This window comes from Sorangium sp. So ce185 (genome assembly GCF_051526825.1).
GTDB lineage: Bacteria > Myxococcota_A > Polyangia > Polyangiales > Polyangiaceae > Sorangium > Sorangium cellulosum_D.
Genome location: NZ_CP150316.1, coordinates 12,024,044 through 12,081,714, shown reverse-complemented (window position 1 = coordinate 12,081,714; position 57,671 = coordinate 12,024,044). Strand labels below are relative to the sequence as shown.

Below are 57,671 nucleotides of genomic sequence, written 5' to 3'. Positions count from 1 at the left end.
GGTCATGGGCTGCCAGAGCAGCGGCAAGGCGGTGAACCCCGGCTGCATCTCCTACAGCGGCTGTTCGGCGCCGACGATCTGGTGCTCGCACGACGACCCCGCGTACAGCAATACGAGCCACGGCGTGCCGTGCTTCGCCATCCAGGCGATGTACGACTTCTTCACGGGCATGCCGTAAGGAAGCCCCGAGCCCGCTCGCTCGTCGCCCGCTATCACCTCCGTCACGGCGTCCGCCGCTCGCCCTCGAGCGACGCCGGAGCGCCGATCACGTCGATCGACCGAGACGTGAACCTCCAAGGACGCCAAGACCGCCAAGGAGAGAACAAGATCTTGGCGTCTTGGCAGAGAGCGGCTTTCGCCCGTCTCCGATACATGCGTCGCAGAGCGGCGGTCACCCGCACAGGAGACGGGTCCAGCTCGGCGTTTTCGGCGCGGAAGCGCACTCCGGCGCGCTGAGCACCGAAAACGTCGAGATGGGCCCGTATCCGAAGCGGGTGACAGCCGCTCTAGAAGCACGCGAGCCCGCGGCGACGTTGCGTCGCCACGGGCTCGATGGGGAGGCTCCAGCGGGGAGCCGCCTCGGGCGGACCGGAGCTACTTCTCGAGCGTGAGCAGCCCGAGCTTGTAGGGCAAGCGCCCGTACTCCCCCCCGACGTTCGGATCCCTCCCCTGGTAGAGGAACCGCAGGTCGCACGGGTTGATGGTCATGCGCTCGTCGTGCCCGGAGCGGACCAGCTCGCCGTGGCTGATGTCGTCGCTCCAGTCCGCGCCGTCGTACGTCACGTTCGCGGGGCCCGCGAAGGGCTTCGCCTTGGTGTCGGCCAGGGCGACCCAGGGCCCATCGAGGCTCTCGGAGGTCCACGACCTGAAGAAGCGAGGGCTGTTGTCGAACGCCTCCACCAGGAGCAGGTACTTGTTCGACCCGTCGACCTTGTAGACGTTGCTGGCCTCGAACAAGAGCCCCGAGGTGGGGGCCGTCATGACGACCTCATACCCCTCGAACTTCGGGAAGTTCTCGATGCTGACCTTGGAGCGGTAGAGCTTGCCGTCGTCCCGCGAGAAGAAGAGATGGCAGTTGGCGTCGTCGCAGATGGTCCAGAAGTCCAGCGCGCCGAGGACGTTCCCCATGGCGCCCGGCTCGCCCTTGAGCAGCGACTGGGGGCGGCTCCAGCCGTTCATGTTGTTGATGTCGTCGTTGGTCGAGTACCTGCCGTTCCACTGGTAGATGAGGTACCACTTGTTGTGCGGCCTGAAATAGAAGACCTGGGGCGCGACCGTGCTGCCGGTGGGCCAGCCCCCCATGAAGTGCTGCTCAGCGGCGTTCGCCTGAGGGAAGTCCGTGAAGCTCGTGTAGATCGACTGCCAGTTGTTGCTCGGAGCGGTCTCGAACACGGTGGCAAAGACGTGGTACTTGTTGTCGAAGAACACGATGGTCGGGTCCTTGACCGAGGCCCAGGTGCGGCCACCAGGCGCCTTGGGGCTGATCACCGGCTGGCTCGACTTCCACTTGAACGTGGTGGGCAGGTCGCAGGTCACCGGCGGGCTGCCGCCTTCGCCGCCGCCACCCCCTTCCCCGACGGAGCCGCCGGTCCCCGAAGCCGACGTGCTGCTGCTGCTCGTGCTCGTGACGCCTCCCCCGGTCCCCGTGGCAGCCGACCCGCCGGTGCCCCCTCCGCCCGATCCCGTCGTGACGCCGGCGCTCGTCGTCGTGCTCGCCGAGCCGCTCGTCCCATCGGCGGGCTCCTGCCCGTCGTCCGGATCGCTGCCGCAACCGGCGAGCGCCGCGAGCACGCAGCCGAGGGCGGAGAGACCAAGGGTGAAGCGGTGGAGAGTAGGGAGTTGGCGGGGCAGATCGAGGTGAGTGGTCATGCTAGTCTCCAGAGGGATGCCCGACAGGGCCAGCGAGCTCCTCAGAGCCCGATCGTCGAGGTTGAAGCGGATGAGGAAGAAGGGCCCGGTGCACACGACGGCCCATCCAGGGCAAAGCCGAAGGATCCCCGGAGTCCTGATTGTGAGCGTTAACATGGCCGGCGTCAATCAGAAACGGGCGCGCGGCGGCGGCCGGCAGCGATGCTCGCGTGAGCCGCCCCACGAGGGAGAACGGCGTCCGCCGCCCTGGCAGGCTGGTCTGAGCCCCGCGGTGCCGCTGCGGCAGGCTACACCGCAGCTCCGAGCGCGTTGCGGCGCGGGACGGTGCTGCTGGAAATATGCGAGCTGGGCTTCCCGGAGGCGAGCGCGCTCGACCCAGCGGTGACGTCGTCGAGCGGGGTCCCCGCGCTCACTCGCTCAGCAGCGGAGCGAGCCAGGGCGCGACCGGCGGAGCGTTGTCGCGTTGGACCTTCGTCTTCCATTCCTCATCGGTGAGGCGCACGAGGCCCTGTTCGAGGACTTCGTGGTAGGCGGAGACGACGCCCGCGTACGCGCGGGGACCCTGGCAGGAGTCGACGGTCACCACCATCAGGCGCGGCACGCCGGTGCCCACGTGAAGCACGCTGGGCTGGCGAGGGACCGGCAAGTCGCCGCCGATGTCCGTGTGCACGTCGGTGATGGCGGGATCCATCTCGACGGCCTGCAGCGGGTCGAAGTGGAGCTCGCTGTACCAGCCGGAGTGCCCGAGGACGGTCCCGTCGCAGTTCACGTTGGCCGTGACGGCCCGGTTGATGAACGCGAGGTGCTCCGCGCTGTGCGGCTGGCCGCTGCGCTGGGCGCGCGCCATCTCGGCGAGCGTGAGGCTGATGCGCGCGACGCGCGCGAAGTAGGCCTCGATCTGGCCGCCGAAGGTCGGATCGAGCTCGAGCGTGGCGGTGAGCTCCTGCGCGCGCTCGGCGAAGCGGATCACGGCCTCGAAGAACTCGGGGTAGGGGTCGACGTAGGCGTCGGGATACTCGCACGATGCGTTCGACGTATACGACTGCTTCACGTAAAGCACGTTGTTGTGGCGGAGCTGCGCCCACGAGCTGAGCTGGGTGTTGAGCAGCCGGCGGCCCCAGGCCTCGCTGCGGGCCACCGCGGGCAGGTCCGAAGGCGGGGCGCCCGCCGCGGGCGACAGAGTGCGGAGCGCGCCGAGCCAGCTCGTGTACAGGCTGCCTTCCCAGTACTGCTCGGGGTGCTCGTCGACCAAGAGGCGCAGCGCGGAGAGCTCGCCGGGATAGCCGGCCTCGACGTCGAGCTCGTCGCCGAGCAGGCCGAGCGCCTGGTCGTTGCCCAGCGCGGCGAACGCCACGTCGAGCGAGTTGGGCACGACGCGCGTGGGCAGGCGGTCGTAGACGAGGTTCGAGAAGACGTGGCTGTCGACCGTGTAGCGCTGACCGAACAGCGCGAAGCTCAGGTTCAAGGGGAAGGTGCTCGCGCCGCCGGCCTGTCGCCTCATCACGTGGCTGGCGATCCGCTGCTCGCCGAACTGACCGTCGACGAGCGCGCCCGCGAGGGTCGCGTCGTCGACGGCGGCGATCCCGCCGGGGGCGTCGAGCGCGGTGAGCAGCTCGTCCACCTCCGGCAGCGTCATGTAGTCGTGCTCGCCCACGAACGCGCTGATGGTCGCGTCGAGCGACTCGTATTGCGCGAACGTGCTCTCGTCGAGGAGCCGGCGCAGCGCGATGACGCTCTCGACCTGCCTGCGCCGCAAGATCTGCTTGCCGTCCTCCTGCGTTTCGAGCAGACGAAAGTCGATGCGGCCGAGCCACATCATGCTGCGGAAGTAGCTCTCGAGCTCCGGATCGCCGTCGTAGTGTCCGCGCGGCTTGAACTGGGAGAAGTCGATGTTTCGCTTCACGCCGAACAGCACGCGCTCCTGGATCCCCGCGGCGCGCGTGGCGGCGTCGACGAAGCTCTGCACCCCTGACGGCTCGCGGGAGTCGACCTTGCTGCCGTTCAAGAGCGACACGGCCACGCCCAGGTAGAAGTTCAGATCGGACGCGACCTCCGGCTCCAGCCTGTCGGCCGCGTCGATCAGCGAGCCGCGAACCTCGGTCAGCAAGCGCTTGAGCCGAGGCCGCAGCGCCTTCTTCTCCAGCTGCTGGAGGATCTTGTCGTGCGAGCGGTAGATGGCTTCCAGCACCATGTCGCTGCTGATGAACACCGGCAAATCTGCCATGTAAATACTGGAATAGCCGAGGGCGAAGGACGAGAATCGGTAGTCCGCGTCGATGGCGAAGCCCATCTGCGACAGGCGCTCTTTCGTAGCGTCGGGCGCCGCGAAGAAGGCTTTCAGGATCGGGTCGAGGTTCGCCGCGGCGAGCGGGTCGTAACCGAGGTTCGGCGCGAACTCGACGGCGTGGCGCGCTCGCAGCTCGTCCGCGGTCGCCAGCCGTGCCTCATCGAGCTCCTGGAGCAGCGGGTCGACGCCGGCCGGCGTGGAGACCGTGATCTCCGTGCCAGGGTCGATCTGGCTTGGCACATCGGCGATCGCGCTGGGATCGGAGCCGACGGGGCCACACGAGCTGGCGCAGAGCAGCGCCAGGAGCGGCAGGGTCATTCTGGTCCCGCGCCCGAGCCAGGTCATCGTCCTTCGCATCATGCCATTCATGTCATGCCTCCCGCTCTCCCGGTCAAAATGTGCCACCCGATGGGGGAGAGCCGTGACTCGCGAACGGCAACGGGCGTGCCATGCGTGGCGACACCCGTTCCGGAGAGAACGGCCTTACGAAGCGTCGACTTCGCGCCGAGGATGCCGAGCCGGGGAGTGCGGTGCTTTGGCCGAACGCGCGGGACTCTGGATCACGCCGCCGCGCCGGCCACGCGCGCGAGCAGCGACGGCCAGCTCCGGGGCGGCTTGAACCGGTGGGTCGGCGCGGGCCCATCGACGATGTGCTCGACCTCGTCGAGGCGGCCGCCCGGGAGCAACACCCCGCCCAGCGACGCGCGCACGAGCGGTATCCGCGCCGGATCGAAGCCCATCACCTGCGACGCGATCGCGTCGACGACGCTCGGGTCAAACCCGCCGATCAAGAGCCCCGCGCGCACCGGCGTCGCGCCGAGCGGCCCCTCGCCCTCGCCCGCGACGATGCCGTCCACGATCGTCAGATACCGCCGCTGCGGCTCGCCGCGCAGCGCGCCGCCGCGGTCGGCGAAGAACAGGATGCGGTTGAGATCCAGGATGGTCCGCCAGAGCGTGTTGTTCCCCTCCCAGCTCCCGTCGATGATCTTCGGCGGCGCCCCGAGCCGCGGCGCGCGCGCGACGAGCGAGTGATCGCCCGGGAGCGGGAACCGGCTCAGCTTGTTCTCCACCGCCTCGCCGAGGCCCTGGGGACGATCGAACTCGTCGCCGCCCACCGACGGATCCCCCTCGCTGAAGTGGGGGAGCCAGTATTTCTCGTTGGTCAACCCGATCACGCTCTTCAGCGAGAGCGTGACGCCGGTCTTCTTGTGCGTCTTCAGCTTGGGCAGGTTGATGACGACATCCGCGTCGAGGAGCGTCTGCGGAATGCTGTACTCGTGCCGCTCTCCGGTGTGGTGCGGCACCGGCGTCGCGTAATGGCTGCGGTGGAAGCGGAGCGCGCCGGGGCGCGGGGCGCCCGCGCCGGCGAAGAAGCTGTCCCGGCCGAGATCGACCACGCGGTAGCCCCGGGGATCGCCGGGCAGCGGGCGGCGGAGGAGCAGCCCGAGGTTCCACGAGCGGCCGAAGCGGCGCACGTCGTCGAGCGCGAACACGGGCGCGACCCGGAAATAACGCAGGTCGATGAAATCGACGTCGTGGCCCTGGGACCTCAGGTGATCGATGACGTCGAAGATGCCGAGAGGGCCGGCGACCTTCTCGACCTCGCAGCCCTCGACCGGCGAGTCGACGACGCGCACCCGCCCGCGCGGGCCGGCGGCGCGGAGCGCATAGTCGAGCACCGGCCGGAGGAGCGAGCCGTGCGTGCTCGAGGCGGCGAGCCGCTCGCCCGTGATCTTCTGGTGCAGGTTCTTCGACGAGACGAGGTTCGGCTTGATGATGACCCGGTCGCCCGGCGCGATCAGGTCGCCGAGCGGGTTCCACGCGGGCGTGCCGGCGCGCGCCGCGTCGAGGCCGAGCCCCCGGAAGAGCGCCTCGACGGCCTCGTAGACCGGGCCCGGCGGGCCATAAGGCGCGCGATCGGCGTAGCCGAGGCCCGGCCTCGATACCGTCACCACGCGGCCCGTCGCCTTTGCCATCCGGATCTCCCCTCTCAACCGCCGGCGCCGTTCGGGCCGGGCGACAGGATCTCCGCCGGCGCGGCGCGCTGGAAATCGACGTTCAGGCGCGAGACGCTCGCGAGGTGCTTGCCCGTGCGGACGAGCGCGATGTCGTCCGCGAACTCGACCTGGATGCGCATCCGCTCGCCGAGGAAGCGGCGGAACGTGGCGAGCACCTCGTCCAGCACCTGCTGCGAGAACCGCCCGCCCTTGACCACGCGGAACGTGATGGCGTCGCGCTCCTCCTGCACCACCTGAAAGCGCTTGATCGCGTAATCGAACTCCTTGAGGTAGTGCGCGAAGAACGTGCCGGGGAGGTAACGCCCGTCCGTCCCCCGGATGATCGACTGGACCCGCCCCTCGATGCGGCCCACGCGCGGCGCCCCGCGGCCGCAAGGGCACGGCACGGCCGGATCCATCGCCTCGGCGAGATCGCCGATGCGGTAGCGGACGAAGGGCATGCAGAAGTTGTTGAGGTCGGTGATCACCACCTCTCCGATCTCCCCGGGCTCGGCCGGGCGCCCGTCGCGGAGGATCTCGACGATGTACCCCTCGGCCACGACGTGGTGGCCCTCGTGCGCGTCGCACTCGTAGGCGATGCCCGAGAACTCGCGGCTGCCGTACTTGTCGAAGACCTTGCAGCCGAACGCCTCCTCGATGAGCCGGCGGCTCGGCAGCGGCAGCGTCTGCGCGCTCGACATGATCGCGCGCGGCCGGGCCGTGACCTTGCCGGTGCCCTTCGCGTAGTGCGCCAGGAAATCGAGCGCCTCGGCGTAGCCGTCCATGAGCACCGGCTGCACCTCGGCGATGCGCGCGATCATCTTGCCCAGGTTGTCGTCGGACAGCTCGAAGATGGGGATGAACGTCCGGTTCGACAGGATGGCGTCCGCGCGCTCGCGCGCCGCCTGCCACCGGGTCATCCCGATGGTCTGGTGCCACAGCCGCAACGTCGGGTCGCCGAAGCGGTAGCCCGTCCACTCCTGCGCCCGGAGCGTCGCCGCCCAGCGGAACTCGAGCTGCGCCCGGTCGGCGTAGCAGACGAACGGCTCGCCCGTGGAGCCGCTCGTCGTGATCTTGAGGACCTGCGACTTGTCGTGGTTCTCCGACATGATGTCGAAGTAGAGGTGGCGCCGGATATCCGCCTTGGTGAGGAACGGCAGCTTGTGGAGGTCCTCCTGGCCGCGGATGTCCTCGGGCCGCAGCTTGAGCTCCTGCATGCGGGCGCGGTAATAGGGCACGTTGCGGTAGCAGTGGCGGAGCAGCCGCCGCAGCTTCTCGTCCTGGAGCTCGCGGGTCTGCGCCGGCGTGAGCCACTGCGTCTTGCGCAGCGTCTCGTAGTAGTGCTCGACGTCGCGCGTGATCATCCAGTGGGTGTGGTTGAACGCGGCGAGGTACGCGCGCCACTTCGCCGTGGTGAGCGGGTCGCGCTCCGGCGAGCGGTCGATCACCGGGTGGCGGCGGAGGTACTGCGTGGCCACGTCCGCCGGGGGCCGGCCCACGCGGTACTCCCACATCGCCTTGCCGAGGTCGTAGAACGACTTCACCACGGCGCCGGCCGCCCCCTTGTCGAGGAAGGAGACGCCCTGCCGGCGCTGCTCGAAGAGCGTCTCGACCTCCTTGTACGAGTAACCCTTGGCGTGGGCGGCGACGAGGATGAACGACTGCCAGTAGAAATAGCTGCCCTTGTACGTCAAGAGGTCCTGGAACACCTCGCGCGCGCACATCACGAAGCCGCTCTTGTTGTCCTGGAGCGACATCCCGAAGGTGGTGTTCAGCAGGGTGTTGAACCCGCGGCTCAGGTGGTAACGGCGGTCCTTGCGCCGGCCGACGGCGCTCCTCCAGCCCTGGACGACATCGACGCTGTGCTCGTAGAGCTCGCGCCGGAGCCGCAGCAGGTCCTCGGGCTGGTACTGGAGATCGGCGTCGATGATGGCGACGAGCTTGCCGCGCGCGGCGGCCGCGCCGGTGCGCCAGGCCGCGCTGATGCCGCGGTTCTGCGGGTGGAAGCACCCCACGACGAGCCCGGGGTGCGCGGCCATGAGCGCGCGGATCGTCGTGGCGGTGCCGTCGGTCGAGCCGTCGTCGACGAGGATGAGCTCCCCCGCGAGGGCGCCCTCGCAAAAGACGCCGAGGACGCGCTCGGTGAGCTCGGGGATGTTCAGCTCTTCGTTCAGACACGGCACGATGACGGAGAGCTCGATCGGGATCTCCGGAGCAGGCTCGGACTGGGGTTCGGACATGGTGGTTCGCCTATCTTGCCTGGAAGGGGGGCCGCGGCGGGGCGACGGGCGCTCGGGGCGGTCCGGGTGCACGGCGGAGGTCACCGGGGGACGCAGCGGAAGCAGGCGCGGATCGGCAGGGCGCCGTGGGGCGCCGCGCGGCGCTCGGTCACGCGGAAGTGGCGCTCGAGGAGGCGGCCGAACTCGTCCGGCGTCCACTGGTGCAGGTGGTAGACGTCGCCGCCCCACTGGATGCGGTCGCGCAGGAGGTAGCCGACGGGCGTGCGGCGGACGACGCCCTTCAGCCGCGCGATGAGCGGGTCGTTCGGGACCGTGATCGCGGCGACGCCGGCGGGGCGCAGGAGGCGCGCGATGGCCGCGAGGACGGCGGCGGGGTCGACCGTGTGCTCCAGGACCTCGGTGCAGATGATGCGGTCGAAGCTCGCGGCGGGGAGGTCGAGCTTGTCGACCTCGCCCTTGAGGAAGCGGGCGTCGTAGCCCGCGAGGTTCTTGCGGGCGGTGTCGAGGAAGACGTCGGAGACGTCGATCGCCGTGATGCGCGCCCGCGGGAACATGCGCAGCACGTGGCCGCCGCCGGAGCCGACCTCGGCGAGGTCGAGGCCCGCGCAGTCGCCGAGCATGTCGCGGATGATGGCGAGCCGCTCGCGCTCGATGAGCCGGATCGGCAGCGGGGCGCGGTCGTAATAGTCGTCGATCGGGTGCTCCCGGGCGAGGCGGTCGTTGAGCGCCTCCACGTCGATGTCGCCGGCGGCGTTCGGCATGGCGGCCCCATAGCACGGGGGCGGCGGAGCCTCACCCGGGCCGCGCGCGGCCGGGCTGAGCCGGGAGCGCGGCCGCGACGGTCGATCGAGCCGGCGCGCAGCGCCGAGCAGGGCGTCGCCGGCGTCGTCGACGATCACGTCGAGTCGCCCGAGGTCCGCAGAAGCCTTGTCGGGTACTTCATCCGGTGGGCGACCTAGCCGCTCCTCGGCGCGCTGCGCCGCTCCAGGGCAAAGCAGGGGCGGGCGCTGCGCTCACGAGCCGCTGACGCCCTTCATCGTCCCAGCCCTCCATCCGTACCGCAGCGCGCACCTTGGACCCGTCGAGCTCCGTCGTGAGCGGTCCCCGCCGCTTGACGCCCCACGGCGCTGGGTCGATGCTCCGGCGATCGCATGAAGCATTGGAACCGAGTTACCCAATGGCTGCTGCTCGCAGCCCTGACCATCCCTGTTCCCGCCTGCGGGGACGACTCCACAGATCCCCCGGCTGACCCGACAGGGTCGGGCGGGACCGGCGGCGGCGCCACGACCGGGACCGGCGGCGACGGGGCGGGCGGCTCCGGCGGCGGCGCCACGACCGGGACCGGCGGCGGCGGGGCGGGCGGCTCCGGTGGCGACGCCACGACCGGAGGCGGCGGCGGGGCGGGCGGCTCCGGCGGCGGCGCCACGACCGGAGGCGGCGGCGGGGCGGGCGGCTCCGGCGGCGGCGCCACGACAGGAGGCGGCGGCGGGGCGGGCGGCTCCGGCGGCGGCGCCACGACAGGAGGCGGCGGCGGGGCAGGCGGCTCCGGCGGCGGCGCCACGACAGGAGGCGGCGGCGGGGCGGGCGGCTCCGGCGGCGGCGCCACGACAGGAGGCGGCGGCGGGGCGGGTGGCTCCGGCGCGGGCACGACCACCGGCACCGGCGGTGGCGGCGGCGCGGGCGGCGAGGCCGCGTCGGTCGAATGGCCGACGGCGACGAGCGAGATCCCGCTCGACCCCGAGATCGAGGACGCCGTCGCCGAGCTGCTCGCGCAGATGAGCGCGGCGCAGAAGGTCGGCCAGATGGTCCAGCCCGAGATCCTGGCGATCACGCCGGAGCAGGTCCGCGAGTACCACATCGGTTCGGTGCTGAACGGCGGCGGCTCCTGGCCGGGCCGCTCCAAGCACGCGACCGTGGCCGACTGGGTCGCCCTCGCGGACGCCTATTACGAGGCCTCCACCGACACGAGCGGCGCACCCGGCGAGCACCTCGGCATCCCCGTCATCTGGGGCGTGGACGCGGTGCACGGCCACAACAACGTGATCGGCGCGACGCTGTTCCCGCAGAACATCGGGCTCGGCGCCATGAACGATCCCGATCTCATCGAGGAGATCGGCGCCATCACCGCCGCCGAGGTCGCCGTCACCGGGCTCGATTGGGCCTTCGCCCCCACGCTCGCCGTGGTGCGGGACGACCGGTGGGGCCGCTCCTACGAGGGCTACTCCGAGGATCCGGAGATCGTGAAGAGCTACGCGGGCCGGATGATCCGGGGCCTGCAGGGCCGGCCGGCCGACGGCGCGGATCTGTTCAGCGACAGGCACGTGATCGCGACCGCCAAGCACTTCATGGGCGACGGCGGGACCGAGCAGGGCAAGGACCAGGGCAACACCGTCTGCTCCGAGGAGGCGCTGCGCGACATCCACGCCCAGGGCTACTTCTCCGCGCTGGAGGCGGGCGCGCAGACCGTGATGGCGTCGTTCAGCAGCTGGAACGGCGACAAGATGCACGGCAATCGGTACCTGCTCACCGACATCCTCAAGGGCCAGCTCGGCTTCACCGGCTTCGTCGTCGGCGACTGGAACGGGCACGGCCAGCTCCCGGGCTGTAGCAACGCGCAGTGCGCCGCGGCGATCAACGCCGGGGTGGACATGATCATGGTGCCCAACGACTGGAGGGCGTTCATCGAGAACACCATCGCCCAGGTGCAGAGCGGCGAGATCCCGATGGCCCGCGTCGACGACGCGGTGACCCGGATTTTGCGCGTGAAGATGCGGGCCGGCCTCCTCGGCCCCAGGGCGAGCAAGGGCGCCCCCTCGGCCCGGCCGGTCGCCGGCGACGCCACGCTCCTCGCCGCGCCGGAGCACCGGGCCGTGGCGCGCGAGGCCGTGCGCAAGTCGCTCGTCCTGCTCAAGAACAAGGGCAGCGTCCTGCCGCTCAGCAAGGCGATGAACGTCCTCGTGGCCGGCAAGACCGCGGACAACATCCAGAACCAGTCCGGCGGCTGGACGCTGACCTGGCAGGGCACCGGCAACACCAACGCCGATTTCCCGAACGCGCAGTCCATCTACGCCGGCATCAACGAGACGATCACGGGCGCCGGGATGAGCGGCACCGCGACCCTGAGCCCCGACGGCACCGCCGCGGCCGACACCTTCGACGCCGCGATCGTGGTCATCGGCGAGACGCCCTACGCCGAGGGCCAGGGCGACATCGGCAAGTTCGAGACGCTCGAGCACGCCAAGCTCTACCCCGAGGACCTCGCCGTCATCGACACCATCCGCGCCCAGGCGCCGAGCGTGCCCATCGTCACGGTGTTCGTGTCGGGCCGCCCGCTCCACACCAACAAGGAGATCAACCGGTCGGACGCGTTCGTGGCGGCCTGGCTGCCGGGCAGCGAGGGCGGCGGCGTCGCCGACGTGCTCTTCGGCGATCACGAGTTCCAGGGCAAGCTGTCGTTCTCGTGGCCCTCGGCCGACTGCCAGACGCCCATCAACAAGGGAGACGGCGAGACGCCGCTCTTCCCGTATGGCTATGGCCTCGCGACCACCGACGCCGACGCGCTCGGCGACGATCTGCCCGAGGTCTCCACGGGCCACGGCTGCGCGGCCCCGGACCCGGGGACGGCCGGCACCACCAACGAGCCGCTCGAGATCTTCGTGGATGGCGACGAGAAGGGCGATTACGTGCTGCGCATCGGCGGCCCCTCGAACTGGGGCGGCATCGACGTGGGCATGGGGGCCACCCTGCCCGGCGGCGAGGTCAGCGTCAGCACGGTCGACGGCGAGATCCAGGGGAGCGCCAAGCAGGTGACCTGGAGCGCGACGGGCCAGATCTACGCGCAGGTCTCGGCGGGCTCGCCCGGGGTCGATCTGTCGCCCTACTACAACTCGGAGACCTCGATCGTCTTCCGGGCGCGCGTCGACGCTCCGCCCGAGGGCGCGCTGGTCACGCTGTCGGCCCACTGCGTGTATCCCTGCTTGGGCGACATCAATATCGCCGACACGCTGACCTCCATCGCGGACGGGGAGTGGCACGAGGTCTCCGTCCCGCTGAAGTGCCTGACGGACCGCGGGCTCGACATCACCAACGTCAACACGCCCTTCCTCCTCTACTCGGAGTCGCCGATGGACGTGGCGATCGAGGACATCCGCTGGGAGCCCTTCACCGCCGGCCCCACGCCGACCTGCACGTTCTGAGCCTCTCCTGGGGATGCGGCGGATCGCGACGGTCCGCCGCCGTGGAACAGCCCCGCCGGCGATTGGCTAGAAGCCGCAGGTCGACAGGCGGTCATCGCCGACCGCGATGGTGACCACCCAGTTCTCGCCGTTCGAATAGCTCCAGTTGAGGTAGCTCTCGCCGTTGGTCACGGTGTGATGGGGCATCACGGCCCACTGGTTGCCCCCCAGGCCCCACTCGGCGCACCACGAGTACGGGCTCTCATCGCAGGTCGCGGCGTAGCTGTTCGAGTACTGCCCCGTGTCCGGGCCGGACCAGGGGCCGCCGGCCACGCGCCAGTACTTGTTCCAGGGGCCCGACTGGAAGCCGCCGCCGCCCTCGTACGTCTGCGCGACGTAGGTGTCGACGTAGAAGGCGGCGTTCTCGGAGCACCAGGCGGTCGCGCCCTCGTTCGTGACGATCTCGAACAGGATGTACTGGCTCGAGCTCACGCTGCCGAGGCTCGAGAAGAAGTCGTAGAGCGATTTGATGCCCACGTCGTCCGTCGGCGTGTCGACGAAGCTGTAGACCGAGACGCCGCCGCACGGCGCGCACGGGCCCCCGCAGTCGAAGCCGGTCTCGCCCTGGTTCTGGATGCCGTCGCTGCAGGTCGCCCCGCCGCAGTCCGCGGCCGACACGTGCACGGGGAACGAGAGCCGGCTGCTCCCGCCAAGCACATCGGTGACCGTCACCTGGACCGTGGCGACGCCCGGGCCCGCCGGGGTGAACGTCGCGGCGCCGCCGTCGCCCGCGAGCTCGCCCGCGCCGCCCGTGAGCTCCCAGTCGACCCAGAACGCGTCGCCGTCGGGATCCGACGCCGTCACCGCGATCGCGGCGGTCTCGCACTGCGTGATGAACTTGCTCGGGGCGATGTCGATGTCGTCGATCGTCGGCGGGTCGTTCAGGGCGGCGACGACGTCGAGCCCGCCGTTCGGCGCCCCGGCGCACTGGGAGACGAGGGTGATCTCGGACGTCCCCTCGGGGTAGACCGCGGCCGTCGCCTCGGCGGGGGCGCACTCCACCGAAGGGCCGGCGCTGCCGAGCGGGGTCGCGCAGACGCGGTAGACGCCGGGCGGCAACACGAAGAGGCCGTCGGCCCCCGCGTGGACCCTGGACCCGGGAGGCAGCGCGAGCTCGGGGAGCGCCTCCTCCTCCAGCGCGCTCGTGGTCTCCGCGATGGCCGCATCACCGCAGCTGCCGTCCGCGGCAACGACCTTGTAGTGGACCGCGACGACATCGTGACGCAGGCCTCCGACCGTGAGCGCCGCACGGATGGCCCCTGTCTCCGCGGCCTCCTTCGCCGCGGCGTCCTCCGCGCCCCCGTCGCACGCCGGCGTCGCGCCGACGAGCGCGATGAGCATCGTTTTACTCGCGCGAGAGTGGAATAAGCTTCGCATGGTGCACCTTCTCCCTGGTGACGTTCGGCAACATCATCGCGGGCGCGGCGAGCTCTGCTGACAGCAGATCTCCAGGGCGGCCCCATGGCCCCTTGCGCGCCGGGCTCCGCCTGCAGCATCGCGCATGCCGCGGCAGGGCCGACCGGAGGCGTCGGGAATTTGCGGTTCAGCGGCGCCGGAGGCGCTCTGTCAGGTCAGGAGGTTCGCGGGTCTTTGCGCCATCCCGCAACCGTTCGCGGGCTCCGGCAGCGGCTTGCGCAACTCAACGGTTGAGCTCGGTCACGGCGCCCGACGCCGTGCAGCAGAAGGGAGGGGCGCCGGCGGTCAGGGCTCGACGCGGCACGCCGCGCTGCACCCGTCGCCGGCCGCCGTGTTGCCGTCATCGCACGTCTCGAGCCCCCCGACGTCGCCGTCGCCGCACACGATCGCGGGATCGATCAGGGCGCGGCGCAGCGTCAGGGCGTCCCGGAGCGGGCCCGCGTTCGCGTTGAACTCGACAAGATCCTCCCGGGTCTCCTCGCCGGCGCTGGCCGTGTTGATCACCTGCGCCGCCCGATCGATGGCCGCGAGCGCGGCGCCCTCGTCCCACGCCGCGCTCGCGAGGCGGTCGAGCTCGGCGCGGAACCGCGCGTCGAGCGCCGGGATCTCGCGGATGCGGCGCGGGAGCACGGCGACGGGCGCGGTCTCGGTGTCGAAGCGCGGGTCGTCCAGGATGCGGTCCATCCCGTGGGGGAGGAACACGAAGCGCCCGTCGACCGGGTTCTCGTACAGGTAATAGTTGTTCGCGCGGTACGCGTAGCCGTCCCAGTGGCCGAGGAGCGCCTCGAGGGCGAAGCTCGTGATGAAGCGATCGAGGTCGAGGTGCTCGCTCACCTTCGCCGCCAGCGCCTCGTCCGGCGTGTCCCGGATGGCGTCGGCGAGCGCGCGGAGCGCGGCCGCGCCCGGGTCTTCCCCGCCGTCGAGCTCGGCGGCGCCGAGGTCGTCGACGAAATCGCCGCAGCACGGCCCCTCGTAGAGCGCCCCTTCGTCGTTCTTCTCGCCGAAATGGCGCCGCAGGAACCGCTTGTCGATGGCCTCGGTGACGACGTAGATGCCCTTGTCGACGCCGTTCAGGCTCAGCACCGCGTGCGCGGTGCGCGCGGCGGGCACCCCGGCGCGCTCGTGCATGTCCCCGCCGATCTGCTCGCGCAGGAAGCTCGAGTCCTGCTTGGCGCTGTTCAACAAGAGCTTCTTGACCCCGTCGAGCTCCGCCTGCTCGTCGAACTCGTCGATCTTGACGCTGAAGCTCGGCTTCTTCTCGAGATCCTTGATGTCGTTGCCCTTCTGCCGGATCCCGGCGCCCTCGATGACCTCGCCGTCGTAGGTCAGCGTGCACGGCACGCGGTCCTCGAGATCCGTGGCGAGCTGTTCCAGGTGGGCCTCGTCGACGGTGATCGCGATGGTGTGCAGCTTCGTCCGATCGAAGACCGCTTCGCCGGTCTCCTCGTGGACCGGACAGCCGCTCTGGCTCGCCGCGACGAGGAGGAGCGCGAGGGCGGCGGAAGCGTGGCTGGTTCTCATCGTTCCCGGTTCGCTGTGGGGCATCTCTCTGGATACCGCCTCTCCACCGCGTCCGCCCGCGTGGCCGTGGCGGCCGCCCGCGCCGCGGCGCGGCGCGGCGGGATCGGGGCGCCGGGCGGGGGGGCCCGCGCTCACGGGCGCCACGGGAGCTCCTGGAACGACGGCGCGGCGCTGCCGGCGTCGAACACGATCGTCAGCGCGCCCGGCGCGAGCGAGGGGGTGAGCCCCTCGGGCTTGAGCCCCGGGAACCGCTGGACCAGGCGCGGCGAGAGGACGCCGGCCTCGGGGCGATCGACCCGCCACAGCGCGCCGGCATCGCCGTCCGCGGTCGAGGGCGTGGACGCGATCGCCAGCGAGCCGTCCGGCATGAAGGCGAGCTCCGAGATGCCGCCCGGCGTGGGCCGCCCGTCGACCTCCACGTCGACGCGCACGCGCGCCCACGGCGAGACGCGGGCCGCCTCGAAGCGCCTCGCCTCGTCCGCGGCCCGGCCGCCCTTCGCCCGCGCGGCCTGGACCGGGGAGGCGCCCTCGCCGCCGAAGAGCGCGAGCGGGGCGGCGACCCGCCAGATCATCGCGTTGCCCTGCGGATCGAGCGGCGCCTTCAGCCCGAGGTACAGCGAGCCCTGCCAGAAGGCGAGGCCCTCGATGTCGAGCGCCCGCGTCCCGTCCGGGAGGCCGAGCGCCGCGGCGCGCGCGGGGGCCGCGTCGAGCAGCTCCGCCAGGTGGATCTCGCCGTCGACGCGGAAGCCGCCGCCCTCCGGGCGGAGGCGGAGGAGCGCGGTCCGCGCGGGCTTGCGCTTCCCCTTCTTGCTGTAGCTCTGCGACGAGAGGAGGTAGACCTCGCCCGCGTCGCCGGCGGCGATCCCCTCGACGTCGCTCAGCTCGTCGACGCCGCTCACGGGCACCGGATCCGGCGCGACGGCGCCGCCCGCGGACATCGCGAAGAGCCACGGCGCGCCCTCGTCGCGCTCGTGGCCGGTGTCGTCGCTGGCGATGAGGTACCGCGACTCGCCGGGGCGCGCGAGGACGCCGGACGGCTCGAGGCGCGAGCGGCCGGCGAGCGCCGGCGGCACCTTCATGGGGAGCTGCGACGCGGCAGCGGCGGCCTGCGGCGCGGCGGGGGCGGGCGCGGCGGGGGCGGGCTTGGGCGGCGCCGGGGCGGCCCTGGGCGGCGCTGCCGCGCGCGCGCCGCCGAAGGTGATGTCGAAGGCCTGGCCGGGGACGAGCGCGGCCGGCGCGTCGAGCGCGATGGTGACCACGCGGCCCCACGCGGGCACCTCCGGCGCCGGCCAGCAGCGCGGGGGGAGCTCCGACACGACCGGGCCCACCGTGGCGACCGTGCCCGGCAGCGGACCGCCGAGCTGGCCGCGGATCCAGAGCTCGGCGCCGTCGCCCTCGTGGACGCCGAGCGCGAGCCGCTCGGGGACGCAGGCGATCGCGCGCGCGCCCGACCGCGCGCTCACGAGCCGCACCACGGGCTCGCCGGCCGGGACCACGTCGCCGGGCTGCCGGTCGATCGAGGCGACGCGCCCCGCGCTCGCCGCGCGCAGCGCGTACCCGGCGCGCCGCTGCTCGAGCATCGCGATGTTCTCGGACGCGACGCGCGCGTCCGCGTCGAGCTTCGCCGCGAGCCCCGACGTCCGATCCCGGAGCTCGCTCCGGCGCCGATCGGCCGCCTCGAGCTGCGCCGCGAGCAGGCTCAGGGTCCGCGGCTTCTCGCTGGCGATCGCCGTCACCGTCGCGCGCTGCAGATCGAGCTTCGCCAGCTGGTCGACGACCGTCAGGTGGCCCTCGACGAGCGCCCTCATCCTCGCGATCTCGCCGTCCAGCACCTTCGCCTCGGCCACCGCCCGGCGCTGCTCCTCGCGCTGCTCCGCGAGGTGGCGCTCGACCGACGCGCGGTCCGCGTCGAGCTCCTGCTCGACGAGGGCGAGCTCCATCCGGAGATCGGCCTCGACCTGCGCCTTCTCCGCCTTCGCGACGCTGATCTCGGCGTCGATCGCCGAGGCGTCCAGCGTCGCGATGACCTGCCCGGCCGCGACCTCCTGGCCGACGACCACCTCGATGGAGGCGACGCGGGCGGTCTCGATCGGCGAGATCGCCTCGGGCAGCGCCTCCGCGAAGCCGAAGACCTGCCCGCGCGGGCCGCCGCCGTCGAGGTGGAGCCACAGCGCGGCTCCGAACGTGAGCACGAGGGTGATCGCGGGTCCGGCGTCCTTGAGCGCCGAGCGGAGTCGCTGGTAGCTGTGCATCGGTGATCCTTGCGCGGTGATGACCACGGCGGTCGCGTCAGCGGGCCGAGGGCGCCCGTGGGGCGAGCGAGGCGGTCCCCTCGACGAGGGGCCTCGGCCGCTAGAGATCCAGCGTCGGTTCCTGGAGCATGAGCGAGACGTCCTGCACGCCCGGGATGGCCTGCAGCCTCGAGACGAGCGACGCGCGGAGCTCGGGCGCGCGGACGCTGATCTGGTAGGCGTGCTCCATGAGGGTCCCCTGCGCGGCCTCCCGGAGGGTCACGAGGGAGAACGTCTGGCAGTGCGCGCGGAGGATCTTCGCGAGCGCCTCCTCCGCGTCGGGCACCGAGGGCGCGGTGAAGCGGAGCAGGCCGTCCGGCTGCCGCCGCGCGCCGTAGCCGGTGGCGTGGAGGAGCAAGGTCCCGCCCCCGAAGATCGCCGTCCCGGCGAGCGCCGCGCCGAACGCCTGGAGCCCGCAGGCGATGCCGACGCCGAGCGCCGCGAAGACGAACATGACGTCGCGCGGATCGCGGAGCGTCGTGCGGAAGCGGACCGCGCTCAGGCCCACGGCGACGCCGATGCCGGCGGCGAGGCTGCTGCCCACGGCGAGCATCAGCATGCAGGTGATGACGCTGCCCATGGCCATGCTGTGCACGGCGGAGCGGGAGTAGGAGAGGCCGCGGAAGGTGGCCATGTAGACGAGCGCGACCACCTGCCCCAGCCCGAACGCGAGCAGGAGCGCCACCAGGGCCCTGCGGAGGTCCACGGCGCTCCCCTGGGTGAGCCATCCGAGCCAGTCGATCATGATGGTCCGTCCTCGCCTGCGGCGACCGCGGGGCGTGGCCCGCCCGGGCGCGCGGGCGGTCGCCTCACGGCGCCCCGGCGGCAGCCCCCCGGCCGGGGTAGGGGCGCGCTTGCTTGATGTAGAGCGTCGGCGGCTCGTTCGGGTTCGCGTCGTCGTCGAACTTGAACTCCACGTCCATCGCGTACCAGCCGGTGTTGCCCGCCGCGGGGCCGTACGCGGGGGAGAACCGGGTGTGGATGGCGTCGAGCGCCGCGCCGAGCGCGTGGACCTGCGCCGCCGAGAGGACCGTCTCGCCCTCGGGCACGAGGGTCGAGTGCGTCAGGTAGGTGACCGGCTGGTTCGGCTGGCTGAAGAAGTAGAGGAACTCGTCGTTCGTCACGCCCGCCGGCGGGGCCACGACCTCCACGTCGCCGCCCGCCTGCACGTTGACGTAGAACGCGGGCTGGACGCCGGCCGTGTCGAACGGGTTGTTGGTGATGGCCACGCCGTTCGCCTCCTCGTCGGGGAAGTTGTGGTGCACGAGCAGGGCCATCCCGATCGACCGGTGATCGATGCCGTAATAGGTGCGCTCATCGAAGGTGCGGAGCTTCCAGGCGCTCGCGTACGTCTTGCGGATGGCGTCGAGGACGTCCTCCCAGTCGGTCGGATCGCCGGTGTTCGAGTCGTAGCAGCCGGCGCACGGGAACCCGTCGAGATCCTCGCTGTTCGTGCTGGTGCGGAACCGCATCTTGTGCCCGGGGTACTCCGCCTCGATCTTCGCCTTGAGGAGCGCCTGGAAGTCGGCGTCGACCGGCGCCGCCTTCATGGCGTCGCGGAGCGCCTTCAGCTGCTCGTCGCGGGCCGCCGGGTCGGTGTTGAACTTCGGGTCGTCGAGCATCGCCTCGATCTGCTCGTAGAAGCCGTTCTGCTTCATGAACTGGTCGTAGTAGTAGACCGGGATCGCGAACGCCTTCTGGATCGGGAGGTCGGGGATCCTCGACAGGATGGAGTAGTGGGCCGCCTTGCCGCCGAAGGCGAGGACGGCCTGCTTGATCGCGTCCCGGAGCGGCTCGCCCTCCGGCGGATCGGGGGTCACCTCCGCGATGTCGCGCAGGTCGGTGACCGTCAGGTCGAGCTCGGGGAGCGTGACGGGCTCGGGCTTGTGCGCCTCCCAGAACGCCTCGGCCTCGGCCTCGGTGACCTCGCGGACGCTCCAGGACGACGGCCCCGCGGTGAGCTCGACCAGCTTGTCCTTGAGCGCGAGCAGCTCCGGGTGGCTCATCGCGTTGCGCAGCCCCATGTTGGGCGTGCGCCGGTTCTGGGAGAGCACGTTGACGTGCGACAGCGGCGTCTGGAACTCCTCGGTGATGATCCCCTGGACGACCGAGATGTCGTTGGGCGCCTCGTCGAGCACCACGATGTCCTGATGGGACAGGTACTCGTCGTCGAGATCCGCCGCCTTCGCGAAGTGGAGGCGCCCCATGGCCTTGCCGAGCGATAGCGGCTGGTAGTCGATCCCCGCGTAGAGATCGCCGGTGCTGACCACGGGGATGTCGGCGGGCAGCTTCGCCGCCTCGACCGCGACGGCCTCCGACGTGGGGTGGAAGGCGAGCTTCGCGCCGAAGAAGGAGGCCCCCTGCACCGCCCGGAACAGGGCGGTGATCATGTCCGCGGACGCGGTGTCGTAGGGAGACAGCTCGAGCGCCCACGTGCCGGGACCCTCGTAATGCGTCACCGCGCCGAGGACGAAGCGGCGATCCGGCGTGAAGTACTCGGTCGCGTTGAACTCGGCGAGGGGAGGGACATAGGGCAGCCCCTCGCCGGAGAGGTGCGAAGATACGAAGTCGTAATGGATCTGGTAGAGGACGCTGTTCTGGAAATAGAGCGCGTTCTGATCGGCCTGATCCAGGACGACCTTGACCGAGCGCGCGCCGGGCAAGCTCGCGTCGACGGGCGCCGACGCGAGCGCCTCGAAGTCCTCGGCGCACCCGACGCGCTTGAGGAACTCCGTCGATGCTTCGTCGCCCTTCCGCTCGCAGACCTCCGGGGCCGCGCCGACGTCGTCCGGCGCGTCGCCGCCGCCACACGCGCCCGGCAGCACCGCGGAGAGCAGGGCGAGCGTGACGATCGACGTGATGCGATTGCCTTGGTACATGAACTCCTCCTGAGACAAGTAAGCTGATCGAGGGGCGGCGCGCGCCGGCACGCCTGCGTCAGGGCGTCAGCGCGAAGCAGTAGATCCCGCCGTAGCCGCCGCCCGAGCCGACGGTCGCCTCGTTGGGCAGCGGCCCCCCGGTCTCCAGGAGGTTGATGCCAGGCGCACACCCCGACTCGTCGAGGGACGACATCCAGTTGGCCATGTTGATGTTCCCGCCGGGGCCGCCCGCGCCGCTGGAGCCGCCGGGGAAGCCCGCGCCGCTGGAGCCGCCGGGGAAGCCGCCGCCGAAGTTCCTCGGCCACGAGTGCCCGACGCGCGGCCGCCCCTCCGCCTCCTTGTCGCCCGCCTTGGCCGTCCAGTCCTTGCACGTGGCCGTCGCGCTGTAGAGCTTGCCCTGGTCGTTGGTCCCCGTCAGGATGTCGTGGTTGTCGACCTCGGGCTGGCTCGGATCGGGCTGGTGGTTGGGGACGCCGTCCTCGTTCGGCAGATCATCGATGATCGCCTCGTCGGCCGCGACGGGGCGATCGTTGAGCAGCTCCTGCTTGTTGTTGGCGACCAGCCGGCCGAGCCGGTCGTACCAGGGCCCGTCGCCGATCCGGTCGATCGCGTCGACCTGCTTGCCGTCCTCTCCCGCGACGGCGCTCAGGAACGCGCGCCACTGCTTGCTCCCCGCGCCCGGGAGGCTCTTCTCGGCGATCGTCGCGCAGATCTTGTCGGCGCCGCGGAGGCCGGCGCCCGGGCCCGTCTCCCCGAAGCGGAGATCGCCCCCGAAGCCGTCCTCCGAGCCCGACAGCTCCTGCATGGCGACGAGGCTGGTCACGAAGAAGCTGAATTTCTCGGTCGTCCCGCCGCCGGTGCCGGTCGTGGCGCCGCCGGTGGTCGCGCCGCCGGTGGTCGCGCCGCCGGTGGTGCCGCCGCCGGTGGTGCCGCCGCCGGTGGTGCCGCCGCCGGTGGTGCCGCCGCCGGAGCTCGACGACGTGCTGGTCGTCCCGTCGCTCGGCGCCTCCGCGTCCGAGCCGGAGCAGCCTACGGCGGTGGAGAGCAGCGCGACGGCGAGGGGCAGCAGCAAGGGGCGATAAGAGATGGTCATGGCGTCTGTTCCTTTGTCTTGGTTAAGCTGGGCTGTGCGCCGCGCCGGCAGCCGGCGAGGCTCATTTGCAGGTGAGATCGGGCTGGCAGGTCTGGCCCTCGGGGCACTGCGAGCTGTCGTTGCACGAGGTGAGCCCCGCGATCTCGACCGACTTCTCGATCTGCGACGAGATGACGAGATCGACCCGGCCGGAGGTGATCGTCGTGGAGCCCACGGACCTGCGCGTGACGATGACGGTCGGGAAGCCAGCCACGCCGAGGTCGAGGAGCTGCGTGACGAGCGACGCCGGCACGTCGAGCGAGCCGGTGTCCTCGGCGGAGCACTCGATCATCCCCTTCGTGCCGCCGTGATGGCTGATGTCGAGCTTCACGTAGATCTCCGAGCCGCCGGCCTGTCCCGGCGGCGTCCACGCGAGCTGCACGTCCTGATCGGGATCGAGGCGGATCGTGTCGTTCAGGAGCTCGAGCGGGCTCACGCCCTTGGCCTCCACCGCGAAGGCGCCGAAGTAATCGCCGCTGGCCTCGAAGCGGACCGCCTGGCCCTCGTCGGCGGGCGGATAGCGGAGCTTCGCGCCGGCGGGAGGCTGGTAGTTGTTCGCCACGGGGGTCATGACGAGGGACGCCTCGCCCGACTCGAGGTTCAGGCCCGTCACCGTCACGGCGCCGGCGCTGTGCGCGGCCGGGTAGGGCTCGCACGTGTCGTCCTCGACGCAGACGGCGCTGCCCCCGCAGGGCTCGTTACAGAACGGGACGCGCGGCGTGAGGAGCCGGCAGCTGCCCTCCTCGGCCGCCATCTCCCAGATGATCTGCGACGGCGTGGGCCCGTCGTAGATCTTCCCGACGACCGACGTGCTGCCGGACGGCGCGTCGCCTGCCGGCGTGTCGGGGAGCGAGCGCACCTGGAAGGCGCCGACGAGGCGCGTGGGGTCGCCGGGCGGCCCGCCGGGCCCGGTGGAGCTGCCGGAGCCGCCGGAGCCGCCGCCTCCGCCGGCGCCCGTCGTGTCGCCCGTGCCCGACGTCGAGCAGTGAAGAGAAAGAAGGCTCAGGAGCCCGACGAGGACGCCGGCGCGCCCTCCGACCCCGTGAGGGAATTTTACAATTCTGCGAATTTTTCGCGACATCTCGATGACCTGGTGGAGATGTCGCAGGTTCGGGGGTCAATCTTTTTTGCGGAGGCCGCGCGGGCGCCGGCGCTCACGTGCCGCCGAGCTCGGACAGGCGCGCGCGCAGCCGCGGGGCGTGGACGCTCTGGCCGTGGCGGGAGAGGAAGTCGGCGATGGCCGCGCGCTCGTCGGCCGCCCGCCCGAGCCGGCGCAGGCACTGCACCCGCCCGACCCGGGCCTCGGCCGCGAGGGGGCCGCCGGGGCCGGCGAGGTAGCGCTCGAAGTGGCCGAGCGCCTCGGCCGGCTTGCCCTGGCGGAGCGCGATCTGGCCGAGCGACACGAGCGCCGCCCGCGCCTCGGGGCTGGACGGGTGCTGCGCGAGCAGGGCGCGGTACGCGGCGCTCGCCTCGGCGGTCTTCCCCTCCCCGAGCCGGGCCTGCGCGCGCAGGAGCAGCGCCTCGGGGCCGATCGGGAGCTCCTCCGCGCGCGGCCTGGGCGGCTGCGGGGCGCGATCCCGGGCGTCGCCCGCGCCGGTGGCCGCGGGCTCGCCCGCCGCCGAGCCCGCGCGGGGCGACGGCGCGCTCGGGGGAGCGGCCGCGCCTGCGCCGGGCGAGGGCGCTCCCGGCGGCTCGCTCGGCGCCGCGCCCGCGCCCGGCGAGGGCGCGCCTGCGCCCGGCGAGGGCGCTCCCGGCGGCTCGCTCGGCGCCGCGCCCGCGCCCGGCGAGGGCGCGTCCTCGCCGGGCGCGGGGGCGGACGGCGCGCTGCTCGGAGCGAGCGCCTCGCCCGTGCCCGGCGCCGGCGGGGGCGCGTGCGCGGGCCCGTCGATCAGCTCCGCCGCGAGCGCGCCCAGGAGGGTCGCCGCGGCGGCCACGCCCGCGAGCGTCCCCGCGACCCCTCGCCGCAGCGCCGGCCGCGGCGCCGCGCGCGGCCGCGCCGCGCTCCTCGGCGCGGGCTCGACGTGGGCGCGCGCGAGCACCCGCTCCAGCAGGGCGGCGTCGCTGAGCTCGAGGCCGGCGCCGCGCTCGTCGCCGAGCTTCCCGATCGCGGCCCAGAGCTGCGCCTCGCCGCGGAGCTCGGGGTCCTCCTGCTCGGCGCGGCGGAGGAGCGCCGCGTCCTCCGGGCGGATCGGCTCGCCACGCGCCTCGGCGGCGAAGATGGCGGGCAGGCGGTCCAGATCGATCTCGGGCTTCTGGGTCCCTGTCATGATGCCCTCTTGCGGCCGATGGCGATGTCCTGGCGCACCTGCTTGCGGAGCGCGCCGATCCCGAGGCGCAGCCTGCTCTTCACGGTGTCGGGGCTGACCTCGGTCATTCCGGCGATCTCCTCGATCGAGTAATCGAGCGCATGGTGCAGGAGGATCACGTTGCGCTGCGCCTCCGGCAGCGCGTCGAGGTACGCCCGCGCCTCGCGCGGGAGCGCCTCGAACGGGGGTTGATGCGGCGCCTGGGCGACCTCCTCGTCGATCGCGCTCTCCGGCGCGACCGGCGCGCCGTCCCGGCGCTGCTGCCTGGCGTAGCGGAGGATCGTGCGGGCGGCGATGCGCCTGGCCCAGGCCTCGACGGCGGCCTCGCCGCGGTAGGTCGAGGCGCTCTCGAGGATCGCGAGCAGGGCGAGCTGCGCGGCGTCGTCGGCGTCGGCCGAGCTGCGGAGGAACGCCCGCGCGATCCGGCGGACGCGGGGGATGACGTGCGTCATGAGCCAGGCCTGCGCCTCTGGATCGCCCGCGCCGGCGCGGCGCATCCGCTCGAGATCGAGCGGCAGGGGCGCGGTGGGCGGCGGTGGGGAAGGGGGGCGGGTCATGGCGCTGGCCGGGCGCGGCTCGGGAAACGGTCCGAGGCTCGTGCGAAGAGCTCGTGTGTGCGCAGCGTCCATCGCCCCGACCTGGTGCGGCGCACGGCCCAACCCGGGTCAATTTTCTTTCCGGGCCGGGTCACGCGGCGCGGGCGGTCATCGTCGGACCGCGCCCTCCGCGGCCGGGGAAGCCGGCAAGGAGAGGCCAAGCTCCAGCCCGAGGCCGGCGACGAACCGCACCGGGTCGGGCTGGAGCGCGAGGGCCGGGTGCACCGAGGCGTCCGGCTGCGACAGGAGGACGTCCACGCCCAGCATCGCCTTGAGGCGAAGCCACCCGGTGAGCGGGTACCCGAGCTCCGCGACCGGCGCTGCGCTGACGATCACATCGGTCCGGGCCTCGGGCGGGGGCAGCTGCCGCGGCATCATCCGCGGCCACCGCCAGGGGGGAGGGAAGGGCGGCAGCGGCTCGCCCCGCTGCGGCGGCCGGGCCGGCAGCGGCCACGCGGGCGGCGACGACGGGGTGGGCTGCGGGGGAGGCTGAGGGATGCGCTCGACGACGTCGACGCTGGCGCGCGCGCCGAGCTGCAGGTCGAAGCCGAGCGGGAGCCGGAGCCGGAGCTGGCCGGTCGCGCTCACGGGGTGACGCACGAGCTCGAACCGCGACCGATCGTCGCCGAGCGTGGCCGCAGGGACCAGATCGTACCCCAGGCCGAGGACGGCCCGATCGACCGGCGCCCACGAGGCGCGGAGCGCGGCGGCGCTCTGCCAGGGCACCTCGCCGCTGAAGTTCGCGCCGGTGTAGCCGACCTGCACGGCCAGCGTGGGCAGCGGCGGCGCCTCGGGGCGGGCGCCCCGCTCGACCGCGGGCGGCGGCGGGGCCGGCGCCGCCCGCGGTCGAGCGGGGGGCGCCGCGGGCGCGGGGGCGGCGGCGGGCTCGGGGAGAGCGGCCGGCGGGGCCGCGGTCGCGGCGACATCCACCTCGGCCAGGCCGGCGATGCGCCCCTCGCGGAGCTCCTCGGCGACGGCGCCGGCGATGTTGGCGAGCGACTCGAGGGCCGCGGTGATCTGTCCGGGCGGGACCGGGATGCGGCGGCCGTAGACCTGATCGCCGCCGCGCTCGACCGCGTACAAGGCCAGCTCGTCGCTCGAGCCGGCGTCGATCCAGAGCACGCCCCGCGCGTCCCACGCGTCGGCGAGGGCGCGGGCGTCGGGGAGGAGGGTGTGCAGCGTGCGCCTCGGCGCGCCGGCACGGACGACCTGGAGGCGGACGCCGAGGGGGCGGACATGGGCTGCGACGAGGTCGATGGCCCGCTCGTCGATGCGGCCGGCGCCGCCCGCGAGGACGAGCACCGGCGCGCGGGCGGCGCTGGGCGCCTCGCGGGCGGCGCTGGGCGCATCGCGGGCGGCGCTGGGCGCTTCGGCGGCGGCCGGGAGGGCGAGCAGCGTGCAGGCCACCGCGCTGGCGGCCGTTCGGGCAGCGCGGAGGGCGAGCGCGAGCGACGCAGCCGGCACGGGCTGCGGAAAATACCATCCTTCCCTCCGGGGCACCATCCCCGGCGGGCCGCCTCGAACCGCGGAGTTCGTGCGATCACCGCGGGGCGGCGGCGCCGGAACGGCCGCGCTGGCGGCCTCAGCGCGATCCGGCCGACCGCGGGTAGCTCCCGAGCACCTTCACCATCTCGCAGCGGGCGCGCAGCCGCTCGATCGCCTCGGCGACGCGCGGATCGCTCCGGTGGCCCTCCAGGTCGACGAGGAAGACGTAGTCCCAGTGCTTTTGCCGGCTCGGGCGCGACTCGATCCTCGTCAGGTTGATGGCGGCGTCGTCGAAGATGGCGAGCACCCGGCGGAGCGCGCCGGGCTCCTCCTGCACGGAGAAGACGATCGAAGTCTTGTCGGCGGCCGTGGGCGGCGCGTCGGCCCGGGCGATGACGATGAAGCGGGTCGCGTTCTCGGGGCGGTCGTGGATGCGCTCGCGGAGGAGCGGCAGCCCGTAGAGCTCGCCCGCGCCGCGGTTGCCGACCACCGCCGCGGCGGGATCGCCGAGGACCTCGTGCGCCGCCGCGGCGACGGAGGCGGTCTGGACGATCTGCGCGCCGGGGAGGTGCTTGGCGAGCCAGAGCCGGCACTGCGAGAGCGCGTGCGAGTGCCCGTGGACGCGGGTGATGCCGCTCAGCCCCTCCGCCTTGCTGAACAGGCAATACGCCACGTCGAGCACGAGCTCCTGTCGGATCTGGAGGTCGCTCTCGATGAGGGCGTCGGCGGTCAGGGTCACCGAGCCGTCCGACGAGCTCTCGATGGGGACGACGCCGCAGGCCGCCTCGCCCGCGCGCACGGCGTCGAAGACGCCCTCGATGGTGCCCGTCTCCCGGTAGCGCGCCGCCAGCCCGAAGAGGTGGCGCGCGGCGACCTCGGCGAAGGCGCCCTCGGTCCCGGGAAAGGCCACCTTCATGGGCTCCTCGAGCGCCAGACAGGCGCTCATCACCTCCCGGAAGACGACCCGGATGGCGTCGCGCGGGAAGCGGCCGGCGCCCTTGGTCTGGAGGCGGTCGAGCACGCGCCGCTCGCGCTCCGGGTCGTGGAACTGCGTGGCGTTGGCGGCGCGCTTCGCGTGCGCGACCTCGAGGGCCACCTCGGCCCGCTCGGCGAGGAGCTCGAGGATCCGATCGTCGATGCTGTCGATGCGCACGCGGAGCTCGCCCAGGGTCGTCATGTACACTTCACCTCGGAGGGGACCGGCGGCCATCAAAGCGCAGGGGACGCCGCCGCGCAAGGCTCGCCTCGGCGCGGGGAAGGCGCGTGAAACGCGCGCGACGGAGGCGCGCGTCGGGGGCGAAGCGGCGTCCGTGCGGGCTCGACGCGTGGGCCCGCTGGGAGAGAGGAGATCGGCGAAGGCGAGGAGGAAGAACGAGCGCCTGACGAGGGAGCGGGGAGGGCGGGAGCGATAGGGGCGGGGGCGGGAGCGATAGGGGCGGGGGCGGGAGCGATAGGGGCGGGGGCGGGAGCGATAGGGGCGGGGGCGGGAGCGATAGGGGCGGGCGCAGGCGAGAGGAGATCGGGCGCGGGCGCGAGGGGATCAGGGAGGGCGCGATACGATGCCAGACGCGCGGTACGACCGCAGAAGGAATGCTCAGATGACGGCTGTCTGGCTTTCTACGGTTGTCTGCTCCGAGAGCGTGTCCGTCTTGGCTCTCTTCGCCTTGAGGCGCGAGCGCCGGTTCAGGGTTGCGCGGTGGCGCGACACGAACCTGGCCGCGATCTTGGGCTGATCGCGGAAGGCATAGCGGCCGCCCTCGCGGAGCTCCTTGGCGAGCTCGTCGGCGGCCCAGAACGCGCGGTTGCGGAGCTCCAGCGCCTGCACGGCGCTCGCGTCGGAGGCCTCGTTGGCGGCGGCGTCCTCGAGCGCATCGGCGAGCGCCCTGGCCCGATTGAGATCCTTGCGCGTGATATCGGTGACGCCGAGCGCTCTCTCGTGGTCGGACCAGAAGTCGACGAGATCGCGCAGGTCCTGGATCGTGTCGGCGAGGCCGGAGCCCTCGGCGATGCGCGAGAGCTCGGCCTGGGCGGCGGGGTCGTTGCGGCAGCCCCAGCGGCCGCCGGCCACGAGCTTCGCGTCGAGCGCCTCGGCCTCGTCGCGGAGCTTGCGCTGCGCCGACGTGAGCTGGACGGCGCCGCGCGCCTTCTGCCAGGTCTTCTCGAGGGCGCCGAGGCGGCGGGCGAAGCGGGCGAGGAGAGCCACCTTGTCGGCGGTGATCCCGACCCTGGCGAGCCGCGCCGCGTGCGTGTGCGCGAGGCGCGCGAGCGAGGCGAGCTCGCGCTCCGCGACGCTCACCGGAATGTCGGGGCCGGCCGCGTAGGTCGGGGCCAGGGCGAGGAGCGCCTCATCGCTGGTCGGATCCTGGGGTTGTGCGGCAGGGCGCTTCGTCCTGGAGACGGGCGTCTTGCCGGATGAGCTGGCCTTGGGTGAAGTGGGCTTGGACGTGTTCTTGACGGTGCGTTTCAGGGGCATGGACTCCCTCCTGGTTGAGCGTAACCGGGGGATGGTCGCTCATGAGGAGGAGCTGTCAACGGCGTTCGGCACGGCCGGGCGTCCGAATGCTGCTGCGATGATGTCTGTGTGTAGATTTCATGAAGAGGCGGCTGGGGCTCGGAGATGACGGGGACGCCGATTCATTGCTTTCGTGAAGAGCGCATTGACACGGTGCGTTCTGTCGTGGATCCCTGTGCGCCAACCAACAGACATTGCGTCGGGGGATCTCGAATGCGACACGCGGGCTGGTCGTATCGTCTCGTGGTATTTTGTGCTGTGGTGCTCTTGCTCGGGCGGGGGCACGAGGGGCTCGCGCTGGCCGGGCCGCCGGAGCCGCGGCTCTTGCCCCTGTCGCCTCCGGGCGGCGGGGTGGCGCTCTCGGCGATTCCATTGCGGCTGCCGAGCGACGGCGCAGGTGGGCTGCTCTTGGGGCCTCGTCCCGATGCGCCGCCGGTCGAGGACGTGGGGGCGCCCCATGGAGAAATGGTGCTCCCCGATCAGGCCCGCGTGGTGGCGTTCGAGGGGGCGGTCCTGGAGATCCCGCAGGGCGCGGTGGATGAGCCGGTGCGGATCACGATCCGGCCGCTTTCCCAGGCCGAGGTGCGGCCGATGGGGCGCGCGATGGTCAACGTCACGTCCGGGGGGAGGGCGTATCGCTTCGGGCCGCACGGGCTCAGGTTCAAGAAGCCGGTGCGGCTGACGCTGCCGTACGACGAGCACGCGATTCCTCCGGGGATGACGGCGCAGCACGTGACGGGCTTCTATTTCGACGAGGCGCTCGGCACCTGGCAGCGCGTCGAGCGAGCCGGCGAGGCCGCGAAGGGGAAGCTGGCGAGCCTGACCGACCATTTCACCGATTTCATCAACGCGACGCTGGCGATGCCCGACGCGCCGGGGGCGCGCTCGTTCGATCCAAGCAGCATCAAGGGGCTCGCGCTCGGCAGCCCGCTCGCCGGCGTGACGCTGGTCGCGCCGCCGGAGGCGAGCTCGAGCGGCTCAGCGCACCTGAGCCACCCGATCGTGGTCCCGCCGGGGCGCAACGGAATCCAGCCGTCGCTCGCCATCGGTTACGACAGCGAGCACCGCAACGGGTGGCTCGGTGTGGGCTGGGATCTGCGGCTGTCGCGGGTGGAGATCGACACGCGCTTCGGCGTACCGACGTACGCGACGGGCGAGGAGCGATACGCGCTCGACGGGAGCGAGCTCGTGCGGACGGGCGACGTGTCGGTCGAGCCGCAGGTCTACCGGCAGCGGGTGGAAGGGCGCTTTGCGCGGATCCTGCGCCACGGGACCGGACCGGACAGCTATCACTGGGAGGTCACGGACAAGAGCGGAACGAACTACGTCTACGGGCGCAGCGCGAACGCGCGGCTCGCCGATCCGGACCCGGACCGGCCGAGCAACGTGTTCCGCTGGTACCTGGAGGAGGTCCGCGACCCGTTCGGCAACCAGATGTTCTTCCATTATGCGCATCGGGTCGAGCCCTCGGGCCCGGCGCCGCACATCGAGGTGCACCCCGAGCGCATCGAGTACACGGCCAACACGTCGCAGGGCGTCGAGGCGGCGTATGCCGTCGACTTCATCTCGGAGGGCGGCCGGAAGGACGTGACGCTGAACGGCAGGCCGGGCTTCCTGGAGCAGACCAGCGAGCGGCTCCGGCGCGTGGACGTGCGGTTCGGCGAGACGATCATCCGCAGCTACGCGCTCGAGTACACCGAAGGGGATTTCGGCAAGAGCTTGCTCCAGGCGATCGCCGTCTCCGGCAAGGGGAGCCGCGACGACGAGGGGACGCTCACGAGCGAGGAGCTCTATCGCCACACGTTCGAGTACTTCACCGCGCCGCGCACCGCCTCCGGGCAGCCCGGGGCGTTCGCGGCCGAGGCCGAGACGTGGGGACAAGCGTGGTCTAAGAAAGGCCTGTCGCGCACGGAGGACTCGACCTTCGGCGGCAGCGTGTCGGTGGGGCTGCTCGGGATCGTCAGCGTGGGCGGCGGCGGGTACAGCGGCGACCAGACGACGCGCGCCAGCCTGCTCGACCTGAACGGCGACGGATTGCCCGACTTCGTCGGCGACGGCGGGGACGCGCTGCGCAACCTGCTGCGCCTGCCCGACCACAATCACTTCGATCCGTTCCACCTCGGCGGGCTCTCCCCGGGGGATCTCGGGCTGACGGACACGTCCGGGTGGAGCGTTCACGCGGGCATCAACGTGGGCGATGCGCTCAGCGCGTCGGCGGCGTACACGCGCAGCCGGGCGGAAGACGAGCGGGTCGTCTCGGATCTCAACGGCGACGGGTTCCCCGATCTCGTGTCGATCGGGGATCTCGGGCAGCTCCAGGTCGCGCTCAACGATCGGCGCGGCGGGTTCCTCGGCGCGAAGGACTGGGGGGCCGTCGACGGCAGCGCGCCGTCGGGCCGCCCGGACTTCGCGCTGGCGTCGCGCGCCGACTTCTTTCCGGCGGACCCGATGCTGCGGTGGATCGCGCCGTTCGAGGGGGACGTGCGCATCGGGGGCGTGCTGCAAAAGCAGGAGGCGGGCGGCGACGGGCTGCGCGTGGAGCTGGTGCGCAACGGGGAGCTGCCGCCGCTGTTCGGCCATGCGTTCGGTCCGGACGAGCTCGGGCCGTGCGCGATCGGCGCGGGCGATTGCGGGGGCGCGCCGCTCTCGATTCACGTGTTCGCGGGCGATCGGCTCTACTTCCGGGTGAGCGCGGCGCCCGAGATCGACCCGGAGCGGGTGGTGAACACGGCGTCCGATCTTCTGTCGTGGAGCCCGACGATCGCCTATGAGGTGAGCGAGGAGCTGCTCGGACAGGTCGGGCCGGACGGCCGGCCCATCCATCGATTCGAGGTTGCGCAGGACCATCGCCTCGGGGGACGGCCCGAGGTGCCGTGGGTCGCGTCGTCGGACGGTCTCGTGAGCATCACCGGCGATCTTGTGAAAGCGTCGACGAGCGATCAGCTGCGGGTCTCGATCGCGCGGGAGAGCGAGGGCACGTTCCACAGCGTGATGGATGAGGAGGTGGTGAGCGCGGACGCAGGGGTGCTGGCGCTCGCGGGGCGCCTGCACGGCGATGAGAATGGCCTCGTGTCGGTGAAGGAGGGCGATCGGCTCTGGTTCCGGGTGAAGTCGGACGTGCCGGACGACCCGGCGCGCGTCTCGTGGACGCCGACGGTCGACTACCGGACCTACTGCCGGGCCGATCGGCAGACCGGCGAGCGGCGCTGCGGGCCGGTGCAGTGCGCGATCCAGCCGAACGGCCGCGCCGGCTGCAAGCTGGACAGCGACACGGCCGAGGACGCGCCGCTTCCGGTGGCGCTGATCCAGCAGCAGCCGTATGTCGCGATGCCCGTGCAGCGGTGGAGGCCGGGGGCGCGCCGCTGGCCCTGGATCGCGACCGAGACGGGCACGGTGCGGCTCGAGGGGACGGTGGTCGTGCCGGGGAATACGTCGCTGACGCTGCTGGTGCAAGGCGTGCACCGGCTGCTCCACAAGCAGCTGTACGTGCCCGCGAGCAGCGCCGGAAGCGCGGTGACCATGGCGGTGGACCTGGAGGTCCAGGCCGGGGAGCCGATCTACGTCACGCTCTTCCAGACGAACGCGTCCGACAGCAACGGAGCGATCATCGACGCGAGCATCGATGGGACGCCGGTGGGGTTCACCGTCCTCGTGCCGGATCCGGCGTCCGAGGCGCTCGTCGATGGGGCGCCGCAGGACCCGACGGCGGGTGGGTTCCATGGCTGGTCCGTCGGCTTCATGAACGGAGACCGCGCGTTCTCGGAGGCGGACATCGTGTTTCCGACGCGCGACCCCGACCGCGGCTTCACGCTCGCGGTGCCGCTCTCGCTGGAGGACGGCACGCGGATCTGGGGCGCGGCGGCGTCGGAGGCGTTCGTGGGCGGCGATCGGGTCTTGCCGTCGGTGGTGGGGCGGCTCTCGGGGCAGCGCCACCGGGGCAGCGTGCGCTACGCGGAGACGTGGAACGCGGAGCTCACGGCGGGCGCAGGCCCCGTGGGCGGCGGCTACAGCTTCGGCAGCACCACGACAGACCTGGAGCTGATCGATCTGAACGGCGACCGCTACCCGGACCGCGTGACGCGCGAGGGCGCGGTGCTCAATACCGGCAAGGGGTTCGGCGCGAGCGCGTCGTTCTCGCTGCCGGAGGCGCTGCGGCGGGTGGAGCACCGGACGGTGCGGCTGAGCGGCGACCTCGCGTCGCTCACGTTCAGCGCGGGAGACGAGGAGGAGCAGACGCTCAACAAGACCGACAGCCGGGGGCGCTCGCAAGGATACCTGCGCACGAGCTTCAGCGCCGGGACGAGCTACGGATTGTCGGCGGCGCACGTGGAGCTGCTCGACATCAATGGCGACGGGCTTGTCGACCAGGTGACGCAGAACCCCGAGAGCGAGGAGATGACGGTGGCCCTGAACCTCGGCTACCGGTTCACCGCACCGGTGCCGTGGCAGCGGGACGGGTTCACCAAAGGCAGCTTCGACGCGGGCGAGCTGAACGGCGCGCTCGGCGAGGTGCTGGGCTTCTTCTCGGACGCGGCGGGCGTGGAGGCGGTGCGGCTGGAGGACACGGGCGCGCAGAGCGTCGGGTTCGGGGCGAGCGCGGGCGGCTCCAGCGGCGGGGTGAGCGCGAGCGTGGGCGCGGGGATCGGCTACACGCGCACGACGGCGCGCACGATCGTGGACTTCGTCGACATGAACGGCGACGGGCTGCCGGACAAGGTGATGAAGGATCCGGGGGAGACGTCGTTCCGGGTGCAGCTGAACCTCGGCGACCGGTTCGCCGCGGAGGAGCAATGGCCGGCAGGCGCCTGGGGCGTGAACATCGACCCGCAGGAATACACGTTCATGGGCGGCGGCGATGCGGTGGGCTTCCGGCGCTCGGAGAGCCTCGACGGCAGCGTGTCGCTCCAGGTCTGTTACTTCGTCTGCATCGGCGGGTCGGTGTACTACTCCGAGGGCAGCGGGGGGTCGCAGCTCGGGTTCGAGGACATCGACGGCGACGGGCTGGCCGACCACGTGCTGAAGCGGGACGGCGACAGCGCGGTGCGGGCGCGGAAAAATGCCATCGGCAAGGCGAACCTGCTCTGGCGCGTGCACCGGCCGCTGGGCGGGAGCGTGGAGCTCGACTATCGGCGCGAGGGCAACCTGGTGGTGCCGAGGGAGGTCGCGGGGAATGCGCCGGTGGACGAGAGCGGGCTGCCCGCGGACGACGCGAGCACGGCGATCGACGACAGGACGGCGGTGGTCGACATGCCGTCGAGCCAGTGGGTGCTGAGCGACGTGGTCGTGCACGACGGCGTGGAGGGCGTGAGCGGCGCACACGGGGTGCACACGTACCGGACGCAGATCGGCACGTACGGAGACGGGGTGTACCACCGCGATGAGCGGCTGGACCTCGGGTACCGGCGCGTCGCGACGACGACGCTGGGCGAGGATGAGGATGGGGTCTTCGCGATGTCGATCGAGGAGGTCGATTACCGGAACGAGGACGTCTACCGGCGCGGACTCGCGGCGCGCTCGACGCTGCGCGACGGCGACGGGATGCTCTACACGGTGGAGGAGGTCGAGCACCAGGCGCCCGATCTTGCGCAGATCGCGGCGAACGGGTGGTTCTTCCCGAGGGAGACGGCGCGGAGGAGCGCGTTCTACGAGGGGATCACGGACGACCCGGCGGCGACCCACAAGAGCACGCGGGAGGCGCGGATCTTCGATGCTGTCGGCAACCTCACCGACGTGTTCTCCTACGGCGAGGAGGGGACCGCAGCCGACGACGTACACCACCACATCGAGTACGAGCAGGACGACGCGCCGTATTTCGTGAAGCCGAGGCTGGTGCAGACGACGGACGCGGAGGGGCGCGTGCTGCGCGAGCGCACGGCGACGTACGGGCCGGGCACAGGCGCGCTCGAGACGCTCACGAACGTGATCCGCGGGGGCAAGCGACCGGACGGCTCGGCGTACGCGGGCGACCAGGCGACGTGGAGCTTTGCCTACGATGAGCTCGGCAACCTGGCGACCGTCACCGATCCGGCCAGCTACAAGCTGACCTACGGCTACGATGCGCTCGCGCAGAGCTACCGCACGTGCGTGACCGACAGCTTCGGCTACCGCTCGATCAGCGTGCCCAACTACGCGTTCGGCACGGTGGCGCAGGAGACGGACGTCAACGGGCACACGATCGCGCATCGGTACGATGACTTCGGCCGGCTGATCGGGGTCTGGGGCCCGAACGACCTTACCGAGCCGCAGACGCTTCCGGTCGGATGCACGCCGAGCAAGATCTGGAGTGAGGAGGACCTCGACGGAGAAGGCGAGCCAGCGGTCGGGTTCGAGTATGCGCTCCAGCCCGATCAGTCGACGGCGCCGCCTGCATGGGCGAAGACGAGCCACAAGGACGCAGAGCACCCGGGCGATCCGATCGTGACGGTGACGTTCGCCGATGGGCTCGGGCGGGTGATCCAGACCAAGAAGGACCTGGAGCGCGACACGGGTACGGGCACCGAGGTCGGGATGACGGTGAGCGGCGCGGTGGCGTTCGACGCGCTCGGCCGCGTGGTGGAGCAGGGGCAGCCGGTGTTCAGCGTGGAGCCGGACACGACGTTCGTGGCCGTGGAGATGCTCCGGAGCACGCATTTCCAGCACGATGTGCTGTCGCGGACGCGGCGGGTCGAGGCGCCCGACCCGAAGGCCGAGACGACGGGCGGCCATGCGCGGACGCTGATCGAGTACGACGTGGTGCAGTTCGATGGACGGCTGCTGTTCCAGGAGACGGTGATCGACGCGAACGGCAAGTCGCGGAGCAGCTACCGGGACGTGGGCGGGCGGATCGCGGCGGTGGAGGAGTGGAACACGATCGACGGAGCTCCGCAGCAGATCGTGACGCGGTACGAGCACGACCCGCTGGGCGAGCTGGTGCGCGTGACGGACGCGCGCAACAACGCGACCACGGCGACGTACGACTCGGTCGGCCGGATGGTGGAGCTCGTGAGCCCGGACGCGGGGCGAACGGAGTGGCGGTATGACCTGGCCGGCAACCTGCGGGTGAAGCAGACGGCGGAGCTCGGGCTGCGCGGTCAGCTGATCCGGTACGAGTACACCTACAACCGGCTGTCGAAGATCGACTATCCGGTGACACAGGACGTGGTGTACACGTACGGCGCCGCCGATGAGGCCGGCGACGCGAAGGGCAACCGCGCGGGGCGGCTGACGCAGGAGACGAGCGCGGCGGGGACGCGGAGCTATCGCTACGATCGCTTCGGGAACGTGGCCGAGCTCGTGGCGGAGTTCCCGCGGCTGCGCGAGCCGCACCGGGGGCCGTACCAGGCGACGCTGAGCTACGTGTTCGATTCTCTGGGGCGGATGCAGGAGATCCACTTCCCCGGCTCCGGCGAGGAGATCGTGCGCTACGGGTACGACCGCGGGGGCCTCCTGGTGTCGGCGATCGGGGAGAACCAGAAGGTCAATCCGCAGCACCCGGACGAGCCGATGACGACCGAGTACCTGAGGCACATCGGGTACGACGCGTTCGGGCAGCGGGTGCGGGTCGTGGCGGGCAACGGGGTCGAGACGAAGTACCGTTACAACGAATCGACGCGGCGGCTGTCGGAGGTGGACGCAGATCACCGGACGCCGCAGATGCAGCAGATGGGGCGGCCGCCGAGGGCGTTCCAGCGGCTGCGCTACGACTACGATCTCGTGGGCAACGTGCTCGCGCTCGACAACGCGGTGCCGTTCGACGAGTCGCTGGGCGGGGCGGTGATGGTCGCGACGACGCAGCAGCGGTTCGCGTACGACGACCTGAACCAGCTGACCGCAGCGTCGGGGACCTACCAGGAGCGGGGCCACGAGCAGCAGCGGTACACGCTGGACATCGCGTACGATGTCCTCGGGAACGTAAAGAGGAAGGGGCAGGAGGTCGCGCGCTACGTGCCGAATGGCCCCGGCGAGTGGCGGTTCGAACAGCCGATCCGGGAGAGGACGTACCGCAACGAGTACCGCTACACGGGGCCGAGGCCGCACGCGGCGAACCAGGTGGACGAGTTCGTGCCGGCGGAGTCGCAGCCGCGGCTGCGGGAGCTGTTCCACGACGCGAACGGCAACCACAAGGAGTGGAAGTACCGCGGGAGCCCGCAGCGGGTGTTGAGCTGGGACGAAGACAACCGGCTGGTGTCGGTGCGGGAGAACGGACAGGAGCTGTCGCGGGCGCTCTACGACGGCGCCGGCGAGCGGCGCGTTCACCTGCACCTGGTGGCCGGCGAGGAGGAGACGGCGTACGTCGACCAGCACCTCGTGGTGCGCAACGGGGTGACGGCGACGAAGCATATCTTCGCGGGTGAGACGCGGATCGCGAGCAAGATCGACGCCGACTGGTTCCAGGAGCCGCCGGTGCTGTACTACCACCCGGACCACCTCGGGAGCACGCAGTACGTCACCGATCAGGACCAGCAGCTGAGCCAGCACGTCGAGTACCTGCCGAGCGGAGAGCTGTGGACCGACCAGACCGACTCGCGGTTCCAGAACCGGCAGCCGTACCTGTTCAACGGCAAGGAGCTGGATCTGTCGACGGGGCTCTACCACTACGGGGCGCGCAGCTATGAGCCGCGGCTCGGGGTGTGGCTGAGCCCGGATCCGATCCTCGACCAGTACATGCGAGGGGCGCCGAACGGCGGTGTCTACAGCCCAATCCACCTGGGGCTTTATACGTACACGCGGAACAACCCGCTGAGGTTCGTCGACCCCACCGGGCTGGCCGAGGAGTGCGTCGATGGCGGGTGTCAGTCGTACGTGGGGCCGCTGGACAGCCCGGAACAGAGCATCGATCCGGATGATACGATGTGCACCTCTGGAGTCTGCGTGGACGGAGGCCCCGCGGAGCGACTCGCTTTCCGCCAAGCGCAGGTCGCGAGAGAAGACGTGCCGATAGAAACATCGATGATCGACCCGATCGATGCGGTGGGCCTCGGCGGCACAGCCGTGTCGCTGGTGAAGGCTGGAGGCAAGGCACTCGTAAAGCTAGCTGCGCGGAGGGCCGCAGTGAAGGCGGAAGCCTTGGCTGCAGGGGAGGGAGGCAGGGCGTTCAGTGGTATAGCCTACGAGCTGAAGCACATTCCGAAACACATCGAAGGGACTCCGGCTGCCGAGAGGCTAATCACCCGCGAAGGAGCAGCACATGTCTTTCCGGACATGGCGACGCTCGCGCGCGTCGAGAACGCCATTTTCGAGGGCGGTCAATTCACAGGAGCGATCGTTCGAGGCGGTACGGTTACCGAGCGCTTCGGTATGATGTTCAAGACCCCCATCGGATACCGCATCGCCGCGGATGGAAGCCGTATTCCCCTCTACTACGGCGAGGCGAAAATCAGCGCCAACGGCCTCTATCATGTGATGCCGCGGACAGGACCAGCAAGGTGAATATGGAAGCATGGTACGAGGTGTGGGCTGACGAGGGGCATTCTGTCCCCTGTCTTCTTCTTCTTCGACCGATCGAGGGCGGGTACGAGATTCTCGACCCGGGCCAGGGCAATCGTCAGCTCTTCCTAAGTGAGAAATATGAAGACGCACGGTTCTGGCTGCTAGAGGACGAGTTCGTTCTGGTAGGTCGAAAGGAGCTCGACGAGCCATAGCTGCATTTCGACGAGTGGGCAGACAAGCAAGCTCCGACTCGATGACCTCGAATCCTGGTGTGCCTGGAGCTCCGCAGCAGATCGTGACGCGGTACGAGCACAATCCGCTGGGCGAGCTTTTGCGGGTGACGGACGCGCGCAACAACAGGAGACTATCGTGCAGCTCAAAACACATGGTGAAGTTCTGGCTCGGTCGGGTCGCGTTCTGCTTCAAGCCGACTACTCGTCCGGCGACGGAGGCCCGGGCGTGCTCTCGCTTAGGCTAGAGGACCAAGAGACGTTCGATGCCGTCGATGGGCGTCTTAGGCTAGATCCGTGGTCTGGCGATGCGTACGAACTGTTTGACTGGCCGGCGGGCAACTGCTTCGTATTGTGCGGGGCGCAAGCCGTGGTTGCGCTGGATGTGTCCACGCTTGCAATCGCGTCCTCTGTGACGATGGAGTATGAGGAAGGGGAAACGATCGACGCGCCATGGTTTGTCGAAGCCCACGAACATCACGCCCTGGTCATCGCGACGGAACGGCGCGTTTGGTGTCTAGATGATCGGGGAGCGATTAGGTGGATGTGGAGTTGCGCCACTGCTGAGTATGAACGATGGATTCTCGATTCTCCTGAGGTGGCAGATGCCCGGGTTCGTATACCGCTCGGCGCTGAGCGCCGTGGCATATCGATCAATCTGTCCATTATAGACGGACTGCAGGCTGGCGACTCCGCTTCGCGCTCGGGGTCGTGAGGATGGGAGCAGTGGTCAGGTCAATCCGCAGCACCCGGACGAGCCGATGACGACGGAGCACCTGAGGCACATCGGATACGACGAGCTCGGACATAGTCGAGCCCTAGTGCGATGTTTGAATGGGCGTTGAGGATTTCAAGGTTGCGATTGAGTCGTCTGTATCCCAAGATGATGCTGCTGGACTGCTGTTGCGGATTCCCGGAGCGTCACCGGCCGACAGCCTCAGCCCAAAGGCTCGGTGCGCACTCGTGCGGGGCGAAGATTGTGTTTTCGAAATCGAGATCCGTGCCACGGGTGGCGAGAGCCGCATGGAATTCGGCATGGCGATTTGCCATCCGATCGCTGGGCTCAAGAAGTTTACGGCACTGGTCTCGCAGATGATTACAGTCCTGTGCGCCGAGTCTGTCTCGATCATGGAAGATCTACCGGAAGGAGTGCCCGGGGACTTCCCGCCCGCACCACTGGAAGGTTTTGCTGATGCTATGGCGCGTGGACTCGCATTCAGGCGTGAGCACTGGAGAGCTGACTTCGGCGTATACGAGGCGGCCATCACCTCCCGGGAGGCATTATACCGCTTCGTCTTGCGGGAAACATGACTGAGCACGCGCCGCCCGGCTCCAGCTCCGGAAGGGTTGAAGGCGTTCCGGTTCGATCGTCGTACCCGCTATAAAGAGGAACAACGAACGGCAACAACAAGGAGTGGAAGTACCACGGGAGCCCGCAGTGAGTCCTGAACTGGGACGCGGAGAACCGGCTGGTGTCGGTGCACGAGAACGAGCAGGAGCTGTCGCGGGCGCTGTACGACGGCGCCGGCGAGCGGCGCGTTCACCTGCACCGGGTGGCCGGCGAGGAGGAGACGGCGTACGTCGACCAGCACCTCGTGGTGCGCAACGGGGTGACGGCGACGAAGCACATCTTCGCGGGCGAACCGACGCCGGTCGGAGAGCTGGTCGTTGCCGGTGCGGTCGTTGTAGGATCCATAGGCTACGCTGGCTACCTGATCTATGAAGCTGCCGCGAACGGAGATCCTCCCAAACCTCCCGAGTCTTTCCCCATTCCCGGGGACACGCCAAACGAGACCGCAGCGCCATTGCCGCCGCCGCCGGCAGCGGGTGGGGGTGGGGCGAAGGAGCCTCCGAAGCCCGCTGTAGCTGCGGCGGCGGAGCCACCACAGAGGCCGTCGAAGAGGCAAGGCGAGGATGCGAGCAGAGCAGCATCGAGGATCGACCCCACAAAGCCTGCAAGAGAGGTTCTACCAGGAAGCCTGAGACGAGAATTCCCCGGCAAGCACCTGGACAAGTCTCTGAACGGCATCAAGGATGCCCTGCGCACGGAGAGTGGTGCGGAGAAGAGATCCCTTCAAACTGCCAAGAAAATACTTGAGCAATCGGAGCGTCTTCTTGAGAAGACGAAAAGTGAATGAGTGGTTGGTATTCGGTGTGCATGCTCTTTGAGTCAGAGGTCGACGATCAGTCTTCCGAAGAGCCTTTGTGCGAGGAGAGTATTCGGTTGGTAAATGCGGCTGATGTTGATGAGGCTAAAAGAATAGCAGATTCTCTTGGGGTCGAGCTGGAGCATTCATATGCTAATCCGGATGGTAAAACGGTTAGGTGGATGTTTAAGGGAATTGTTGAGGTGCAAGATTTGTGTGAGGCCGAAATTGTGAATGGAACGGAGGTCTTTTCGAGAATGTTTAAGAAGGGTCAGCTCGATAGGTAGGTCCGCTGCCCGCTTCCGGCGACGGATGGTATGACACGAGGCCTGCTGGTACGATTGCATTACGATGATGCGAGAAGAGTGGCTGCGGGCCTCATGATCGCGCTCTGTCGCATCACTCCGGAATACGCGGTTTCTTGCGAAGTAATCGGCGTCATTGAGGGGAATGCCTCCGGACGATCGCGGGGCGCAGAGGCCACACGCCGGACGAGCGGGCGTGGGGGTGGGAGGGAGCGGGCGCGGGCGCTCGTCGTGGCGCGCTCGCGGCGGTGGTCCGCACGCTCTACCCTGGCGCTGCCGCCATGGATCTCTACCCCGCGCTCCTCAAGATCGTGCGGATCCTCCTCTCGGAGGACGACGACGTCCGGACCCCCGAGCTCCTGCTCGGCCTCGTGATCGAGGCGACGGGCGCCGACCGCGGCTTCATCGTCGTGCGCGAGGGGGGGTCCTACGAGCAGAGATTCGCGGTCCGCTTCGATCGGGCGACGATCACCGACGAGGAGCGCAGGTTCAGCCGCGGCCTCGTGCGCCAGGCCATCGAGACGCGGCAGATCGTCCGCCTGTCCCGGGAGGCCGACGCGCCGCGCTTCGCGCTCATCGAGAGCCTCGAGGCGTCAGGCGCGTCCTCCGTGCTCGTGGTGCCCCTCGCCCACGGCGGCGAGGTCTACGGCACCGTCTACGTGGAGCACGGGACCCGCGGCGCCGGGGACGAGGCGCTCCGCTTCGTCGCCGAGTTCGCCGACCTCGCGGGGCTCTTCCTCAAGCGGGCGATCGAGCGCGAGGCGCTCCGCCGCCGCACCCAGAGCCTCGAGCGCGATCTCTTCGCCCGCCACGACTTCCAGGGCATCGTCGCGCAGGACCCGAGGATGATCGCGCTCCTCAAGACGATCGCGCAGGTCGCCGACGCGGACGCGACCGTGCTGATCCGCGGGGAGACCGGCACCGGCAAGGAGCTCGTCGCCCGCGCGCTCCACGTGAACAGCCGCCGCCGCGCCAAGCCCTGCGTCACGCTGCACACCTCGGCCCTGCCAGGGACCGTCCTCGAATCGGAGCTCTTCGGCCACGTCAGGGGCGCGTTCACCGGGGCCGATCGCGATCGCGTGGGGAGGATCGCGTCGGCCCAGGGGGGGACGCTCTTCCTCGACGAGGTCGCGGAGATCGCGCCCGACGTGCAGGCGAAGCTCCTCCGCTTCCTCCAGTTCGGGGAGATCCAGCGCGTCGGATCCGACCGGACCGAGCGGGTCGACGTCCGCGTGATCGCGGCGACCCACCAGGATCTGCCGGCGCTCGTCGAGGCCGGGAAGTTCCGGCGTGACCTGTACTTCCGGCTCAAGGTGATCGAGCTCGAGATCCCGCCCCTGCGCGCGCGGGCCGGCGACATCCCGCTGCTCGTCGATCACTTCCTCCGCGCCTCCTGGAAGCGCCCCGGCGAGCAGCCCCGGTGGACGTCGCGGGCCGAGCGGGCGCTCCGCGAGCACGCGTACCCGGGCAACGTGCGCGAGCTCGCGCACGCGGTGGAGCGCGCGTGCATCCTGGCGACGGGGCCGGTGCTCGACGTGGATCTGCTCCCGCCCGATCTGACGGCGTCCGCGGCCGCGGGGCCGGCGGCCGCCGGGCCCGCCGCCGCCGGGGCCGCGCCGGCGCCGCGCTTCTCGAAGCTCTCGGCCGACGAGCTCGAAGCGGCGCGCGAGGCGGGCGCCGCCGAGGCGGAGCGATCGTTCCTCGCGGCGCTGATGGATCGGCACGGCGGGAACGTGTCGCAGGCGGCGCGCGCGTCGGGGCTCAACCGCACCTACCTGCAGAAGCTCCTCGCGAGGCACCGGGCCGACGGCGGCGGGTAGCCGGCGCGCGCCGCCCCTCCGGCGCGCTCCTCACCGCGCGCCGCCGCGCGCCGCGAGCCACGCCTTCGCCTCGGCGAGCGCGTGCTTCGCGTACTCCCCCTCCTCGGCCGCGTAGGCGTCGCGCGCCTGGATCGCGAGGGCGATCGCCCGCTCTCGGTCGCGCCCGGCGCCCCAGAGCGCCCGGGCCGCGTGGAGGCGCGTGTCCGCGAGCTCGAGGGGCGGCACGCCGCTCTCCTTCGCCGCGTAGATGGCGAGCGCCCGCTCGGCGCGCGGGAGCGCCTCGGCCGGCTTGCCCATCTCGTTGTAGGCGGAGGCGATCCCGGTGAGCGTGGACGCGACCCCGATCGAGCTCGGGCCCGCGGTCTTCTCGTGGATAGCCAGGGCGCGATCGAGGTGCGGCAGCGCCTCGGCGTGCTTCTTCTGCGCGACGAGCACGCTCGCCAGGTTGGCGAGCGTGGAGGCCAGGCTCGAGTGATCGGGGCCGAGCGCCCGCTCGCGGATCGCGAGCGCCCGCGCGTAGTGGGGCGCCGCCTCGGCGACCTTCCGCTGCATCTCGAGGACGGCCCCCACGTTGTTGTGGGAGCTCGCCACGTCGGGGTGATCGGGGCCGAGCGCCCGCTCGCGGATGGCGAGCGCCCGCTCGTGCGCGCTCCGGGCCCGGTCGGTCTCCCCGAGCATGACGAGCGCGTTGCCGAGGTTGTTGAGGGAGGCCGCGAGGAACGGGTGATCGGGGCCGAGCGCCCGCTCCTGGATGGCGACGGCGCGCTCGATGAACGGCAGCGCCTCCCGGTTGCGGCTCTGGGCGGTGTAGACGCGGCCCAGGCTGTTGAAGGTGAGCGCGATGGTCGGGTGATCGGGGCCCAGGATCCGCTCCTGGATGGATCGCGCGCGCTGGAAGGCCCGCTCGGCGTCGTCGAACCGCTCGACGCGGACGAGGACGTTGCCCAAGCGGCTCTCGGCGATCGCGACGTCGGGGTGGTCCGGGCCGAGGGCCTCCTTCAAGCCGGCGAGGGCGCGCTCGGCGAGCTCCGCGGCCTCGCCGTGCTTGCCCTGCTCGTTGAGGACGAGGGCCAGCGTGCTGGCGAGCCGCGCGCGCGCCGCGGGATCGCTGTCGCGCTCGGCCGCCCCCTCGGCGGCGAGCCGCAGCGCGAGCGCGCCCTCGTGCCGGGCCTCCTGGTAGCCGATCACGTAGAGCAGCTGGGTCCAGGCCTCGGCCGCGACGGCGTCGTCGCGGGCCCGGGAGGCGGCGCGGGCGGCCTCGCCGAGCGTCGCCTCCGCGGCCTTCGTGTCGTGCGCGTCGCGCTGCGCTCGCCCGAGCGCGAGGAGCGCCTCGGCCTCGATCGGGGCGTGGCCCACGGTCCGCGCCTCGTCGGCGATCGGCCGCGCGAGCGCGAGCGCCTCGCCGATCTTGCCCGCCTCGGCGAGGGCCCGGACCTCGGCGAGGCGGCCTCGCAGCGCGCCGACGCGCGCGCGCGCCGCGGCGTCCTCGGGCGGCGGGATCGCCGCGGTGAGCGCGCCGGCGTCCGCGCAGCCCGCGAGGCCCGGGAGCGCGAGCGACGCCTGCACCGAGCGATCGAGCACCTCGGCGTCCGGCCCGCGCGCGAAGAGCGCCGCGAGCGCCGTCATCTCCTGGCGGCGCCGCTCAAGGCACGCGGTCCGCAGATCGAGGAGCCGCTCCGACTGCTCGCCCCGCACGCGCGTCGCCTCGCAGGAGTCCGCGTACATCGCGACCCAGGCGCGCGCGCGCGCGTCGAGCGCGCCCTCCACGCGGCGGTAGGTGTCCTCCGCGTGCGGCCGCCCGGTGCCGGCGAACGCCGCGCGCACCTTGGCCTTCGTCGCCTCGTCCCAGACCCCCGCGAGCCTCGCCTCCCCGCCCTCGCAGATCCCGTTCGGGCGCTGCTGCCAGAGCCCGACCGCCGCGAGGCCGGCGAGCGCGATCCCGGTCGCCGCGGCGAGCGCCCGCCGCCGCGCCGCCGCCGGATCGCGCCTGAGCGCGGCGAGCAGCGCGGCCATGTCGGGGTAGCGCGCGTCGCGGTCGACCGAGAGCCCGCGCCCGAGGCACCGCCGGATCCACGCCGGGATCGCCCCGCGCGGCGGCTCGCGCGGGCGCCCGGCCGCGACGTTCGCGCGGAGCTCGCCGTAGGTCTCGCCGCCGAAGGGCCGCTCGCCCGCGAGCGCCTCCCACAGCGACACGCAGAACGCGAACTGATCGGCCCGCGCGTCCGCAAGCTGCCCGAGGTGCTGCTCCGGCGCCATGTACGCCGGCGTCCCCAGGAGCGAGCCCGCGCGCGTGAGGGCGTCCGCGGGGCTCGGCGCGGCGGCGGGGCTCGCCTCGGCGCTCGCGGCGGCGTCCTCGCGCCCGGCGAGCCCCACGAGCCCGAAATCGGTGACGCGCACGCGGCCGTCTTCGCCGACGAGCACGTTGTCGGGCTTGAAATCGCGGTGGACGAGCCCTGCGCGGTGCGCCTCCGCGAGCCCCTCGCCCGCCTGGAGGAAGGCGGCCACGAGCTCGGCGGTCGGGCGCCGCGCCTCCGCGCAGAACGCGCGCAGCGTCCGGCCCTCCACGAGCTCCATCACCACGAGCACCTGCGCGCCCTCGATGAGGACCTCGTGCACCGTGACCACGTTCGGGTGCTTGATCCTCGCCATGGCCTGCGCCTCGCGCACGAGCCGGGCGCGCGCCTGCGCGTTCCCCGAGCGCCCGAGCGCCTCGGGCCCCAGCACCTTGATCGCGACGTCGCGGCCGAGCACCGGATCGCGCGCCCGCACCACCACGCCCATCGCGCCTTGGCCGAGGCGGTCGATCACCTCGAACCGACCGAGCCTCGCGCCCGGGCGCAAATCGGGCGCCGCCTCGGCGCCGGGGAGCGCCGCTTCGGCGCCGGGGAGCGCCGCTTCGGCGCCGGGGAGCGCCGCCTCGGCGCCGGGGAGCGCCGCCTCGGCGGGGGCCGTCCGGTCCAGCGGCAGGACCGTGCTCGCGAACGGATCGGGCGGTGAGCCCGGGGCCGCGCCCCCGCCGCTCGACGTGAGATCCAGGGTGCTCTCGGCGCGCGCGTCCGGCTCCTCCGACAGCGGCGCCCCGCAGCGCGCGCAGCGCGGGTTGAACGGGGAGTTGTCCGCGCCGCAGCGCCGGCAAACGACCGCGCTCTCCCCCGAGATCACGGGGCGCTTCTACCACGGCCGCGCGCCGGGCGATGAGCTGTCGAGCAGGGCCCGGCCTTCGGGGCCCCTCCGCCGAGCGCTCAGCGGGCGTTCACGGCGAAGATGTGCTCGATGGCGTCCACGCACATCTGCTCCGCCACCTCCTGGGTGATCCGGGACAGCACCCGAAACCGCGTGAGCTCGGTCAACGTCTGGTGCACGTTGACCTCGGCGATCACCTCTCCATCGCCCTCGGCCTCGGCGTTGTAGAAGAGGCGGATCAGGTTGTTGGCGTCCGCCGGCACGCCCCGGAGCAGGACGTGGAGCTCGAGGCTCGGGGTCTGTTCGCCCACGTCATGCTCGATCCGGTAGGCGTGGCCCGACGCGGCGAGCTCATCGCCGATGGCCTTGAACGTGGGCGCGAAGATGTCGGCCAGGATCCGCCGGAGATCGCTCTTGAAACGCCCGCGCCGGTCGGCCGCGTCAGCGCCGCTCGCGCCCTGGGCCAGGCGCTTGCCGTATTTCTGTTGAATGATCGCCAGGCGGATGCGGGCGTGCTCGTTGATGGCCATGCTCGTGTCCCTCACCGGGCAGAACAGCGCAGGGGTTCGGGGCGGTCTCGCGGACGACCGAGCGGGCGTCAGAGCAGCAGGACCTTCACCTGGCTCGGCGCGATGGTCGTCCCGTTCACGTTGATCTGGTTCTGGATGCCCGTGGCGCCGAGCCGCACCGCCGGCTTGTTCTGCAAGAGCAGCTTCGGATAGGGGACGAGGCGCCGCGAGGGCCCCATGTTGCGACGGGAGATCACGCCGCCGAGGATCCCAGGGTTGTCGCCCATGGAGATGGGAATGACGGTCGCCAGCGTATGGGCGGGGCCGCGCCCGAGAATCACCTTGTACGCGACGGACGTCGCCATGGTTCGAGATGCCATGTTCGGGTACGGGACGGGGCCCGGCAAGCAGACATCCGGGACGCCGAAGTCGAGCCCACCGCCCGAGGTGCTAGCAAAGCACATATCTGGTCACCCTACCTGGATCTGGTCGCCATCGATCTTCACGAGGTGCGACGCCGTGATTTTGGCGTTCTCGCTGTGGATGGCGAGGTTGCCCTTGGCCGCATAGTCGATGCGATCGGCGCGCACGTGGTCGGCCTCCTCCACGATGCGGTAGGAGCGCTTCACCCGCTGCATCACCCGCTCGAGGTGCGCGTCGAGGCTCCGGCCGACCAGCTTGGCCCGGTCGACCTCGCCGCGGACCATCTTGCTGAGGAACGAGAACAGCTCCAGCGCGACGTGCCCCTCCTTCGCCTGGACACGGAAGGTCGACGCGACCATCGAGAGGTCCTTGCCGGATTGCACGTGCACGCCGTCCGGCGCCGAGAGGCCCAGCGAGCCGCGCTGCAGGCGGATCTGGAGATCTCCCTCGGAGACGAGGCGCGAGGGCGCTCCTTCCTCCCGCTCGAGGACGGCGAGCACGTAGTGCGCGCCGTTCACGGCGGCCAGGAGCACCAGGTCTCCGGCGGCGGGCTCCAGGAGACAGCTCGTCGCGCGCTTCGCGCGGACCTCGCCGTCGTCGGTCTCGACGATGTACGCGGAGCCGTCGAACCGGAGCACCGCGCCGTGTTCGCCGTAGGCTTGCCGCTCGTAGTGTCTCGTCCTTGCTACGCTCTGCATGGTTTGCTCATGAGTGAGGGGTGCGTTGACCGCCGGCAGGCCTCCCGAGAACGTTGGCCTGCCAGTCTTCTGCTTCTTTGAGCTCCTGGTCGTCGCCGTGCGCCATCGCCTTGCTCAGCGGCCAGACCGTGCCCTTGTCCGTCACGCGATGCAGCCGCGCCCGCGACAGCGTCGCGTCGGAGAAGTCGGCGAACGACACGTCGGCGTGGGAGAGGTCTGCATGGCTCAGGTCGGCCCCAGAGAAGCGGGCGCCCGGGCAGCTCGCCCGGTGCCAGACGCTCGCCTCGAGCCGAGCGCCCGAGAAGTTCGCGGCGTCCACGCGCGCATCGACGAAGAGCGTCTGGGTCAGGTCGGCCTTGGCGAAGCTCGCGTTCATCAGGGCCGCCTCGACGAAGACGGCCGTGGGGGCGCTGGCTCCATCCAGGCGAGCCCCGGTCAGGTTGGCGCCCTTGAAGCTGCATTGCGTCAGGTTGGCCCCGGAGAAGTCGCAGCCGTGCAGATCGGCGTTCGTGAGCTGCGCCCCGCTGAGGTCCATCCCCCGGAGGTCCTTGGGCCCCATCCGCACCTCGACGAGGATCGCTTCCACGAGGGTGATGCCCGTGAGGATGGCCTGGGACAGGTCCTGACGGAACAGGACCGCCTTGGTCAGGTTCGCCTGGGAGAAGTCCGCGCCGCCCGTCTCGGCCTGAAACAGGGCGGCGTCGGTCAGGTTGGCGCGGACGAGCCGGGTGTTCTTGAGGCTGGAGCGCGCGATCTCGGTCAACGAGAGATCGGCGCCGGTCAGATCCGCCGATTCGAGGTCCACGCCCGAGAAGCTCGCTCCGACCAGCGAGGCGCCCGCGAGCGCGGCCCCCGCGAGCGCGCAGTCCACGGCGCTGCCGAGGTGAAAATCGAGCCCCTTCAGGTTGGCTCCCGAAAAGTCGCAGCGGTGAAAGATCGCCTCGCGCGCACTGGCGCCCTCGAGGTTGGCGCTCGCGAAGCGGACGTCCTCGAAGATCCCGCCCGAGAGGTCGATCCCCGAGAGATCGCGGCCCGACAGGTCCAGCTCCGAGACGACCTCACCTTGCTCTATCAGCGCGCGCAGCGCTTCCCTATCCATGCTGCCTCTCGGCCGGTATCATCCGGAGTCGCTTGAGGTTGGCGCCGGCGAAGCTCGTGTCGTCGTCTCCGACCATCCGGTCGGCGCACGCGCCGAACAGGTTGGCCTTCTCGAAGCTGGCCCCGCGGACGCACGCGGAGTTCAGGACGCTCTCCCTCAGGTCCGCGGCGTGGAGCGACGCCCTGGTGAGGTCGGCTCGCATCAACATGGCCTCCACGAGGTTCGCGCGATCCAGCTTCGCCTCGGTCAGGTCGGCCTCGTTGAGCAGCGCGCCGCGCAGGTCGGCGTCGGCGAAGTTGCTGCCGTGGAGGCGCGTCCCCATCAGGTTCGCGCCGGCGAGCGTCGCTCCGCCGAAGTCTGCGCCCGCGAAGGACGAGCCCTTCACGATCGCGAGGTCCTTCGCCATGGCGTTCCGGAAGACCGCGCCGTCGCCCTCGGCGGCGATGAAGGTGGCGGAGCTCAGGTCGACGCCGGTGAAATCGACCTCGGTGACGTTCACCTCGTTGAATGTGCTCCCCGAGAGCCGCGCGCCCGCGAGGCGCGCCTCCGTGAGGTCCACGTTCTGGAACGTCGCCTTCTCCGCGACGACGTTCTCCAGGTTCGCATCGCAGAGGTTCGCCTCGGAGAGATCAGCGCCCGAGAGGTTGGCGCCGGACAGGTCCGCTCCCCAGAGGTCGGCCTTGGCGAGCACGGACCCGCCGAAATCGACGCCTCCGCCGGCCTTCACGTCCCGCAGGCACGCCGAACCGAGGTTGGCCCCGTCGAGCTTGGCCCCCGCGAGATCCGCGCCCACCAGGTTCGCGTGCGCAAGGACGGCTCCCGTGAGGTTCGCCCTTCGCAGGATGCTCCCGGTGAGGAAGGCCGACTCGAGGACGGCGCCCGAGAGGTCGATCCCCTCGAGGTCGAGGTGGGAGAGGTCGGCGCCCGTGAGGTCGCACCCCGCGAAGCTCCGTCCCTCCTTGTGCCCGGCCTCCACCTCGCGCCGAAGCCGCAGGGCCTCTTCGCTGTCGAGGGCCGCGGAGGCCGGCAAGAGGTGCGCGAGCCGCGGCCCGTCTTCGCCCCACGTCTCGGAGAACGAAGCCCTCTTGTCCAGCTCCTCCGCGAGCTTGACGTCCTCGTCTCCTGGTGGCTCACCGCCCCAGCCCTCGTCCTCTGGCAGGGGGTCCCCGCCTGGCTCCTCGGGCAGGGCATCGGGGGCCTCGGCGAAGGCATCGTCGTAGCCGTCGAGGTCGGCGTCGTCGTCGGCCCGAGCTCCTTCCTCGAGCGCTCGCCAGTCCAATCCCGACAGCAGCTCCTCGGTCTTCTCCGGTGTGACGCCCTCGCTCTCCAGCGTCTGCCGCGCGCGCTCGCGGACCTGCGACACCGTGACCTCGCTCGGGCGCTCGGAGGCGTGCTGACGCGCTTTCGCGAGCAACGCGCCGACGTCGACCCCGTGCATGTGCACCGCAGCGCGGGCCTTACCTTCGACCAAGCGGACCAGGGCTTCCTCGGAGTCGTCGAGGGGCTCGGGGTCCTCGGAGGGGCCTTGCCGGGAGAAATCTGCCTCAGGTTCGAACCCCTGGTCCCGCAGCCGCTTCTTGGCCCATTCCGCGAGCTCCTCGTGCTGGCGAAGCGCTTCGGCGTCCTCGGCGTCGTCGTCCGGGTCGGTGGTCGTCGTCGCGGCCGCAGGCTCGCTCGACGCCGGGTCCGCCTCGTGGTCTACCCCCGCGTCCGCTTCGGACTCGGACCACGCGAGGCTCTCCTCGTCGTCCTCGCCCTCGGGGGAGTCCCAAGCCGGCTCCCCCGCGTCGTCGTCGGCCGCGGCATCGAGCGGCTCGGGGTCGATCCCCATCGCGCGGAGCTCGGCCTCGATCTCCTCGATGTCGGGGTCGCTCTCTGCTCCGGCCTCGCGCGCACCGGCGGCGACCACGCCGGCCCCGGCCGCGGCAGCGGCCGCGCGCCTGACCGCTCGATCCGGCGTACCTCCCAGAAAGCCTTGCCGCCGGAGCCTCGACGCGAGCCCGGAGAGCTTGTCGTCGGGCAGCGGCGGCGCCTCCGGATCCTCGGGCTCGGGCATGAGCACGTCATCCTCGTCGTCCGGGAGCTCGGGGTTCCGGGGGCCGAGCCGGGGGGCCAGGTACTCATGGTAAACCGCGGCGGGTTTGGGAGCGCCCATGGCCTCGCAGGCGACCAGCACGGCCACCACGTCCTTCGCGTCGTCCTCGGCGATCTCGACGCCGCCGCGAAAGAGGACGACGCCTCGCTCGCGGTGCGGGAACAGACGCACCGTGTCGAGCTTCATGGCGGGCTCGCGGATCTCCACCCCGTCGCGCGTCTTGAGGCAGACGAAGCACCGGCTCGCGACCCCGGGGAGCGCGCCTTCGATCCGAGGCTTGTCCGGGTGCATGTTCTCGACCACGAAGGTCTCGTCGCCCCGGAAGAACCCGTCGACCTGCTGGTCGTCCGGGGCCATGTTGAACATCGTCGGGTCCAGATCCCGCGCAAAGCCGGGGAAGCACTCGTTGCGCCACGCCGCGTCGTGGGTGCCGATCTTCGAGAACCTCTGAGGCCAGGTCACGTCGTACCCGTCGAGGCCGGCGGGCGCCGGGCGGTCGCCGCGCGCGTGGATCAGGTGCCTGGGCGACTCGATGTTGGGGAGCGCCGCGCTCCTGTCGCCGTAGCCCTTGCCCAGCGGGTTCTTGGCAAAGCCGCTCCCGCCGAACGCGTTCCGCCAGGTGACGGGCATCTCGGTGAACGGCGCCGGGGCCGACATGCCGAGCACGCCCCACGTCCGATCGCCGACGACGTAGAGGCTCTTGTCGATGGATCCGAGCTGGACGCGGACCGAGCTCGCGGGGCGAGCGACGCGCCCCGGCGGATAGCAGCGTCCGGTGACCAGGAGCTCGCCCCGGGTCTTGGGATTGAATTCGTCGAGGAGGCCGTCCTTGCCGAGCTCCTCCGTGGCCATCGTCCAGACCGTCGGCTCGTAGAGCAGCCGGGCCGGCCTGTCGTAGGAGAAGCCGACGAAGGCGCTGATCAGGAGGTGCGGGGTGCGCTGGCTCATGAAGACCCTCGGCACCACCCCGAGGCGCATGGGTTTGACGATCTTCATCCGACGGACTCCAGGGTAGCGGGCTCGATGGGTCGCACGGCTCAGCGATGCGCGCCAGCCGGTTTGGTGCGTGGCAAGCGGATCACTTCAGGATGTGCAAGTCCGCGTTCGAGAGGCCGAGGTGGGTCTTGATCATCATGATCTCGTATGTGGCATTGTAGCCCTTTGCCCTGATTTTCGAGATGCTCAGCTCCTTGATCTCGTTGGGGGCTTTCTTGTAGGCCAGCCCCTTGATATTCTCGTATTTCGTTCCGTTGATGACCTCGACGCGCGACCCGATCTTGGTCTTGTAGAGACCGGTCACGGTGCCTTCGGCGATGCCGTTGATGGTGCTCTCGCTCTTCCCAGTGACTGTCGTCTTTCTGGGGCCGAAGATCTCGGTGGTGCTGCTGCCCCTGATCGTCGTCTCGTTCGCCCCGAGGACGGTGGTCTTTCGCCCTCCGCGAAAGTCGCTGGTGGCGCGGCCGACGATCTCGGTGTCCCGCGTACCGGTGACGCGGGTCTTGCTCTTGCCGTTGATCGTCGTTTCGTTCTGAACGAAGACCGTCGTCTCTCGGCCGTTGTCGAAGACGCCCTTGTCGCGGCCTCGGATATGGGTCTTGCGCTTCCCGAAGATGGTCAAGTCGCTGTCGCCCCTGACGGTGAGCTCGCGGCTCGACATGAGCAAGGTCGTGCTGTCGCCGCCGATCGTCGTCTTCCGGGTCCCCTTGATGCGGGTCTTTCGATTGCCGTAGACGTTCGTGGACTCGTTGCCGAGGATGCGCGTGTCGCGGTAGCCCAGGATCACGTTCTGCGAGTATCCGGCGACGAAGCTCCCGGAGTATCCCCCGACCATGCTCAGGGCGAAGCCGCCCACGATGCTCTCGGAGATCCCCACGGTGATCGCCGTCCGGTTGCCGCCCACGATGTTCTCGGAGGAGCCGCCGATCCACGTGAAGGCGTGGCCGTTCGTCTTCACCTCATAGGTCGAGCCGGCGTTGGGCGCCCCCATCCGGATGTAGGTGTTCGCGTGGGGCGTCGACAGGGTGATCCGCTCTTGCCCGGCCTGGTCCTCGATCTCGAGCCGGTTCCGCCCGCCCGTCTGGATCACGTTCCGCGTGTTGTTCCCCGAGGTGACCGGGCTCGGCGTCAGCGCGTTGGGCGCGACCCCGACGATGGCCGGCCGGTCGGGGTCGCCCCCCTCGAAGGCGCACATGACCTCGGTGCCGGCGCGCAGCGGGAAGTGGAAGCCCTCGATGCCGCCGCCGTGGGGCTGGAGCATCCGGACCCAGGTCGACGCCTTCCCCCCGGTCAGGTCGCTCTCGTCGAAGTGGAACTTGATCCGGTAGCGGCCATGGGTGTCGATCTGCGCGTACTCGCTGACCGCCGCGCCGTCGACGACCGCGGGCTCGGTGCCGTAGATGCGCGGCCACGCGGTGACCTGCGCCGCGCGGAACTGCACCGTCGCGGCGATGGCCTTGGCCTCGATGCGGTAGTTCTCGCGCCACGACACGAGCTCGCTGAGCTCGGGCATGTCCCGGTTCTGGATGCACCAGTGCTCGGCCTCGATGGCCAGATACTTCGTGTTGAACGCGGCCCGCGGGTGCTCGTCGATCTCGAAGGTGAACCCAGGGAGCAGCGTCGCCGCGTTGCCCATCGCCTGGTAGACGACGCTGGTCGCGGCCAGGCTCTCGGCCTTGACCCGCGCCAGCCGCTCCCCGTCGCCCGCCGAGAAGAAGCGCGCGCCGAACAGGCTGACCTCGCCGAAGCCATTCGGGGAGACCAGCGCCTGCCCGGTGACCGGTACGGCCGGATTGGCGTAGTTGTGGTCCTTGAGGCGGACCGCGCTCGGCACGGCTTCATGCCGGCAGGTGAAGGCGGAGAAGGAGTCTTTCGCGGTGTTGGCGCCGCCGGGCTGCGGGTAATAACGAACGGGCTTGCCGCCATACGGCTGATGGGCCGACCGGTCGTCCGCCAGCACGAGCGTCTCGCCGCCCTCGCCGTGCTCGAAGTAAAAATAGATCCCTTCGCGCTCCATCCACCGGGTGATGAAGGCGTAGTCGCTCTCGCGGTACTGGCAGACATGCTCCTCGGCGGCGTAGGCGCCTTGGAGCAGGAGATCGCAGTCCGTGACGCCGCCTTTGTGAAGGACGGCCTGGATGATCTCCGGGATGGCCTTCTCGGTGAAGATGCGGCTGTGAAACGCCATGGCCAGCAAGGCGAGGCGCGGGACCAGGGTGGCCCGGAAGACGCACCGGCCGGCGGTGTCGTTCAAGAGCTCGATGCTGCCCAGGACGCCGCTTCGAACGAAGGATGAGTCGCCGCTGTTCTCGCTCTCGCTCCGCTGCAGAGAGATGGTCAGCGGCTGGCCCACGGCCGCGGCCATGTCGAAGCCATGGCCGACGTCGTTGGTCATCACCAGGTAGAGCTCGAAGCGATAGAGCTTCGAGATCCCCTCGGTGCCATGAAAAGCTACGAGCCTGGTGGAGGAGGGCAGGGCGCTCGATTGAACGACGAAGATGTCGGGCATGGGGAGCCTTGGAGGGTGAGGAGCGGCGGCAAGGACAAGAACGCGCCGTGGAGCGTAGAGGGGCTCTGTGGCGATCGTGTGTCGGAATGCCTCCTAGTTGCTGTCGCCCAGGACGGCATTGGCAGCTGAAGCGGCTATTTCCGTTCGGATCGGCTGGTGGCGCGGCGGAGGGCCGCGCGGTCGGCGGCGCGCGGTCGGCGGCGCGCGGGGCGCCTCAGCGGCCCTGGCCGGCCGCGTGGGCGTCGCCGACCAGATCGTCGACGTCGCCGGGCGCGAACCCGACGAGATCGGGCTCCGGCGCGAGCGCCACGCCGAACCGATCGAGCACCCCGCGCCGCACGCGCCGCGCGAGCTCCAAGAGCTCCGCCGCGGTGGCGCCGCCGCGGTTCACCAGCGCGAGCGTGTGGCGCGTCGAGATGCCCGCCGCGCCGTGGCGCGTCCCCTTCGCGAACCCGGCGCGCTCGATGAGCCACGCGGCCGACAGCTTCACCCGGCCCTCGCCCGCCGGATACCGCGGGACCGCCTCGCCGGCCGCGAGCACGCCGGCCGCCTCGATGCGCGCGAGGACGCCCGCCGCCGCGCCCGCCTCGAGCGTCGGGTTCATGAAGAACGACCCCGCGCTCCGGCCGTTCTCGTCCGCCGGATCGAGCACCATCGACTTGCCGCGGCGGAGCGCGATCACGACGCGGCGCACCTCGGCGAGCGGCGGCGGCGCCCCGCCCGGAGCCGCGGCGAGCGCCCGCTGGAGCTCGGGGTAGCGGACCGCCGCGGCGCCGCCGGGGCGCAGCGCGAACGTGACCGCCGTGATGACGTACCGCCCGCGCCACGCGCGCTTGAACCGGCTGTCGCGGTACCCGAAGCCGCAGTCCGCCCCGGCGATGGCGACGGCCGCCCCGGTCGCGCGGTCGACCGCCCGGACCTCGGCGATCGTCTCCGCGACCTCCTGGCCGTACGCGCCCACGTTCTGGATCGGCGTCGCGCCGACGTCGCCCGGGATGCCCGACAGGCACTCGACCCCGGCCCAGCCCTCGGCGACCGCCCGCGCCACGAGGTCGTCCCACCCCTCGCCCGCGCCCGCGCGCACGAGCACGCGCGGGCCGCGCCCGCCGCCGCCGGCGGCGTCGCCCCCGCCCGCGAGCTCGACCCCGCGGACGCGGACGCGCAAGACCAGCGCGTCGACCCCGCGGTCGGCGACGAGCAGGTTCGAGCCGCCGCCCAGCACGAACAGCGGCACCCCGCGGGCCTCGGCGAAGCGGAACGCCTCGACCACCGCGGCCTCGTCGGCCGCCTCGGCGAAGAAGCGCGCCGGGCCGCCCACGCCGAGCGTCGTGAGCGGGGCCAGCGGGACCGCCTCGCGGACGTCGAGGCTCAGGGCTTCTTCTCCGCGCCCTGCGGCCGCTTCTCCGCGCCCTGCGGCTGCGCCGGGCCCCGCCCCGCCGCCTTCGGCGCGCCGCCCCCGGCCGGCGCCGGCCGCGCCACCCGGATGCCCGCCATGAAGCCGCTGTCGACCGCCTGCACCCGCCCGACGAACGCCTTGTACTCGTCGGCCGACACCGTGCCCGTCGGCAGGCTCAGCGCGAAATCCTCCTCGATCGCCGCGCCGTAGCTGCCCTTGCGCGACGCCTCGAGCCCCGCGTGCTCGACCCGCACGCCCTCGGGCGCGCGCTGGACCGCGTACCCCTCCGGCAGCTCGATCCGGCGGCGCACGTGGTACTGGAGCGCGGTCTCGATCGAGAGCGCGCTCTTGCGCGCCCCGCGCGAGGCGTACGTGGCGCCGAGCGTGCCCGCGAACGCGCGCGGGAACACGAGGTGCACCGGCTCCAGCCCAGGCAGCGTCCACGCCGCGGCGTCCTTGCCCTCCGGCCGCGCGAAGCCGTGGATCGTCACGGCCGCGCGGAGCGCGACCTCCCACGAGCCCTCCGTCGACGAGACCGCGACGTCCTCGACGTCGGCCCACGGGAGCCAGCCGAGCACGACGCCCCGGAGCATCTCGCGCCGCGCCGTGCCGACCACCGTCTCGAACGCCTCCGAGAGCGCCTGCGCCGACCGGCCGTGCAGCAAGATCGTGAACGATCCCGAGGCGTTGCCGTGCGCGTCGACCGCGAGCCGGAGGTCGACCTCGTCGCCGGTCTCGCCGCTCGTGCCGGCCACCGTGACGAGCTCGCCGCCCGGCAGCATGGCGGCGCGGCCGCGCAGCTCGGGGCTGATGCGCCCGGGCGGGAGCGGCGGGCCCTCGACGTCGGCGTCGATCCACACGTCGCCGCCCGGCAGGCGCGCGATGACGAGCGGGTGGCGGAAGCGCCCCGCGTGCGGCGGGAAGTCGGCCGACGAGCTGAACGGCTCGGTCTCGGCGATCGCGAGGTCGGCGCGCACGCCGAGCTCGCGCAGCGCGCGGTAGACGACCCACGACCGGCTGCCCTGGCCGAGCTCGATCATCGCGCGCGCCGTCGTGCGCTGCGGGCCGCCGGCCATGAGCGCCGCGAAATCCGAGAGCTCGGCGCCGCCGGCGACCTTCAGCGCCTTGCCCGCGGCCGCGACGACGCGCTCGAGCAGCGCGGGCGACGGCGCCCGCTCCGGGCCCGCCGCCTCCCGCGCCCAGCGGGTCATGTACGGGTCGCGGTCCGACAGCGCGCGGAGGTTCTCGTCGATCGCCGCGGCCACGTGGCCCCAGGTCTGCGTCCCCAGGCTGACCCCCACGCCCATCTCCACCTGGGGCACGCCGTCCTCCATGCGCCGCGGCGGCTGGTCCTGGATGCGCCAGACGCTGACCGTGGAGGCGCCCTCGGCGCGCTCTTCCGCGGCGCCGAGCAGCGGGTGCGACCAGACCGCGAGCGGGAGCGACGACGGGCGGCGGACCTCGATCGTCGCCTCGCGGACGCTCGTCCGCTCGGGGAGCAGGTCCCAGGTGTCGATGACGAGCTGGCCGCTGTCGCCCGGCAGCGCGTAGCCCTCGGTGACCTGCTCGATGTAGTCGCCCTGCTCGAGCTGCGAGAGGTCGCTGTGCTCCTGCGCGGCGTTCGACGCGGCGTCGGGCGCGAGGATGCGGCCGTCGCGCTTGTGGATGCGGCGGCGCAAAAGGCGCGGCATGCCGCGGCCCTCGATGAGCGGGCCGAAGGCGACCGCGCCCTGGGCGACGTCCGTGGTGCCGGAGACGCGGCGGAGGTCGTAGGTCACGTAGTGGACGAGCCCGTCGGGCGCGATCGTGAACCGCTCGACGTGGCGGAGCACCGCGACCGCGGCGCCGGGCAGGAACGCCTTGGCCTGGTCCTCCAGCACGAGCTTGCGCCCCTCGGCCTCGAGCGGCGGCGCCGGGTCCGGCGTGAGGCCGAGCGCGCGGGAGATGGGGCCGAGCGCGGCGGGGGCGTCGCGCGCGGTCGCGCGGTCGCGGGCGAGGCGGCCCCGCGCGGCGCGGACGTCGCCGCGGCCGGCGGCGAGGCCGAGCGCCTCCAGCATCACGCGCTCGCCCGGCGGCATGGCGTCGTA

General features: G+C 71.4%; 34 protein-coding genes (2 of these 34 running past the window's edge). 8 read left to right on the top strand and 26 right to left on the bottom strand.

The window, feature by feature from the left end; all coding sequences use genetic code 11:
- Positions 1-178 carry the final stretch of an alpha/beta hydrolase family esterase gene (locus WMF26_RS44500; protein WP_437997677.1) on the top strand. It extends 845 nt beyond the left edge of the window, so 178 of the gene's 1,023 nt are visible here — the last part of the coding sequence; its start codon lies beyond the left edge, outside the window; the stop codon is at positions 176-178.
- A gap of 416 nt (positions 179-594) precedes the next feature.
- Here the strand turns inward: WMF26_RS44500 and WMF26_RS44495 are convergent, their stop codons facing one another.
- The 5 genes from WMF26_RS44495 to WMF26_RS44475 all read right to left on the bottom strand — a co-directional run bounded on the left by WMF26_RS44495 (position 595) and on the right by WMF26_RS44475 (position 9,154).
- Positions 595-1,869: a non-reducing end alpha-L-arabinofuranosidase family hydrolase gene (locus WMF26_RS44495; protein ID WP_437997676.1), complete on the bottom strand. Its 1,275-nt coding sequence runs from the start codon at positions 1,867-1,869 to the stop codon at positions 595-597.
- A 409-nt stretch (positions 1,870-2,278) separates the two neighbouring features.
- Positions 2,279-4,516 carry a DUF3160 domain-containing protein gene (locus WMF26_RS44490; protein WP_437997675.1) on the bottom strand — a complete coding sequence of 746 codons (2,238 nt, stop codon included), beginning with the start codon at positions 4,514-4,516 and terminating at the stop codon, positions 2,279-2,281.
- A gap of 200 nt (positions 4,517-4,716) precedes the next feature.
- A complete protein-coding gene (locus tag WMF26_RS44485; protein WP_437997674.1) occupies positions 4,717-6,132 on the bottom strand; it encodes a DUF362 domain-containing protein in 1,416 nt (471 codons plus the stop codon).
- A gap of 14 nt (positions 6,133-6,146) precedes the next feature.
- Entirely contained in the window at positions 6,147-8,393 is a 2,247-nt protein-coding gene (locus WMF26_RS44480) for a glycosyltransferase (protein WP_437997673.1), read from the bottom strand.
- Between the two features lie 80 nt (positions 8,394-8,473).
- Positions 8,474-9,154 (bottom strand): methyltransferase domain-containing protein, encoded by a 681-nt coding sequence (locus WMF26_RS44475; RefSeq protein ID WP_437334108.1) that lies wholly within the window; start codon positions 9,152-9,154, stop codon positions 8,474-8,476.
- A 390-nt stretch (positions 9,155-9,544) separates the two neighbouring features.
- Here WMF26_RS44475 and WMF26_RS44470 point away from each other — a divergent pair, with 390 nt between their 5' ends.
- Complete coding sequence (locus WMF26_RS44470) at positions 9,545-12,589, top strand: glycoside hydrolase family 3 protein (RefSeq protein ID WP_437997672.1); 3,045 nt, start codon at positions 9,545-9,547, stop codon at positions 12,587-12,589.
- A gap of 66 nt (positions 12,590-12,655) precedes the next feature.
- On the opposite strand, the gene WMF26_RS44465 is transcribed toward WMF26_RS44470, so the two are convergent.
- The 12 genes from WMF26_RS44465 to WMF26_RS44410 form a co-directional block, all read right to left on the bottom strand.
- Positions 12,656-13,969: an Ig-like domain-containing protein gene (locus WMF26_RS44465; RefSeq protein ID WP_437997671.1), complete on the bottom strand. Its 1,314-nt coding sequence runs from the start codon at positions 13,967-13,969 to the stop codon at positions 12,656-12,658.
- A 360-nt stretch (positions 13,970-14,329) separates the two neighbouring features.
- Positions 14,330-15,565 (bottom strand): CotH kinase family protein, encoded by a 1,236-nt coding sequence (locus tag WMF26_RS44460; RefSeq protein WP_437997670.1) that lies wholly within the window; start codon positions 15,563-15,565, stop codon positions 14,330-14,332.
- A gap of 131 nt (positions 15,566-15,696) precedes the next feature.
- Positions 15,697-17,817 carry an HlyD family secretion protein gene (locus WMF26_RS44455; RefSeq protein ID WP_437997669.1) on the bottom strand — a complete coding sequence of 707 codons (2,121 nt, stop codon included), beginning with the start codon at positions 17,815-17,817 and terminating at the stop codon, positions 15,697-15,699.
- Between the two features lie 100 nt (positions 17,818-17,917).
- Positions 17,918-18,601 (bottom strand): DUF4956 domain-containing protein, encoded by a 684-nt coding sequence (locus WMF26_RS44450; RefSeq protein WP_437334104.1) that lies wholly within the window; start codon positions 18,599-18,601, stop codon positions 17,918-17,920.
- A 64-nt stretch (positions 18,602-18,665) separates the two neighbouring features.
- Positions 18,666-20,735, bottom strand: coding sequence for a PEP/pyruvate-binding domain-containing protein (locus WMF26_RS44445; protein ID WP_437997668.1), 2,070 nt, complete (start codon positions 20,733-20,735; stop codon positions 18,666-18,668).
- 58 nt (positions 20,736-20,793) lie between these two features.
- Positions 20,794-21,828, bottom strand: coding sequence for a hypothetical protein (locus WMF26_RS44440; RefSeq protein WP_437997667.1), 1,035 nt, complete (start codon positions 21,826-21,828; stop codon positions 20,794-20,796).
- 61 nt (positions 21,829-21,889) lie between these two features.
- Positions 21,890-22,948 carry a hypothetical protein gene (locus tag WMF26_RS44435; RefSeq protein ID WP_437997666.1) on the bottom strand — a complete coding sequence of 353 codons (1,059 nt, stop codon included), beginning with the start codon at positions 22,946-22,948 and terminating at the stop codon, positions 21,890-21,892.
- Positions 22,949-23,021: 73 nt separating this feature from the next.
- Positions 23,022-24,134: a tetratricopeptide repeat protein gene (locus tag WMF26_RS44430; RefSeq protein WP_437997665.1), complete on the bottom strand. Its 1,113-nt coding sequence runs from the start codon at positions 24,132-24,134 to the stop codon at positions 23,022-23,024.
- Positions 24,131-24,730, bottom strand: coding sequence for an RNA polymerase sigma factor (locus tag WMF26_RS44425; RefSeq protein WP_437952090.1), 600 nt, complete (start codon positions 24,728-24,730; stop codon positions 24,131-24,133). The genes WMF26_RS44430 and WMF26_RS44425 overlap by 4 nt, the downstream gene beginning before the upstream one ends.
- 147 nt (positions 24,731-24,877) lie before the next feature.
- A complete protein-coding gene (locus tag WMF26_RS44420) occupies positions 24,878-26,233 on the bottom strand; it encodes a hypothetical protein (protein WP_437997664.1) in 1,356 nt (451 codons plus the stop codon).
- 118 nt (positions 26,234-26,351) lie between these two features.
- Entirely contained in the window at positions 26,352-27,431 is a 1,080-nt protein-coding gene (gene pheA / locus WMF26_RS44415; protein WP_061628186.1) for a prephenate dehydratase, read from the bottom strand.
- A gap of 417 nt (positions 27,432-27,848) precedes the next feature.
- Positions 27,849-28,727: a hypothetical protein gene (locus WMF26_RS44410; RefSeq protein ID WP_437997663.1), complete on the bottom strand. Its 879-nt coding sequence runs from the start codon at positions 28,725-28,727 to the stop codon at positions 27,849-27,851.
- Between the two features lie 297 nt (positions 28,728-29,024).
- On the opposite strand from WMF26_RS44410, the gene WMF26_RS44405 reads away from it, so the two are divergent.
- From WMF26_RS44405 to WMF26_RS44380, 6 genes are all read left to right on the top strand, one after another.
- Positions 29,025-38,174: a DUF6972 family protein gene (locus WMF26_RS44405; protein WP_437997662.1), complete on the top strand. Its 9,150-nt coding sequence runs from the start codon at positions 29,025-29,027 to the stop codon at positions 38,172-38,174.
- Positions 38,175-38,543: 369 nt separating this feature from the next.
- Positions 38,544-39,119: a hypothetical protein gene (locus tag WMF26_RS44400; protein WP_437997661.1), complete on the top strand. Its 576-nt coding sequence runs from the start codon at positions 38,544-38,546 to the stop codon at positions 39,117-39,119.
- Positions 39,120-39,238: 119 nt separating this feature from the next.
- Positions 39,239-39,715: a hypothetical protein gene (locus tag WMF26_RS44395; protein WP_437997660.1), complete on the top strand. Its 477-nt coding sequence runs from the start codon at positions 39,239-39,241 to the stop codon at positions 39,713-39,715.
- A 161-nt stretch (positions 39,716-39,876) separates the two neighbouring features.
- Positions 39,877-40,542 carry a hypothetical protein gene (locus tag WMF26_RS44390; protein ID WP_437997659.1) on the top strand — a complete coding sequence of 222 codons (666 nt, stop codon included), beginning with the start codon at positions 39,877-39,879 and terminating at the stop codon, positions 40,540-40,542.
- Positions 40,539-40,838 carry a DUF4288 domain-containing protein gene (locus WMF26_RS44385; protein WP_437997658.1) on the top strand — a complete coding sequence of 100 codons (300 nt, stop codon included), beginning with the start codon at positions 40,539-40,541 and terminating at the stop codon, positions 40,836-40,838. The genes WMF26_RS44390 and WMF26_RS44385 overlap by 4 nt, the downstream gene beginning before the upstream one ends.
- A 299-nt stretch (positions 40,839-41,137) precedes the next feature.
- A complete protein-coding gene (locus tag WMF26_RS44380) occupies positions 41,138-42,676 on the top strand; it encodes a sigma 54-interacting transcriptional regulator (protein WP_437997657.1) in 1,539 nt (512 codons plus the stop codon).
- 30 nt (positions 42,677-42,706) lie between these two features.
- Here the strand turns inward: WMF26_RS44380 and WMF26_RS44375 are convergent, their stop codons facing one another.
- The 9 genes from WMF26_RS44375 to WMF26_RS44335 form a co-directional block, all read right to left on the bottom strand.
- A complete protein-coding gene (locus tag WMF26_RS44375; RefSeq protein ID WP_437997656.1) occupies positions 42,707-45,838 on the bottom strand; it encodes a tetratricopeptide repeat protein in 3,132 nt (1,043 codons plus the stop codon).
- Positions 45,839-45,918: 80 nt separating this feature from the next.
- Positions 45,919-46,389: a hypothetical protein gene (locus tag WMF26_RS44370; protein WP_437997655.1), complete on the bottom strand. Its 471-nt coding sequence runs from the start codon at positions 46,387-46,389 to the stop codon at positions 45,919-45,921.
- Between the two features lie 68 nt (positions 46,390-46,457).
- Complete coding sequence (locus WMF26_RS44365; protein ID WP_437334090.1) at positions 46,458-46,832, bottom strand: DUF4150 domain-containing protein; 375 nt, start codon at positions 46,830-46,832, stop codon at positions 46,458-46,460.
- Between the two features lie 6 nt (positions 46,833-46,838).
- Positions 46,839-47,489: a DUF3540 domain-containing protein gene (locus tag WMF26_RS44360; RefSeq protein ID WP_437997654.1), complete on the bottom strand. Its 651-nt coding sequence runs from the start codon at positions 47,487-47,489 to the stop codon at positions 46,839-46,841.
- A gap of 7 nt (positions 47,490-47,496) precedes the next feature.
- Positions 47,497-48,588 (bottom strand): pentapeptide repeat-containing protein, encoded by a 1,092-nt coding sequence (locus tag WMF26_RS44355; protein ID WP_437997653.1) that lies wholly within the window; start codon positions 48,586-48,588, stop codon positions 47,497-47,499.
- Positions 48,581-51,679, bottom strand: a complete 3,099-nt coding sequence (locus WMF26_RS44350; RefSeq protein ID WP_437997652.1) for a DUF2169 domain-containing protein — start codon at positions 51,677-51,679, stop codon at positions 48,581-48,583. Before WMF26_RS44350 ends, WMF26_RS44355 begins: the two co-directional genes overlap by 8 nt.
- An 82-nt stretch (positions 51,680-51,761) precedes the next feature.
- Complete coding sequence (locus WMF26_RS44345) at positions 51,762-54,188, bottom strand: type VI secretion system Vgr family protein (RefSeq protein ID WP_437997651.1); 2,427 nt, start codon at positions 54,186-54,188, stop codon at positions 51,762-51,764.
- Between the two features lie 214 nt (positions 54,189-54,402).
- Positions 54,403-55,506 carry a UDP-N-acetylmuramate dehydrogenase gene (locus tag WMF26_RS44340; RefSeq protein ID WP_437997650.1) on the bottom strand — a complete coding sequence of 368 codons (1,104 nt, stop codon included), beginning with the start codon at positions 55,504-55,506 and terminating at the stop codon, positions 54,403-54,405.
- 50 nt (positions 55,507-55,556) lie between these two features.
- Positions 55,557-57,671: the 3' portion of a hypothetical protein gene (locus WMF26_RS44335; protein WP_437997649.1), read on the bottom strand. It continues 1,935 nt past the right edge of the window; 2,115 of the gene's 4,050 nt are visible here — the last part of the coding sequence; its start codon lies beyond the right edge, outside the window; it ends in the stop codon at positions 55,557-55,559.

Excerpts from the sequence above, each read along its gene's own strand:
- WMF26_RS44460 (WP_437997670.1), bottom strand. The coding sequence starts at position 15,565 with ATGAGAACCAGCCACGCTTCCGCCGCCCTCGCGCTCCTCCTCGTCGCG.
- WMF26_RS44465 (WP_437997671.1), bottom strand. The coding sequence starts at position 13,969 with ATGCTCATCGCGCTCGTCGGCGCGACGCCGGCGTGCGACGGGGGCGCG.
- WMF26_RS44430 (WP_437997665.1), bottom strand. The coding sequence starts at position 24,134 with ATGACAGGGACCCAGAAGCCCGAGATCGATCTGGACCGCCTGCCCGCC.
- WMF26_RS44490 (WP_437997675.1), bottom strand. The coding sequence starts at position 4,516 with ATGATGCGAAGGACGATGACCTGGCTCGGGCGCGGGACCAGAATGACC.
- pheA (WP_061628186.1), bottom strand. The coding sequence starts at position 27,431 with ATGACGACCCTGGGCGAGCTCCGCGTGCGCATCGACAGCATCGACGAT.
- WMF26_RS44485 (WP_437997674.1), bottom strand. The coding sequence starts at position 6,132 with ATGGCAAAGGCGACGGGCCGCGTGGTGACGGTATCGAGGCCGGGCCTC.
- WMF26_RS44385 (WP_437997658.1), top strand. The coding sequence starts at position 40,539 with ATGAGTGGTTGGTATTCGGTGTGCATGCTCTTTGAGTCAGAGGTCGAC.
- WMF26_RS44445 (WP_437997668.1), bottom strand. The coding sequence starts at position 20,735 with ATGTACCAAGGCAATCGCATCACGTCGATCGTCACGCTCGCCCTGCTC.
- WMF26_RS44395 (WP_437997660.1), top strand. The coding sequence starts at position 39,239 with ATGGGCGTTGAGGATTTCAAGGTTGCGATTGAGTCGTCTGTATCCCAA.
- WMF26_RS44360 (WP_437997654.1), bottom strand. The coding sequence starts at position 47,489 with ATGCAGAGCGTAGCAAGGACGAGACACTACGAGCGGCAAGCCTACGGC.
- WMF26_RS44365 (WP_437334090.1), bottom strand. The coding sequence starts at position 46,832 with ATGTGCTTTGCTAGCACCTCGGGCGGTGGGCTCGACTTCGGCGTCCCG.
- WMF26_RS44495 (WP_437997676.1), bottom strand. The coding sequence starts at position 1,869 with ATGACCACTCACCTCGATCTGCCCCGCCAACTCCCTACTCTCCACCGC.
- WMF26_RS44450 (WP_437334104.1), bottom strand. The coding sequence starts at position 18,601 with ATGATCGACTGGCTCGGATGGCTCACCCAGGGGAGCGCCGTGGACCTC.
- WMF26_RS44345 (WP_437997651.1), bottom strand. The coding sequence starts at position 54,188 with ATGCCCGACATCTTCGTCGTTCAATCGAGCGCCCTGCCCTCCTCCACC.
- WMF26_RS44480 (WP_437997673.1), bottom strand. The coding sequence starts at position 8,393 with ATGTCCGAACCCCAGTCCGAGCCTGCTCCGGAGATCCCGATCGAGCTC.
- WMF26_RS44470 (WP_437997672.1), top strand. The coding sequence starts at position 9,545 with ATGAAGCATTGGAACCGAGTTACCCAATGGCTGCTGCTCGCAGCCCTG.
- WMF26_RS44410 (WP_437997663.1), bottom strand. The coding sequence starts at position 28,727 with ATGCCCCTGAAACGCACCGTCAAGAACACGTCCAAGCCCACTTCACCC.
- WMF26_RS44435 (WP_437997666.1), bottom strand. The coding sequence starts at position 22,948 with ATGTCGCGAAAAATTCGCAGAATTGTAAAATTCCCTCACGGGGTCGGA.
- WMF26_RS44475 (WP_437334108.1), bottom strand. The coding sequence starts at position 9,154 with ATGCCGAACGCCGCCGGCGACATCGACGTGGAGGCGCTCAACGACCGC.
- WMF26_RS44355 (WP_437997653.1), bottom strand. The coding sequence starts at position 48,588 with ATGGATAGGGAAGCGCTGCGCGCGCTGATAGAGCAAGGTGAGGTCGTC.
- WMF26_RS44370 (WP_437997655.1), bottom strand. The coding sequence starts at position 46,389 with ATGGCCATCAACGAGCACGCCCGCATCCGCCTGGCGATCATTCAACAG.
- WMF26_RS44425 (WP_437952090.1), bottom strand. The coding sequence starts at position 24,730 with ATGACCCGCCCCCCTTCCCCACCGCCGCCCACCGCGCCCCTGCCGCTC.
- WMF26_RS44380 (WP_437997657.1), top strand. The coding sequence starts at position 41,138 with ATGGATCTCTACCCCGCGCTCCTCAAGATCGTGCGGATCCTCCTCTCG.
- WMF26_RS44350 (WP_437997652.1), bottom strand. The coding sequence starts at position 51,679 with ATGAAGATCGTCAAACCCATGCGCCTCGGGGTGGTGCCGAGGGTCTTC.
- WMF26_RS44455 (WP_437997669.1), bottom strand. The coding sequence starts at position 17,817 with ATGCACAGCTACCAGCGACTCCGCTCGGCGCTCAAGGACGCCGGACCC.
- WMF26_RS44440 (WP_437997667.1), bottom strand. The coding sequence starts at position 21,828 with ATGACCATCTCTTATCGCCCCTTGCTGCTGCCCCTCGCCGTCGCGCTG.